We start from the raw sequence: 49169 nt of genomic DNA, 5'->3' as shown, positions 1-49169 counted from the left end.
CTCGAGCCCCGCGAGCAGGCCTCGCAGGTAGGTTCCGACCCGCCGGCGCGGCTCGACCCTGCGGAAACGGCCAGAGATCAGCTCCACCACCGCGTCCAACGAGGCCACCCACCCGGCAAGATCAACCACGCGGTGATCATCACCGCCGAACGGCCGTCAGCCTCTCACCACACGCCGAACTGCCGTTGCAGTACTAGGGGGTGATCGTCGGAACCCGGCCGCAACGGCTCGTCTGCGCTGGTCGGAGCAGTGGAGTGACGAACGTGTCACCCGTTCAGAGTATGGAGTGCAGGCGCGCACACACCGCCGGACGAGGGTGTCGCATGCCCCGTCCGAGCGTCACCGGTTCTGACGACAGGGACACGGGCAGGGACGGGTACGTGCCCGGGACCCGACCCGACACCGGTCGGCGGCCACGGACGGCGGCGCCGCGCGGGACGACCGAGCGTCCCGCGCGGCGCCGATGACGGTTCACCAGTCCCAGTTGCGCACGAGCACTCTCCCCTCGACCGGAGTACTTCTCACCGTCCCGGAACGGACGCCGTTGCGGTCCGCACGTCAGGACGCACGGCACGCTCCACGATCGAGTGATGACAGGTCCAGCGTAAGCGATGGACAACGCTCCGTCACGGTTTAACGCAATCCTGAGGCGTTCGTCGTCGGTTTCGGGCCGCTCGGCGCGGACTCGGGCCGCTGCGACACGAACGGCAACCGCTTGCCCTACTCCCGCGTAGCCTCGACCCGATACCCCTAACGCACCCGACGAACAGGCAGGCGACGTGACCTCTGGCCCGGTGGCACCGCGCCCGGCACGGCGTCGCCGTCGTGTGCTGGACGCCCGGTCGCTGCTCGGCCTGCCGGTGCGCCCGCTGCTGCTCGTCCTGGCCGTGGAGTCCGCGGCGGTGGCCGCCGTCGTCGCGGGCGCGCTGACCGGGGCCGCGCCGACGCGGACCGACGCGCTGCTCTGCGGGCTGCTGATGCTGGTGGCCGCGGTGCACACCGAGCTGTCGGTCAACGCCGAACGCCTGCGGCGCCGGATCGCCGAGACCCGCTACATCAACATGACCTCGGTCTGGACCTTCGCGGCGGCGCTGCTGCTGCCGCCGGTGCTCGCGACGGCCGTCGTCGCCGTCATCTACGTCCACCTCTACCTGCGGGTGGTGCGCCCGAGCGGCACGCCGCCGCACCGCCAGGTCTACAGCGCCGCCACGGTCCTGCTCGCCGTGCACACCGTCGCGGGACTGCTCGCGCTGGTCGGCGGCTGGGGCGGGGCGCCGGCGACCGCGCAGAACGCGGCGCTGGTGCTGGGCGCGCTGGTCGCCTACACGACGGTGAACACGCTGCTGGTCGTGTCGGTGCTGCGACTGACCGCACCGGGGTCGCGGTTCCTCGCGATCCTGTGGGGCGGTGACATCGGGCTGGAGCTGGCGACGCTGTCGATCGGCGGGCTGGTCGCCGTCGTGCTCGCCAACACCTCCCCCTGGTTCGCGCTGCTCGCGGTGCTGCCGCTGCTCGTCGTCGAACAGACGACCCTGGTGCGTCAGCTCGAGGCACAGGTCGACACCGACGCCAAGACCGGGCTCCTCAACCCGGCGGCGTGGCGCTGGCGCAGCCGCCAGATGCTGGAGCGGGACACACGCACCGACCGCGCCGGCGCGGTGCTGATCCTCGACCTCGACCACTTCAAGGCGGTCAACGACCGGCACGGCCATCTGGCGGGCGACGACGTGCTCCAGGCCGTCGCCGACGTCCTCACCACCGAGGTGCGCGACGAGGACCTGGCCGGCCGGTTCGGCGGCGAGGAGTTCGTGGTCACGCTCGGCGGGATGCGCGCCGACGACACCCTGGACGACCGGGCCCGCGAGGTCGCCGAGCGGATCCGCCGGGGCGTGCGCGCGCTGGAGGTCGACACGGCCACCGCGGGCCGGGTCACCGGGCTGTCGGTGTCGGTCGGCGTCGCGACGACACCGGACCACGGCACGGACCTCGACGGGCTGCTGGCCGCCGCGGACGCCGCGCTCTACGAGGCCAAGCACGCGGGCCGCGACCGGGTCGCGGTGCGGCCGCCGGCGCCGCCCGTCGTTCCCGAGGGTGCGACGCCGCCGTTCGGGCTGAGCTTCGGCACCTGAGAGCTACCGCACCTGAGGACTCCGACACCCGGGGCGCCGGTCACGGCCCGAGCAGCACCCGGGCCAGGTCCTTCCACTGGGGCAGCATCGGGTCGCTGCCCGGGTCGCGCGGGTCGAAGGTGTAGGTCAGCGAGGTGCCGCGCATCGAGGTGAGCAGCAGGTCGCGCAGCTGCTTGAACCGCGGGCGGCCGGCGAGCTCGTCGCCGAACATGCGGGCCATCGACGCCCGGATCGCCGCGCCGAGGCGCTTCTCCTCGGGTCGCAGCGCCTCGGCGATCTCGGCGTTGGACCGGGCCGCGGTCCAGAGCTCCACCGCCGCCCAGAAGTGGGGCTCGGAGAAGCTCTCCCACAACAGCTCGATGACCCGGTCGGCCCGCTCGAACGAGCCGACCGGGTCGGTCTCGACCACCCGTCGCACGCGTTCCTCGGTGTCGGCGACGCGCTTCACCGCCAGGTGCTGCGCAGCCGCGACCAGCAACCGGTCCCGGCTGGGGAAGTGGTGCAGCAGCCGGCCGCGCGACACGTCGGCGGCCGACTGGATGGTCAGGGTCGTGGAGCCCGAGTAGCCGCCGTCGATGAGGCAGGCCACGGCGGCGTCCAGGATCCGGGCGCGGCTGTCCTCCGACCGCTGCGCCCGGCTCCTGACCGCCGGAGGGTGTTCGGAGTTCATGATGTGCTCATGATCGCCTGTCGGTCATCGGCTCAGAGTCCCAGACCCCGGCCGATCACCTCCTTCATGATCTCGGTGGTGCCGCCGTAGATCCGGGTGATGCGGGCGTCGGCGTAGGCCTTGGAGACCGGGTACTCGCTCATGTAGCCGTAGCCGCCGTGCAGCTGCAGGCAGCGGTCGGCGACCCGGCCCTGCAGCTCGGTGCACCAGTACTTCGCCTTCGACGCGTCGACGGCGGTCAGCTCGCCCGCGTTCAGCGCCCGCACGCAGTCGTCGACGTAGTGCTCGGCGAGGTCGATCTCGGTGTCCATCTCGGCCAGCGCGAACTTCGAGTTCTGGAACGAGCCGACCGGGGACCCGAACGCCTTGCGCTCCTTGACGTACTCCAGGGTGTTCGTCAGCACCGTCCGGGCCGCGGCCACCCCGGCGACGGCGATCGACAGGCGCTCCTGGGGCAGCTTCTCGACCAGCTGGACGAAGCCCTTGCCCTCCTCGGGCCCGAGCAGGTTCTCCACCGGCACCTTCACGTCGGTGAAGGAGAGCTCGGCGGTGTCCTGGGCGTGCATGCCCAGCTTGTCGAGGTTGCGGCCGCGCTCGAATCCCTCCATCCCGCGCTCGAGCACCAGCAGGCTCATGCCCTTGTGCTTCTGCGACGGGTCGGTCTTCACCGCGACGACGACGAGGTCGGCGTTGATCCCGTTGGTGATGAAGGTCTTCGCGCCGTTGACGACGTAGTGGTCGCCGTCGCGGATGGCGGTCGTCGACATCGACGCCAGGTCCGAGCCGATGCCCGGCTCGGTCATCGCGATGGCGAGGATCTTCTCCCCCGCCACGACGCCCGGCAGCCATCGCTGCTTCTGCTCGTCGGTGGTGTAGGCGAGCAGGTAGGGCAGCACGATGTCGTTGTGCAGAGTCAGGCCCAGCCCCGAACCGGCCGCACCGACGCGCAGCACCTCCTCGGAGACGATCGCGTTGAACCGGAAGTCCCGCACCCCGCCGCCACCGAACTCCTCGGGCGCGTCCATGCCCAGGAACCCGTTGGCGCCGGCGGTGGTGAACAGCTCCCGGGAGACGACGCCGTCGCGCTCCCACTGCGCCTCGTGCGGGGCGATCTCCTTCTCGACGAAGGCCCGGAAGGCCTCGCGGAAGTCCTCGTGGTCGGACTCGTAGAGCGTGCGCTTCACGGCGCCGCCTCCTCTCTGGGGTACCGGCAGGGGGACTAGCGGGGCTGCATGCGGATCGCGCCGTCGAGACGGATCGTCTCGCCGTTGAGCATCGGGTTCTCCACGATGTGGGCGGCGAGCTTGCCGTACTCCGCGGGCTGCCCCAGCCGCGACGGGTGCGGCACCTGCTTGCCCAGCGAGGTCTTGACGTCCTCGGGCAGACCGGCCAGCAGCGGCGTCTCGAATAGACCGGGGGCGATGGTGTTGACCCGGATGCCGATGCTCGCCAGGTCACGGGCGATCGGCAGGGTCATGCCGACGATGCCGCCCTTGGACGCCGAGTAGGCGGCCTGGCCGATCTGGCCCTCGAAGGCCGCCACCGAGGCGGTGTTGATGATGACGCCGCGGTCGCCGTCGACGTGGTCGGACTTGGCGATGCGCTCGGCCGCCAGCCGGATCACGTTGAACGTGCCGATCAGGTTGACGTTGATGACCTTGGTGAAGTCGGCCAGCGGGAACGGGCCGGTCTTGCCGAAGGTCTTGATGCCGTTGCCGATACCGGCGCAGTTGACCGCGACGCGGACGGTGCCGAGCTCCTCGGCGGCGTCGAGGGCGGCCGAGACCTGCTCCTCGCTCGTGACGTCGGCGGCGACGAAGCGGACGTTGTCCCCCAGCTTGTCGGCGACGGCCTCGCCCTGCGACGACGGCAGGTCGATGATCAGGACCTTGGCGCCGAGCTCCACGAACTTCTCCGTGGTGGCCAGGCCCAGGCCGGACGCACCGCCGGTGACGACGGCGACGGAACCGTTGATGTCCATGTTCTGTCTGTTTCCTTCCGGGTGGGGAGCGGGTGTCAGAGGAGTTCGAGGATGGTGGCGTTGGCCTGGCCGCCGCCCTCGCACATGGTCTGCAGGCCGTAGCGGATGCCGTTGTCGCGCATGTGGTGGACCAGGGTGGTCATGATCCGCGCGCCGGAGCCGCCGAGGGGGTGGCCCAGCGCGATGGCGCCGCCGTTGGGGTTGAGCCGCTCGCCGACACCGGACGCGGTGTCGGTGGTGCCCGCGATGTCGGCCAGCCAGGCCAGCGGCACCGGCGCGAACGCCTCGTTGACCTCGAACGCGCCGATCTCGTCGAGCGACAGACCGGAACGCTTCAGCGCCTTCTCCGTCGCGGGGATCGGGGCGGTCAGCATGATGACCGGGTCGGCGCCGGCGAGGACCGCGGTGTGCACGCGGGCGATCGGGGTCAGGCCGAGCTCGCGGGCCTTCTCGCTGGTGGTCATGAGCAGCGCGGCGGAGCCGTCGGAGATCTGCGAGGAGTTGCCCGCGTGGATAACGCCGCCCTGGTCGGCGTCCTTGAACACCGTCTTGAGCTGGGCGAGGCCCTCGACGGTCCCGCCGCGGCGGACCCCCTCGTCGGCGGTCACGCCGGCCAGCGGGGCGAGCTGACCGTCGAACCGGCCGTCGTCCTGCGCGGCGGCGGCGCGCTCGTGCGACAGCAGCGCGAACTCGTCGAGCTGGGTGCGGGAGAAGCCCCACTTCTCGGCGATCATCTCCGCGCCGACGCCCTGGTTCGGGGCGACCCCGTAGCGGGTGGCGAAGTCGCTGCCGAACGGGTCCTGGCCCTGCAGCGAGGACCCCATCGGCACCCGCGTCATGGACTCGACACCGCCGGCGACGGCCACGTCGTACTGCCCGGCGATCAGGCCGGCGGCCGCGAAGTGCACCGACTGCTGGCTGGACCCGCACTGGCGGTCGACGGTCACACCGGTGACGGTCTCGGGGAACCCGGCGGCCAGCGCGGCGTTGCGGGCGATGTCGAAGGTCTGCTCCCCGGTCTGGGACACGCAGCCCCACAGGACGTCGTCGATCTGCGCCGGGTCCACGCCCGAGCGCTCGACCAGGCTGCGCAGAACGTGCGCGGACAGGTCCGTGGGGTGGACGTCCGCCAGGCCGCCCTTGCGCTTGCCGACCGGGCTGCGTACGGCCTCGACGATGACTGCGTCTCGCACGGTGTTCGCTCCTTCGCGACGGTGGACGGCACCCGGGTCGGGGCCGTCGACTCACCTGCGACGGTAGCAGGAAACAGTCAGAGTTGACTGTCACGAATCCGTGCGACGCCGCTCACGCCCGCCCGGGGACGACCTCGCCCACCGCCCGCCCGGGGACGCGGGACCCGGTCCGCCCGGCCAGCAGGACCAGGTAGCCCAGGACCAGGAATCCGGCCGCCAGCCGGAGGACGTTCCAGGCCAGCCCACCCGCCCCGACGGCGTCCGGGTCCAGGAAGTAGTACGGCGCGCGCCGGCCGGCCCCGTTGAGCACGGCCAGCGCCAGCCCGAGGTACGCGGCCGGGAACAGCAGCCACACCGGCGGGTGCCACCAGCGCAGCCCTCCGCGGGCGGGCCGGACGAGGACCCAGTCGGCCAGCGCCAACACCGGCACGACGATGTGCAGCAGCACGTTGGCCGGGGTGAAGCCCGTCGAGCGCCCGGACAGGAACAGCACCCAGACCAGGCCGGCGACCAGCAGGTAGACCACGACCGCACCACGGACCGCGGGCCGCGCGTCGTACCGGCGCCCCAGCAGGGTCCAGAGGTAGAAGGCCGCGGCGAGCAGGTTGACCTGGTAGGTGAAGGTGGTCAGACGCCAGGCCACGCCGCTGCGCGAGGTCAGTTCGACCACGACCAGCGCCGCCAGCACGCAGGCGACGACCGCCCCGCGCAGGACGACGGCGACGACGGCGACAGGGACCTTGCGGGGCGCCGGGAGATGCACGGGGGATCAACGCCGGGTGCCGCCCACCGGGTTCCCGTGATCCGGACGAGTGATCCCGGTCATGCCGCGGTGCGCCGTCGCACGGCATGCCGCACCATGATCGTGAGCATTGCTCACCTCCTGGGAGGACCGATGTCCGGAGTACCGCACGGCAACGTCCCGGCCGGTGGCAACAGTGTCCCCGGCGGGTGGGACGTCACCCGCAGCGTCGGCGCGACCGCACTGGCCGTCGCCGCGGCCCGCGCCGCCGAGGCCGAGCGCCCCGACCCGCTGGTGGTCGACCCGTACGCGCGCGCACTCGTCGACGCCGCCGCGCCGGGGCTCCCGCTCCCCCGCGGTGCCGACGACGACGGCGGCGTCGGCTGGCGGGCGCTGGTCGACATGATGGCGATCCGCACCCGGGTGCTCGACGCCGCGCTGCTGGCGGCGGCCGCGGACGGAGTGCGGCAGGTCGTCGTCCCGGCGGCCGGGCTCGACGCGCGCCCCTACCGGCTGGCCTGGCCGGACGGCACGTCGGTGTACGAGATCGACCAGCCCGAGGTGCTGGCCCACAAGCAGCGGGTCCTCGGCGCCACCGCTGCCCGGGCGCGGCGGGTCGCGGTGCCCTGCGACCTGCGCGACGACTGGCCGGGCGCACTGCGCGGGTCCGGTTTCGACCCCGGCCGCCCCACTGCGTGGCTGGTGGAGGGCCTGCTGGCCTACCTGCCGCCGGAGGCGGAGGCGGACCTGCTCGCCCGGGTCGACGAGCTGTCCGCGCCGGGCAGCAGGGTCGCGCTGGAGGCGGTGGACCTGGCCGTCGCCGACGAGTACCTGCACACCGACGAGGTCCGGGCGATGGCCCCGGCGATGGGCAGCGACCTCGCGCAGCTGTGGGACACCCGGCGCCGCCCCGCGCCGGCGTCGGTGCTGCGCGCGGCGGGGTGGGACGTGCGGGAGCGGCCCCTCGGCGAGCTGGGCGCGGATCTCGGCCGGCAGCTCACGGGCCCGGTCGGCACGCTGGTCGCGCACGTCCTCATCGTCGAAGCGTCCCGCTGACCCGGCTCGGGACGCGCCACGGCCCGCCGTCCGCGCGACGGGCGCGGTACGGCGGGCCGGGCGGTCCGACCGGCGGCGGTCAGACCGAGGAGGTGCGTCCGGCGACGGACGCGGCCTCCTGCGACGCGCCCGCCGTGTCCGGCTCGGCGGGCTAGGCGGTGACCGGGCCGGTCGCGTCCCCGCGGTCGAGGATGCCCTCCTGCGCGGCGACGAGCGTCGGCACGGTGATCTGCCCGGCGACGTTGGTCGCGGTGCGCATCATGTCCAGGATCGGGTCGATCCCGATGACCACGGCGATACCGGCGGCGATCACCGCGGGCGGCATCCCGACCGCGGCCAGGGTCAGCGTCAGCATGGTGAACCAGCCGGTGGTCCCGGCCGTCGCGAGCGCACCGAACACGGCGACCGCCGCGATCACCACGTACTGCCACGCGGCCAGCTGGATCCCCGAGATGTGCGCGATGAAGATCGTCGCCAGGGCCGGGTAGACGGCGGCACAGCCGTCCATCTTAGTGGTGGTGGCCAGCGGGACGGCGAACCCGGCGTAGTTGCGGTCCACACCCAGGTCGATCGCGGCCTGCCGGGACATCGGCAGCGTCGCCCCGGACGAGCGGGACACGAAGGCGAACTGCAGCACCGGCCAGGTGGTGCCGAAGAAGCGGCGCGGGCCGATCCCGGCCACGACCCCGAGAAGCAACGGGTAGACACCGAACAGCACGATCGCGCAGCCGAGGTAGACGGTGACGATGAGCCCGGCCAGTGAGGAGACGACGCCGCTGCCGTAGGTGGCGAACGCGTTGCCGATCAGGCCGAGCACGCCGATCGGGGCGAGCACGACGATCCAGCGGATGATCGTCAGGACGACCTCGAAGGCGGAGCGGGAGAACGCGACGAACGGCTCGGCCTTCTCCCCCAGCGCGTAGGCGGCGGCACCCACCAGCAGCGCGGCGAGCACGACCTGCAGCACGTTGTCGTCGGCGAAGGCCGCGACCGGGTTGTCCGGCACCAGGTTCGACAGCAACGCCTGCCAGGACCCGGCGGTGCGCTTGCCCACCGCCTCGACGGCGGCCGGGTCGGCGGCGATCGTGACGCCCTGCCCGGGCCGTCCGACGAGCCCGATCGCGATGCCGATCAGCACCGCGACCAGCGACGTCCCGGCGAACCACGCGACGGTGCGGCCGCCGAGCCTGGCCGCGGCGCGCCCGCCGCCGAGGTCGCGCAGGCTGACGATGCCGACCACGATCGCGAGGAACACCAGTGGTGCGACGGTGAACTGGAGCAGCCCGGTGAACAGGCTGCCGACGGTGTCCAGCGTGGACGCCAGCCCCTCCGAGCCGGTGACCCGGGCGGTCAGCCCGAGCAGGGCACCGAGCACGAGCCCGGCGACGGTGAGCAGAGCGAACACACGCGGGCGCTGCCAGGCGCGCGCGGCACGGACGACGAACGACACGGGGATCCCCCAGGAGATGCGGAACGGGCGTGGGCGGGGTGGCAGCGCCGACAGCCCGTGCTGGGACGACGACACAGGTCGATCACCCGCCGGCTCACCAGCCGCACACCCGTCCCCCGCACGGGTGATCACAACGCCTCCGTCCGCCGTGTTCTTCCCGCCGGACGGACCAGCTGCTCGGGCACGCGGGGCACCTGGACCATCGGGGGTGGGCCGAAGGGCGGATCGACGGTCCCTGGTTGAGCTCTCCGCAGCTCGCCAGTATCGACGCCGTCGACGTCCTGCTCGGACGGCCGGTCGTTCCGAGCCCTTCCACCGTTCTTCCAGCCCCGCGCGTCGGGGCGCGTTCGTGAGGAGTAGCGATGTCTCCCACCGACCCACAACAAGATCGTCCACACGGGACACGACGGTTGTCCCGCAGGTGGTTCCTCGGGGGCACCGGCGCCGTCGCGGCCGGGGCGGCGCTCGTCGTCGCGCCGAGGGTGGCCGAGACCGTGACCACGCCGACGGTGACGGCACCCGGGCAGAACCTGGTCGAGCTCACCCTGCGGGTGAACGGCGACCGGATCCACCTGCAGACCGACCCTCGGGCCACGTTGCTGGACACGCTGCGGGAGCGGCTCGCGCTGACCGGCACGAAGAAGGGCTGCGACCGCGGCCAGTGCGGAGCGTGCACGGTCCAGGTCGACGGCCGCCGGGTGCTGTCGTGCCTGACGCTCGCGGCGACCCTGGACGACACCGAGGTGACCTCGATCGAGGGCCTGGCCGACGGCGACGAGCTGCACCCCATGCAGCAGGCGTTCATCGACCACGACGGGTTCCAGTGCGGCTTCTGCACCCCCGGCCAGATCATGTCGGCGGTGTCGCTGGTGCAGGAGGGGCGAGCCGGATCGGACGAGGAGATCCGCGAGAGCATGTCCGGCAACATCTGCCGGTGCAGCGCCTACCCGGGCATCGTCGAGGCGGTCAAGTCCGGTCGGGAGGCGATGCGCTGATGCGCCTCTACGACTTCACCCGGCCCGGATCGGTGCGCGCGGCCCTGACCGCGGCGCACGAGAACAGCGCCTACCTCGCCGGCGGCACCACCCTCGTCGATCTCATGAAGCTGGAGGTGCTGGCCCCCTCCCGCGTGGTGGACATCAACCGGCTGCCGATGCGCGGGATCGGCGTCGACGCCGGCGGCCTGCACATCGGCGCGCTGGAGCGGATGAGCGACGTCGCCCTCGACGAGCGCGTCCGCACCCGCTACCCGATGATCAGCCAGGCGCTCGAGCTCAGCGCGTCGCCGCAGCTGCGGAACATGGCCAGCATGGGCGGCAACCTGCTGCAACGCACCCGGTGCGGCTACTTCCGCGACCTCACCACGCCCTGCAACAAGCGCGAACCCGGTAGCGGCTGCGCGGCGCTCACCGGGCACAACCGGATGCATGCGGTGCTGGGCACCAGCGAGAGCTGCGTGGCCACCCACCCGAGCGACGTCGCCGTCGCGCTCGTCGCGCTCGACACCCAGGTGCACCTGGAGGGCCGGCAGGGTGCGCGCACCGTCGCGCTCGCGGAGTTCTACCGCCTGCCCGGCGACAGCCCGCAGGTCGAGAACGACCTGCGGGACAGCGAGCTGATCACCGGGCTGACCGTGCCACCGCTGCCGTGGGCCACCCGGTCGACCTACGTCAAGATCCGGGACCGACAGTCCTACGAGTTCGCCCTGACCTCCGTCGCGGTCGCGCTCGACATCAGCGGCAGCCGGATCCGCAGCGCCCGGGTCGCCGCAGGCGGGATCGGGACCCGCCCCTGGCGCCTGGGTGCGGTGGAACGCGCCCTGGTCGGGCAGCCCGCCACCCTCGCCACCTACGAGGCGGCCGCGGCACCGGCCGCCGACGGCGCCCGGACGCTCCCGCACAACGTGTTCAAACCAGCCCTGCTCCGCCGCACCCTGGTGCGCGCCCTTCTCGCCCTGGGAGGGCAGTCGTGAGCACTCCGATCGGCAGCGACGTCGCCCGCGTCGACGGTCGCCTCAAGGTCACCGGCGCCGCCCGCTACACCGCCGACCACCCCGTCGACCGCCCCCTCCACGGGCACGTCGTGGTCAGCGCGATCGCCCGCGGCCGGCTCCGCTCCATGGACGTCGACGCCGCCCGCGGGGCACCGGGTGTGGTCGCGGTCCACACCCCGTTCGCGCCACTGCGGCTCTACCCCGCGCCGCCAGGGTTCGGCGAGAACTACGTCCCGCTGCAGGACCGGGAGGTCCGCTTCCGCGGCCAGATCATCGGCCTCGTCGTGGCCGTGACGTCGGAGCAGGCCCGCGACGCCGCCGCGCTGGTCACCGCCACGTACGACCAGGCATCCGCGCGGACCTCCCTGTCCGCCGGCCTGCCGGGGGTGCCCTCACCGGGCATGTCCCCCGAAGGCCCCTCGCCCAACCCGACGGTGCTCGCGCCCGGGGTGCGCTCGATCGACGCCGCGCTGCGCGCGAGCGCGGTCGTGGTGGACACGACGCTGCGCCAGGAGCCGCAGAGCCACGTTCCGATGGAGCCGCACGGGACCACCGCGGTGTGGCAGCACGACCACCTCACCGTCTATTCCGGCAGCCAGATCCCCCCGCTCTACGCGGCCACCGTCGCGGCCCGCGTCGGGGCCACCCCGGACCGGGTGCGGGTGATCAGCACCTTCGTCGGCGGCGGCTTCGGCGCCCGGGTGCCCGCCTGGAGCGAGGCCGCGCTCGCCGCGGTGGCCGCCCGGGAGCTCGGCCGCCCCGTCCGGCTCACCCTCACCCGGGAACAGAGCATGATCCTGACCGGGCACCGACCGGCGCTGACCCAACGGGTCCGGCTCGGCGCCGACCGCGACGGCACGCTCACCGCGGTCTCGCACCAGAGCGCCGCCGAGATGCCCGCGGTCGGTGGCTGGCCCCTGACCCCGGCGACCGAGACGACCGGCGTCCTGTACCGCACCCGCAACCTCGCGATCGACCAGCGGCTGGTCCCGATGGACACCCCGGCCACCTGGGCGATGCGCGGCCCGAACGAGGCGCCGGGCGCGTTCGCGCTCGAGACCGCGATGGACGAGCTCGCCGTCACCCTGGGCATGGACCCGATCGAGCTGCGACTGCGCAACGAGGCCACGACCGTCCCCGCCACCGGACAGACCTGGACGAGCAGGCGCCTCGCCGACTGCTACCGCGCCGGGGCCGAGCGGTTCGGGTGGGCCGGCCGCAACCGGGTCCCCGGCACCCGGGTCGAGGGCGACTGGCTGATCGGCACCGGGATGGCCAGCGCGGTCTACCCCGCCCACGCGGACCCGGGGGCGGTACGGATGCAGCTGCGCGACACCGGGCAGGTGGTGGTGTCGGCCTCGACCCCCGACCTCGGCACCGGGACCTACACCATGGTCCCGATCGTCGCCTCCGACGCGCTCGGCGTACCGATCGACCGCGTCGTCGCCGAGCTGGGCGACTCGAGCCTGCCCCTCGGTGCGCCCGCCGTCGGCTCCCGCGCCGCCGGCATCCTCGCCCCGGCGATCCGGTCGGCCGCACGGGCACTGATCACGACGCTCACCGACCTCGCCGTGCGGACCGCGGGGTCACCGTTCGAAGGACGCGACCCGGCCGGCCTGGCGTACCGGCAGGGACGCATCGAGGGTGGCGCCGACTCCGCCTCGTTCGCCGAACTGCTCGAGGTCGCCCACCGGCCCGCGGTCGAGGCCATGACACCGCCGCCACCGGCCCCGCCCGACTCGAACCTGGCCGCGCACGGCTTCGGCGCGCACTTCTGCGAGGTCCGGGTCCATCGCCACACCGGCGAGCCCCGCATCAACCGGTTCACCAGCGTCTTCGACGTCGGCCGCGTGCTCAGCGCCCGCACGGCGCGCAGCCAGCTCGTCGGCGGCATCGTCTTCGGCATCGGCGGCGCGCTCCTGGAGACCAACCCCATCGAGGAGAACGGACGCTTCGCCGCCGGCAACCTCGGCGACTACCTGGTCGCCGTCAACGCCGACATCCCGCCGATCGACGTGACCTGGCTCGACTACACCGACACCGCCTTCAGCCCGGCGGGCGCCCGCGGGCTCGGCGAGCTCGGCACCGTGGGCAGCGCCGCCGCCGTCGCGAACGCGGTCTTCGACGCCACCGGCATCCGGGTACGCGACCTGCCGGTCACCCTCGACGCACTGATCAGGTGACGTCGTGCGGGGCCCGTCGGCGCGGGCGCATCGCGGGCCCGGACGTGCATCGGGCCGGTTCTGTCCGAGTCCCCGTGCCCGGACACGCGCTGTGATTCACTCGTCCGGCGAGACCGGCCCCGGCGCGTGCACCCCGCCGTCCGGTCCGCCGGGGCGGAGCATGGACGGCTCCGCCGGACCCGCGCTCAGGAGGACATGTGACCGCACTGCCACGCCGCAGCGTGCTGCTCGGCACCCTCGGGGCCGCGGCCGCCGGTCTGGTGCCGGCCACACCCGGTGGCGAGCCCGCCGCCGTGCCCCGCTGGTTCGCCGGCGCGCTGCGACAGGCGACGACGCCGGACCCGTTCACCCTCGGCGTCGCCTCGGGCGACCCGTCGCCCGACGGCATGGTGCTGTGGACCCGCCTCGCCCCCGAGCCCGACGCCGAGGACGGCCGCGGCGGCATGCCCGACCGGGCGGTCGAGGTCGAGTGGGAGGTCGCCGAGGACGAGCGCTTCGCCCGGGTCGTGGCACGCGGCACCGAGACCGCCACCCCCGAGCTCGCGCACAGCGTGCACGCCGAGCCCGCGGGGCTCGCCCCGGGACGCGAGTACTTCTACCGGTTCCGCACCGGCGGACACCTCTCCCCCGCCGCGCGCACCCGGACCGCGCCCGCCGCAGGTGCCGCGGCGGCGTCGCTGACGATCGCGACGGCGTCGTGCGCGAAGTTCGGGGCGGGCCACTTCACCGCCTACCGCGGGCTGGCCGCCGACGCCCCCGACCTCGTCCTGCACCTGGGTGACTACTTCTACGAGACCGACCGGGGCGAGGTCCGCGACCCGGGGCCGCCGGAGCCGACGACCCTCGCCGGGTACCGCCGTACCCACGCCCACCAGCGCTCCGACGAGGACCTGCGCGCCGCGCACGCCGTCGCCCCGTGGGTGGTCGTGTGGGACGACCACGAGGTCGTCAACGACTGGGAGGGCGCGACGACCGACCGGCGCCGGGCCGCGGCCCAGGCCTACTACGAGCACATGCCGCTGCGTCGGGCCTCGGTGCCCGACGGCCCGGACATCCAGCTCTACCGGCGGCTGTCCTGGGGCTCGCTCGCCACCTTCCACGTCCTGGACACCCGCCAGTACCGGATGCGCGGCTCGATGCTCGGCGCCGACCAGGAACGCTGGCTGCTGCGGGGCCTGCGGGACTCCGCGGCCGGCTGGGACGTGCTGGCCCAGCAGGTGTTCTTCGCCCCGCGCCGGGGCGGCAAGTCCGGCACCTGGGGGGAGTTCACCGGCTCCCGGGAACGGGTGGTCCGCGGCTGGACCGAGGCGGGCGTGCGCAACGCCGTCGTCCTCACCGGGGACGAGCACGTGCACCACGCCAACGACATCCCCGGCGACGACGACAGCGTCGCCGGCACCGAGCTGGTCACCACCTCGGTGACCTCCGGCGGCGACGGCGACGGCGACGCGAAGTCCGGTGGCAGCGGCAGCTCGGTGTGGTCGCTCGACCGGCGCGGCTACGTGCTGGCGACCTTCACCCCCGCGCAGATGCGTGCGGACTTCCGCACCGTGTCCCGGGTCAGCGAGCCCACCGCCACGGTGCGCACGGCGGCGTCGTTCGTGGTGCCGGACCGGGAGCCGGGTCTGAACAAGGTCTGACCCGGCCCCGGCGTTCAGCCGGTCGCCACCCGGGGCTCGCGGACGTCGTCGCCGAGGGTGTCGAGCACCAGCGCGGCGATGCGCTCGCGGTGGGCCTCGGCGGACCCGAGCAGGGCCGCGTCGGCGACGGCGCGCTTGTAGTACAGGTGCGCGACGTGCTCCCAGGTGAACCCGATCCCGCCGTGCAGCTGCACCGCGTCCGCGGCCACCCGGTACGCCGTCTCCGAACAGGTGGCCTGCGCGATCGACACCGCGAGGTCGGCCTCGTCGATGCGCGGGTCGTCGACCGCCCAGGCCGCGTGCAGCGCCGCGGTCCGGGCCTGCTCGACGGCGACGAGCATGTCCGCGCACCGGTGCTTGACCGCCTGGAACGACCCGATGGGCCTGCCGAACTGCAGCCGTTCCTTCGCGTAGGCGACGGTCAGGTCGAGCAGCCGGCGGGCGATGCCCGCCTGTTCGGCGGCGAGCAGCGCCCCGGCGGTGCGGAAGGCGTGGCGCAGTGCGCCGTCGGCGTCCGCGCCGGTGGCGAGCACGGTGCCGGTCGCGCCGTCGAGGACGACCCCGGCGACCGGGCGGGTCACGTCGAACGAGCCGCGCCGCTCCACCCGCACCCCGTCGGCGCTCGCGTCGACGACGGCCAGCACCGGGCCGTCGACCCCCGCTGCCGCGACGACCAGCACGTCCGCGGCGCCCGCGTCCGGGACGTGGGAGACCGTGCCGGTGAGCCGGTCGCCGTCGGCGGTGACTCCGGCCGCGGACGCGCCGTCGTAGGGCGCGGTGAGCACGGCGACCAGGGCCGCGGTGCGCGAGCCGTCGGCCAGTGCTGCGAGCAGCGCGTCGCGCTCGGCGCCGGTCGGGGCCGCGACCAGCGCCGGGACCGCGAGCGCGACGGTGCCCAGCAGCGGTCCGGTCACCAGTGCCGCACCGAGCTCCTCGGCCGCGACGGCCTGGTCCACACAGGTCCCGCCGGCGCCGCCGAGGGCCTCGGGGACGGCCAGCGACAGCGCGCCGAGCTCGGTGCCCAGGCGGCTCCAGAGTGCCCGGTCGAACCCGTCGGCGGTGTCGACGAGCCGGCGCAGGGTGGCTTCGTCGTGCTGGCGCTCGGCGAAGCGGTGCAGTGCCGCGCGCAGCTCGCGCTGCTCGTCGGTGACGTCGAACTCGCGGAGTTCCTGCTCAGCCACGGGGGACCTCCTTCCAGGGGCGGTCGGAGTCCGACCGGGGCTCGCCGGGCAGGCCGAGGACGCGCTCGCCGAGGATGTTGCGCATGACCTCCGAGGTGCCGCCCTCGATGGTGTTCGCGCGCGAGCGCAGGAAGCGCTGCTGCACCGTGGAGTTCGGGTCGGTGTGCACCCGGCTGCGGTCCATCGACCAGTCGTCGTAGAGCAGCGCGTCCGGACCGAGCAGGTCCATGCAGAACTCGTAGACGTCCTGGTTCAGCTCGGCGCCGACCAGCTTGGACACCGAGCCCTCCGGGCCGGGCTGCCCGGCGCTCGCGGTGCGTCGCGCGCGGGCGAGGGTGAGGCGGTGGGTCTCGGCGCGGGTCCACAGGGCCGCGAGCCGGTCGCGCAGCACCGGGGTGTGCCGGTCGGGGTGGGCCCGCCACAGGCCGAGCGCCTCGCCGATGACGCCGCTGCCGCGCCGCCCGGTGACCCCGCCGATGGCGGTGCGCTCGTTCATCAGGGTGGTGATCGCGACCTTCCAGCCGGCGCCGACCTCCCCGAGCCGGTGCGCGTCGAGGACGCGGGCGTCGGACAGGTGGACCTCGTTGAACTCGGCCTGCCCGGTCATCTGGCGCAGCGGGCGCACGTCGACGCCCGGCTGGGCCATGTCGATCACGAAGTAGGTCAGTCCGCGGTGCTTGGGCTGCTCGGGATCGGTGCGGGCGACGAGCATCCCCCACCGCGCGACGTGGGCCAGGGTCGTCCAGACCTTCTGCCCGTTGACGACCCACTCGTCGCCGTCGCGGACCGCGGAGGTGGCCAGACCCGCGACGTCGGAGCCGGCGCCGGGCTCGCTGAACAGCTGGCACCAGATCTCCTCGCCGGTGGCCATCGGCCGGAGCCATGCCGCGACCTGCTCGCGGTCCGCGCCGTACTCGACGACGGTCGGCGCGCCCATGCCGTAGCCGATCGGGTTGACCGCGAACATCCGCTCGCCGCCGGCGTCGGTGACGATCTGGTCGACCACCGGCTGCAGCCCGCGGGACAGACCGAGCCCGCCGAGCCCCTCGGGGTGGTGCACCCAGGCGAGGCCGGCGTCGTAGAGGGCGCCGAACAGCTCCTCGCGTGGCACCGACCGCGGGTCGTGGGCCTCGACCACCTCCCGGGCGGCCTGTGCCACGCGGGCCGCGTCGGATGCCGGTCGGGTCGTGGTGGGCGAGCTCATCGCACCTCCGGGGAGCTGGGCCTGACATCGTCGTCGATGTCGATCCCGACGGTAGCCGTCATCAGTTTCGGGGACCACGGTTAACGATTCGTGGTCCGGGTGCGACATCAGGTTCGTCCGTATGACGCAGCCCGAGCCCCAGGAGCAACGATGCCCGCCACCGCCGCCACCCACCGTCCCGCGGCCCCGGTGCTCGACCGGACCGTGCTGCCTGGCTGGGCGCTGCTGCTGATCACCACCGGGCTCGCCGCCGCGGTCGTCGTGATCATGGTGCTGTCCTACAGCGGGCTGGCCTGACCCATACTCGGGGGTGATGTCCCCACTCCCCGACCTGCCGGTCCGCGTCGTCCTCGACGACCTGCGCGCGGCGCTGGACGACCGCGGCGGCGCCGTGCTCGTCGCCCCGCCCGGCACCGGCAAGACCACCCTCGTGCCGCTCGCGCTGGCCGGGCTCGACGGGTTCGCCCCGGCGCCGGAGGGCACGGTGCTGGTCGCCGAGCCGCGCCGGGTCGCCGCCCGCGCCGCCGCGGCCCGGATGTCGTCGCTGCTGGGGACCGAGGTCGGCGGGCCGGTCGGCTACCGCGTCCGCGGCGACGCCCGCACCGGGCCCGGCACCCGGATCGAGGTCGTCACCTCCGGGCTGCTGCTGCGCCGCCTCGCCGGGGACCCGGAGCTGGCCGGGGTGTCCACCGTCGTCCTCGACGAGGTGCACGAACGCCACCTCGACGCGGACCTGCTGCTCACCCTGCTGCTCGACGCCCGCGACGGGCTCCGTCCCGACCTGCGGCTGCTGGCCACCTCCGCGACCCTCGACGCGGCCCGCCCGGCCGTACTGCTGGGCGACGACGACCGGCCCGCGCCGGTGCTGGAGGTCGCCGCACGCAGCCACGACGTCGCGGTCACCCACGTCCCGCCCGCCCGGGCCGGCCGCGGCGGGACCGAGCGGATCGAGAGCACCGTGGCCCGGACGTGCGTGCGGGCACTCGAGCACGGCAGCGTGCTGGCGTTCCTGCCGGGCGTCGCGGAGATCGGGCGGACCGCGTCGGCGCTGCGCGAGCTCGGACCCGACGCCGACGTCCTCGCGCTGCACGGCAGGCTGCCCGCCGCCGAGCAGGACGCGGCGCTGCGCGACGGGCCACGGCGGCGGATCGTGCTCGCCACCGCCGTCGCCGAGTCCAGCCTGACCGTGCCCGGGGTGCGGGCCGTCGTCGACTCCGGGCTGGTCCGGGTCCCGCACACCGACCACCGGCGCGGGTTGTCCGGCCTCGTGACCCGCCGGGTCTCGCGCGCGGTCGCGACCCAGCGCGCGGGCCGCGCCGGGCGGGAGGCACCCGGCGTCGCCTACCGCTGCTGGCCCGAGGGCGAAGTGCTCGCCGACGCCCCGGACCCCGAGATCCGCACCGCCGACCTCACCGCGCTCGCGCTGGACCTCGCCGTGTGGGGCACCCCCGACGGCAGCGGTCTGCGCTGGTGGGACGCCCCGCCGGCTGGTCCGCTGGCCGCCGGACGCGGGGTGCTGACCGCGCTCGGCGCGATCGGCCCCGACGGCGCGGTCACCGACCGGGGACGACGGATCTCCGCGCTGGGCCTGCACCCGCGCCTCGCCAGGGCGCTGCTCGACGGCGTCGCCGCCGGAGGGGACCCGCGGGAGGTCGCCGGGATCGTCGCGGTCCTCGACGACGACACCCTCGCCGGCCCCGCCGACGACCTGACCGCCGCGCTGGCCCGGCTGCGCTCCGGCGACGCCCCCGGCGCCGGGCGGTGGCGCGGGGACCGGGACCGCCTGACCGGCGCACTGCACCGCGCCCGCGCTGCCACACCCGCGGCCTCCTCGTCCCCCGCGGCTGCCGCGTCGCCGGCCACGGGGTCTCCGGGCACCGGGTCGCCGGGCACGGGGTCGCCGGGCACGGGGTCGCCGAGTACCGGGGCCCGCTCCGGCGCTGCCGCCGGGACACCGGCGCGGGCCCGGGGACGGACCGTTCGCGCCGAGGGGGCTGCGGGCGCCGAGCTCGTCGCGCTGGTCACCGGGCTCGCCCACCCGGAACGGCTCGCCCGGCGCCGCGACACCGCGGCCGGGGTGTTCCTGATGGCCGGTGGCACCGCCGTCGAGGTCCCGCCCGGTCCCCTGCGCGACGCCGAGTGGCTCGCCGTGGCCGTCGCCGACCGGAGACCCGGGCAGACCCACGGCCGGGTCCGCCTCGCCGCGGCCACCGATGCCCCGACCGCGCTGCGGGCCGCCGCACCACTGCGGGTCACCGGCTCGGAGGTCGTCTGGAGCGACGGCGACGTCCGCGCCCGCACCGTCGACCGGCTCGGCGCGATCGTGCTGTCGGAGAAGCCCGACCGCTCCCCCGACCCGGGTGCCGTCCGCGACGCGCTCGTCGCCGGGCTGCGCGCCGAGGGCACCGGTCTGCTGCGCTGGACGGCGGGCGCGGTGTCGCTGCGCGAGCGGCTGGGCTTCCTGCACCGGGTGCTGGGCGCACCGTGGCCGGACGTGTCCGAGGAGGCGCTCCTCGACTCCGCCGCCGATCCCGCCGGGTGGCTGGCGGGTCCGCTCGCCACCGCCCGGCGACGCTCGGACCTGGCACGGGTCGACGCCGGGCCCGCGCTGCGCCGGTACGTCGCCGCGGCCGTGGGCGGGCTCGCCGGGCGGATCGACGAGCTGGCCCCGGAGCGGCTCACCGTCCCCACCGGGTCCCGGATCGCGCTGGACTACTCCGGGGCGGCCCCGGCGCTGCCGGTGAAGGTGCAGGAGGTGTTCGGGTGGACCGGCTCCCCCGCCGTCGCCGACGGGCGGGTGCCGGTGGTGCTGCACCTGCTCTCCCCCGCCGGGCGCCCGACCGCGGTCACCGCGGACCTGGACTCGTTCTGGGACAACGCCTACCCGCAGGTCCGGGCCGAGCTCCGCGGGCGCTACCCGAAGCACGCCTGGCCGGAGGACCCGCGCACCGCGACACCGGGACGGGGCACCGGGCGCCGCAGGTGAGCGCGGCGCCCCGGTTCCGGCCGTCCCTGCCCCGGCCGTCCCTGCCCCGGGGCGGCCCTGCCGTCGAGATGCAGCTCAGCGGGAGTTGTCGATCTCCGCAGCCCGCTGAGCTGCATCTCGACGAGCGAGGGGCGACGGACCGCGACGGCGCGGCGGGCCCGGGTCCCACTCGGCGGGGCGCGGAGCGCGGACGGGGGGCGCGGACGGCCGGGCCGCTCAGCGGACCTGGTCGGCGAACACCACGACGTTGTCGAGGTAGCTGCGGGCCGACCGGTCGAACACCCCACCGCAGGTGATCAGGCGCAGGCCCGCGTGGTCCAGGTCGCCGTAGACCTCGGCGGTCGGGAACTCCGCCTTGGGGAAGCGCCCGACCCGGCGCACCGCGAACACCACCGACGTCCCGTCGGCGCGGTCGACGCGGATCTCGTCGCCGGGCTCCAGGGTGTCCAGGTCGGCGAAGGCTCCGGGGAGCCCCTTCCAGTCGACGTGCGCGGTGAGCACGGCGGGCCCGACCTCACCGGGGGTCGGCGCGCCGGTGTACCAGCCGACGGTGCCCGCGTCCGCGGGGACCTCCATCGACCGGTCCGCGGTCAGCCCCATCGGCCGGGGCACGGTGTCGAGCCCGAGCCGGTCGACCCGGAGCCGGACCGGCTCCGAGCGCACCAGCGGCGCGGGCCCCGGCGGCAGCAACGCGCCCGGTGCGGGCCCCGGAGCGGTCACCGGGACCGACGCGACGGCCGTCGCCCCGGGCTCGGGTGCGCCCGCGGGGTCGGCGAGCAGCAGCGTGGCGGTGAGGACACCGAGCGGCGCCAGCACCCGTGTCACCCGGCGCAGCGCACCGGCCCGGCGCCGCGCCCATCGCCGCCGGTCCGGGCTCCCGCGCCGCACCGTCCCGGCCCGGTCACCGGCCACCGGCCCATGTCCAGACCAGTCCGCGGCCACCGGCCCATGTCCGGACCGGTCTGCGGCCGCCGTTCTGCCTCCGGACCGGTCCCCGGCCACCGATCCGCCTCCGGACCGGTCCCCGGCCACGGCGCCGTGCCCGGCCCGCGCACCGGACGGTGCGGCGGGGCCGGGCACCGGGAGGGCGGAGCCGGGCACGTGCCGGGATCAGCCGCGGCGACCGACGGCGACGCGGCGCACCGCGACCGCGCCGATACCACCGGCGGCGACGGCACCGAGCGCCAGCGGCAGCACGTCGGCCGGGCCGCCACCGGCCTCGACGCCACCGACCGGCGTCGCGGTGACCTGGGTGGAGTCGTCGGACGCGGCCGTGGCGGTGGACGCGACGCCGTAGTCGTAGTCCTCGCAGGCCACGCCGTTGTCGTTCGCGTCGAGGTTCTCGGGGTCGCCCGGGGTCAGGGCCGCCTGGGCGTCGGCCTGGCTCGCGAAGTCCTTGCAGTTTCGGTCCTGGGCGAAGGCGGTGCCGGCGAGCGGGAGGGCGGCCACGGTCGCGAGGAGCGCGGCGGCGGACAGGGAACGGAGGCGCATCGGGGGTGTCCTTCCGGGGGACGTGGGGGGAGCCACGCAGGTAGCAGCGATCCGGACGTGTCGGTCGTTACACCCGAACGGGAATGAACCCGAACGGGCTTGAACCTGCTCCGCCGGGCGGCGGAAGGTGGTCCGGTGATTGCTCTCCCCACCCCCGACGACGTCGGTGCCGCCGCGGCGATCCTGCGCGGGCACGCCCACCACACCCCCGTCCTGACCTCCCGGCTCACCGACGCCGAGCTCGGCGCGCAGCTGCTCGTGAAGGCGGAGAACCTGCAGCGCACCGGGAGCTTCAAGTTCCGCGGGGCGTTCCACACGCTGTCCCGGCTGACGGCGGCCGAGCGGCGAGCCGGGGTGGTCGCGTTCTCCTCGGGCAACCACGCCCAGGCCGTCGCGCTGGCCGCGCAGCTGCTGGAGGTGCCCGCGACCATCGTGATGCCGCACGACGCCCCCGCCACGAAGCTCGCCGCCACCCGCGGCTACGGCGCCGAGGTGATCGGCTACGACCGCTGGACCGAGGACCGCGACGCCATCGCGACCGCGCTGTCCGAGGAGCGCGGGCTCACCCTCGTCCCGCCCTACGACCACCCGAACGTCATCGCCGGTCAGGGCACCGCGGTGCTCGAGCTGCTGACCGACCACGGTCCGCTCGACGCGCTGTTCGTCTGCCTCGGCGGGGGCGGGCTGCTGTCCGGGTCCCTGCTCGCGGCCCAGGCCCTGTCCCCCGACGCCCGGGTGTACGGCGTCGAGCCCGAGGCCGGCGACGACGGCCTGCAGTCCCTGCGCGCCGGGCACGTCGTGCGCATCCCGCAGCCCCGCACCCTCGCCGACGGCGCCGCCACCACCCACCTCGGCGACCACACGTTCCCGGTGATCTCGCGGCTCGTCACCGACATCGTGACGGTGCCCGACGCCGCCCTGGTCGAGTCGATGGCGCTGTTCGCGTCGCGCTACAAGGTGCTCGTCGAGCCGACCGGGGCGCTGGCGTTCGCGGGAGTCCGGGCCGCCGTCGCCGCGGACCCGCAGCGGTGGGCGGGGGCGCGGATCGGCGTCACGATCTCCGGCGGCAACGTCGACCTGGACCGCTTCGCCGCCCTCGTCACCGGCTGAGCCACCGGCCGGGCGCACCCACCGCGGCGCACCCACCGCGGCGGCCCCCGTCCGGACGGTCCGGGCGGGGGCCGCTCGGGCGGATCCTGCTCAGCGCCGGTCGTGCTGCAGCGCGTCCTCGGCGATCACGGCCTCGGTCGGCAGCCCGGGCACCTCCCGGACCGCGGCCTCGGCGTCGGCCCGCTCGTGCGACGGGCCGGGCTGCTCGGCCTCGGCGTCGGCGGCGTCGAGATCGCGGCGGATCGTCGCCAGCAGCACCACGCCCACCAGCACGACGACCGCGGCGATCAGGAACGGCACCGAGGCACCGACGGCCGCGGCCATCAGACCCGCGGCGAACGGGGCGAGGCCGCCGCCGATGAACCGGACGAACCCGTAGGTGGCCGACGCGGTCGGGCGGGGCACCGGCGAGATCGACATGACCGCCGTCGTGACCAGGGTGTTGTTGACACCGACCACGATGCCGGACAGGACCACCGCGACGATCACCACGGCGGGCACGGTGTCGAACAGCCCGATCGCCGCGAGCAGGACCGCGATGCCGACGAGCGCGCCGTAGAGGGTGCGCGCGGTGCCGAAGCGGTCCTTGAGCCAGGGCGCGCCGAACACCGCGAAGACCGCGACGAGCAGGCCCCAGCCGAAGAACACCGCGCCGAGCGAGATCGGGTCGAGCCCGCCCATCAGGAACGGTGCGTAGCCGAGCAGGGTGAAGAAGCCCCAGTTGTAGAGCAGCCCGACCCCGCTGGTCGTGGCGAGCGCGCGGTGGCGCAGCGCGGTCAGCGGCTCGGAGAACGTCGCCTTGCGGGTCGGGACCGGCGTCGGCTCCAGCAGCACGACGGTCGCGACGAGCGCGATCAGCATCAGCACCGAGACACCGAAGAACGGGCCCCGCCAGGACACGGTGCCGAGCAGCCCGCCGAGCAACGGACCCGTGGCGATGCCGACGCCGAGCGCGGTCTCGTAGAGCACGATCGCGCCGGCGAACCCGCCCGAGGCCGAGCCGACGATCACCGCGAGCGAGGTCGCGATGAACAGCGCGTTGCCCAGGCCCCAGCCGGCGCGGAAGCCGACGATGCCCCAGATCCCCGACGACGCCCCGGCCAGCGCGGCGAACACCACGATCAGCGCCAGGCCGGTGATGAGGGTCTTCTTCGCACCGATCCGGGACGACACCCAGCCGGTCACCAGCATCGCGATCGCCGTGACGACGAGGTAGCTGGTGAACAGCAGCTCGACCTCGGCGTGCGAGGCGTTCAGCTGCCCGGACAGCGACGGCAGGATCGGGTCGACCAGCCCGATCCCCATGAACGAGATGACACAGGCGAAGGCCACCGCCCAGACGGCCTTGGGCTGACGGAACGGGCTGGGGGCGTGCTCCGCACCGGATGTTCGGGACATGTCATCGCCTTTCCCCGGGAACGGACCCCGGAGAGACCATGGACGTTTCGGACCTGTTGAACATTGCATCACGCAACCCATCTCATGAGCAATGCGAACGACCGTGACCGTGCCCATGTCCCGCTACGGTCGGGGTCCCGACGTCGAGGAGGCTCCGTGCCGCACATCGCCGCCGAGGCCGACCGCCTCGCCCGGCAGGCCGCGTTCCTGGGCGCGCTCGCCGCGATCGGCGCCCTGCTGCTGGCCGTGCTCGGCTGGGCCGGTGGGGCGGTCGCGATGTGGATGGGCGTCGCGGCCCGCCGGCGCGGGGCGGGGCGCACCGCCGTCGTCGCGATCACCCTCGGCGCACTCGGCCTGGTCGCCGGCCTCGGGAACGCCCTGCTGGGCGCCTACGTGTTCCGCTGACCGGTCCGCAGGACCGGCTTGCCGGGGGCACGGTCCGGTGACTCCAGGTGCTCGTGCGCGGCGGCAACGGCCGCGACGCCGTCGTCGAGGTCGAAGACCCGCTCGACCAGCGGGACGAGCGTGCCCGCGGCCAGCCCGGCGCGGGCGAACGCCTCGGCGCGGGCCAGCGTCTCCGCGTCACCGGTGACCTCGCGGACGTGGAAGCGGCGCAGCCAGACCGGCGCGTACCCGGCCGCGGGCAGCGGTGTCGGCTCCCCGGACAGCCCGCCGTGCACGATCACCGCACCGCCCGGCGCGCAGGCCCGCACCAGCCGCGCGACGCCCGGGCCGCCCTCGGCGTCGAGGACCAGGTCGGCGCCTCCGCCCAGCGCCGCCCGCAGGTCGTCGGGGCCGGGCGTACCGGCCAGCACCTCCGCGGCACCGGCGGCACGCAGGACATCGGCGTGCCGGTCGTCGGACACGACGGCGACGGCGTGCACCCCGAGGTGCCGCGCGACCTGCAGCGCCGCGGCCCCGACGCTGTTCGCCGCGGCCGTGACGACGAGCCGGTCGCCCTTCCGCAGCCGGGTGGCGTGGCGGGTCATGCCCCACACGGTCAGCAGCGGCATCCACAGGGCGGCGGCGCCGTCGTCGTCGAGACCGGGTGGGCGGGCCAGCAGCGACCGGACCGGCACGACGGCCTCGTCGGCGTAGACCGGGTGCTCGTTCTGCGACGACGCCGGGATCACGCACACCTCGTCGCCGGGTGCCCAACCCGTCACCCCCGGGCCGGTGTCGAGCACGGTGCCCGAGCACTCGCTCCCCAGTCCCGCGGGGAGCACCGGGGCGTCGAGGTAGGTGCCGCGGCGGAAGTTCACCTCGGAGCGGTTGAGCCCGACCACGTGCACCCGGATCCGCACCTCCCCCGGGCCCGGGTCGCGCAGCGGCAGGTGCTCGATCCGCAGCACCTCCGGGCCGCCCGTGGCGTGGAAGCGGACGGTGCGCACGAGCCGTGACGTCACAGCGGTCCAGATTAGGGCCGGCCGGAGGCGTGCGACGGCTCAGAGCTCGTTGCTGATCTCGACCAGGTTCCCGTCGGGGTCCCGCAGGTAGACGCTGAGCAGCGGGCCCCGTGCCCCGGTCCGCTCGACCGGCCCCTCCTCGACGGCGACGCCGGCCTCGGCCAGCTCACGCCGGACCTGCTCGATCGGGTCGAGGGTGATCAGGCACAGGTCGGCGCTGCCCGGGGTGGGCCGGTCGGCCTTCGGCTCGAACTCGTGCCCCGCCCGGTGCAGGTTGATCTTGCTGGGGCCGAAGGCGAGTGCGCGGCGCCCACCGCCGAACTCGACGGCCTCCATGCCGAGCACGCGGGTGTAGAAGGCGACGGTGGCGTCGACGTCGGCGACGGTCAGCACGAGGTGGTCGAGGTGGTCGATGCGCATGCTCACGATGTTGGCAGCCGGGCCGCACGCACGCGGGACCTCCTGTGGGTGACCTCCGCCGCACCGGACCGTCACCGAAGGCCGGACGTCGACACCCACACGGACCAATCCGGCGGGTCGCTACCGGCGAACGGGCGTTCGTGAATCACCCTTGTAGCTGGCCGTGCAGCCGAGTGGAGAGGGACGAGGACGCACGTGGACGACGAGCTGACGACCGGCGGGGAGACCCCGTCCGCGGGCACCGCAGACACCGCGGACCCCACGGGGGCCGCGGGGGCCGCGGGGGCCGCGACGCCCGAGCCGCCGAAGCGGAGGCGGGGCCGGCCACCGGGCTCGACGGCCCGCACCACCCGGGTCGTGACCATGACCCTGACCGTCAGCGGTTCCGCCGACGGCGACTGGCAGGCGGAGCTGAAGCAGGGCAGCACCTGGGTGGCGCGGGGGCTGCCGGTGACCGCGTCGGCGGTGTCCGCGGCCGCCGCGGCGCTGCACGCCGACCTGTCCGGTCCGGTCGACGAGCTCATCGAGGGGGCCCGGTCGGCGAAGGCCGCGCGGGTCGCGGAGCTGGAGGCGGAGCTGGAGCGGGCCCGCAAGGACCTGGCCGCGCTGGAGCAGTGACCGCGACGGGTGAGGGCGGCCGGGCAGGCGGCCGCCGGGATCACCCGCGGGGCCGCAGCTCCGCCCGGCCGCTGATGCCCAGCCGGCGGTAGGCGCTGGTCAGCCGCTTCTCCACGGCGCGGCGGCTGAGGCCGAGGCGCGCGGCGATCTGCTGGTTCCCGTCGCCTGCTGCGGCGAGCTCGACGACGCGCAGCTCGGCGGCGGTGAGCCGGTCGGCCCCTGCGACGCCGGACCCGGCCGTGCCCGCCGGATCCGCGGTCCGTGCGCGGGTGGACGCGGCCGGATCCGGGCGGGTCTGCTCGGCGGGGAGCACCGGCGGGGGCGGCACCGGAGCGACGGGCGAGAGCCCCGTACCCGGTCGGTCGTGCCCGGCGGAATCGTCGGTGCCGGTCCCGAGGACCCGGTCGCGGAGCCGTCGTGCCCGCTGCACGGGCCCGGGAGCGCCCCAGGCCAGCGCCCGCTCCAGCTCCTCGTCCAGCAGGCGGAGAGCCGCGGCCCGGTCGCCGCGACCGGCGAGCAGCTCCGCGGCCCAGCCGCGCCACGGGAACAGAGCGGGGTTGCACCATCCGAGATGGTCCAGGTGCCGTCCGGCGTCCCACACGCATTCCAGGGCGAGCGCGGGGGCGTCCTCGGCGAGCGCGGCCGTGGCCCGGACGAGTCGGCGTCGGATGTGGGCGGCGAGTCCGGCCCGGTCCGGGTCCCGGTCGTCGAGCCGGGCCCCGGCGGACGCGGCGGTGCAGGCCAGGGCGATGGTGAACGCGACCGGCCGGCCGTCCGGGTACGGACGTGCCGCGGCCGGCTGCTCGGACGGCACACCGCAGGCGAGTCGTACCAGCTCGGCCTCGGCCCGGTCGCGGGGATCGGCACCGGGGCGCTCGGCGAGCCAGACGGTCAGTGCTGCTGCCCGACCGGCCGCGACCAGTGCGGTGATCAGCAGCCCGCGGTGTCCGTCCCCCGCGGCCACTCCGGCCGGGGACCGCAGCTCCTGTGGTGAGGCGACCTTCAGGACCCGGGAGGCGACGTGGGCGACCGCCGCGGCGGACCCGGTACCGGCCTCCGCCGCACCGTGCAGCACCACCGCGAGCAGCTCCCGGCCGGCGGCGGTGCTCAGGAGCGGATCGGCGGAGGCGAGAGCCTCGTCCAGCATGCCCGCGACGGCGTCGGTCCCACCGGGTTCGTCCTCGTCGAGGCGCAGCGAGCGGGTCAGGATGCGCAGCCGCAGCTCGCGGGCGTCGTCGTCGTCGAGTGCCTGCGCGTCGTGCGCCGTGGGCAACCCGGGCGGGGACGCGGCAGCGAGGTCCCGCACGGCGGCACGCAGCGGCTCGGGGGCGTCACGCAGCAGCGCCGGGTCGAGCACAGCGAGGGCGCGTGCCCGGTCGCGCGGGGAGTCGAGCAACCGTACCGCCTGGCCCACGTGACGGACCGCGGTCGACGACTCCTCGGTGTACTCGGCGGCGGCGAGCTCGACGAGCAGCGCACCCCGGTCCCGGCCGGTCGAGTCGTCGTCGAGCAGGGCACGGCGGAGGTAGCGGACCGCGCGCGACGAGCCGGGGTCGAGGGTGGCCGCCCTGTGGGCGGCGGCCCGCAGGATCTCGATCCCCCACCGCTGCAGGGGCGCGGCGACGGCGAGCAGGTGGGCGGCGATCTCCTCCGAGCCGTGGCCCAGCTCCAGACGGAGCCGGGCGGCGCGCAGGTGCAGGTCCTCCCACCCGTCCGGGTCGGCGGCAACCTCCCCGAGCAGCGGGTGCAGGACCCGCGGCGGATCCCCCACCAGCAGCCCGTCCCCCACGAGCCGGGCGACGGCGGCAGCCCGGTCCACCGGGTCGAGCCCGGACAGCCGGTCGGCCGGCGAGCCCGGTCCGGCACCGTCGAGGACCGCGACGGCCTGCAGGTACGTCCGGGCCGGGTCGGGGAGCAGACGAGCCGCCCGACGCAGCCGCTCGCGCAGTGCGGAGGGCCGGGCGGCACGGACCGCCGCGACGGCGTCGTCGTCCGGGCGGAGGCCGCGGACCTCGTCGAGCACGGCGTGCAGGACCGACGGGACCCCGTGGCAGACGTCGCCGACCGCGTCGAGGAAGGCCGAGGTGGCGCCGGGGCCACACCGCTCGCGCACCAGGGCGGTCGTCGCCGGCACGTCCAGGGGGTGCAGGTGGACCGATCCGCAGACGGCGAGGAGAGCACGCAGCAGGGCCCCGTCGTCGGCAGGACCACCGGTCGTGGCCTGCCCGGCCAGTACCGTCCCGACGAGGGCGATCGGCTGCCCGGCGGACCGGTCCGCGAGCCGGGTCAACCAGCGCAGCGACGCCGGATCCGACCACTGCAGGTCGTCGACCAGCACGGCCAGCGGCACCCGGCCGGCCAGCGCCTCGACGAACCGCCACAGCGTCCGGTCGCGGGCCCCGGCTCCGTACTCCACGGCCGGGTCGCGGCCCGGGAGCAGCCCGGTCGGTGGCGCGGCGAGGTGCCAGCCCCGGGCGCCGAGCAACAGCGGGTCGACGAGCTGGTGGGTCACCCCGTGGTCGAAACCGGTCTCGGCCGGTGCCGCCGTGGCACGCAGCACCTGCATCCCCCGGGCGGCCGCCGCTGCGGCGGCGTCGTCGAGCACGGTGGTGCGGCCGGAGCCGACACCGCCCCGGACCACGACGGCGCCGCCTCGGCCCTGCACCGCGCCGGCCAGGAGTCGCTCGACCGCGGCGTCCACGGCGTCACGCATCGGAACGGGGAGTGCCGGCGGGGTGGGGCACGGGAGCTCGGTCGGTGTGTCGGCAGGCGGCGGCGACCGGGGCGGGCGTCCCCCAGCGGCGTGCCAGCCGCAGCTCATCGGCCAGGAGCCGGTCGGCGCCGTCGTGGTCACCGCGCGCCGCCAGGACCCGGGCCGCGCCGGAGCGCCACGGTGCCAGGACCGGGTTGACCCGGCCCCGGTCGAGCAGCAGCCGGCCACAGGCGAGGTACTCGGCCAGTGCACCGGGCGGGTCACCGCAGCGGTGCCGGGCGAGCCCGGCGGCGTACCGCAGCAACGCGGACCCGGGCCGGTCGATGTCGGGCTCGGCCGGTCGGGCCAGCACGGCCAGGGCGGCGTCCGGGCTGTCGTCGGCGAGGTTCAGCAGGACGGCGGCCGCCGCGACGAGGGGGGCCCCGTCCGCTTCGGGTGACGACCAGGCGCTGTCGAGGTCGCGCCGAGCGGCGTCGCGCCGGCCCGCGGACAGCTGCATCAGGCTCGACACGGCCCAGACCGCGGCGGGGACCCGGCCGCGGCGGGTCAGGCCGAGCAGCAGGTGCCCGGTCGCGTCGAGGGCCTCCGACCGGTGCCCGGCCGCGGCGAGGGTGGCCGCCGCCAGGACACGCGGGGTCACCGCGACGGCGTCCCCGCCGGTCGCGGCGAGCGCCGCACGGGCGAGCGCGACGGCACGGTCCCGCGCCTGGGCGCGCAGCGTGAGGCTCCACGCGGCCACCCCGTCCGGGACCGCCGTCGCCCCGGACGCCGGGGCCTCCTCGCCGAGCGCGGGCGTGAGGTCGTAGCCGAGCTCGTCGGCCATCCGGGCCGGCACGAGGACGGCGGGCCGGTTGCCCCCGGGGGCCGCCGACCGGCGGACGGCGGCGACCACGTTGCGCACCGCCCGCACCTCACCGCGGCACAGCAGCGTGTCGACCACGACCGGGTCGAGGTCCACGGGCCCACCGGGAAGGACCGGCACGACCGCGCAACGGGCCAGCAGCCGCGCGGCCGTCGCGGGATCGGTGCGCTCGCGGGCGCGGACGAGCTCCTGGGTCAGGTCCGCGCGGGTCTGGGGTGGGACCGGTTCGCCCAGGGCTCGTTCGACGAGCCCGGCCGCCTCCGCCGCACGCCCGGCGGCCCGCCGCCGCCGCGCGACCGCCAGCAGCAGCTCGCCCAGCGGGGGGTGCTGCAGTGTCGGCGCGGAGCGGGCGATGCGGGCGACGGCGTCGTCGGGCAGGCCGCAGCGTATGGCGAGCTCGATCGCCTCGAGGAACAGCGCGCGCCGCTCCGGTGCGCCGATCCGTGCGAGGACCTCCTCGACGACGACCCGGCCGTCCGGCACCAGCCGGGCACCGGTGACCAGGCCGGTGGCGCGCAGCCGGTCCCGGACCCGGCCGGCGGTGCCCGGTCCCGGCCCGCCGAGGCGGGCCGAGACCGGTTCGAGCTCACCCCCGCAGACGGCGAGCGCCAGCAGCGGGGCCGACAAGTCGGCGGGCAGCCTGTCGAGCACCGAGCCGACCTGCTCCCGGCGGGCATCGACGGCCGCGCGGCACAGCGCCTCGGCGGTCGCGGCTCTGCTGCCGAGCCTGGCCAGCGCGGCGTCCAGCACCGCGGGGTTGCCGCCGGTGGCGCGCCGGGCCAGCACGGTGGTGCGCCGGTCGGGGGCGACGCCGGCCGCGACCAGGACCGCGCGGACGCCGCCCAGGGTGAGCGGCGCGGTGCGCACCAGCAGGTCGCCGGGGCCGGCGGGAGGCACGTCCCATCCGGACGGGTCCTGTGCCCCGTCGAGCACGACGAGTCCGGCGATCGGGGCGGAGTGCCTGCGCCGCAGCAGCATCTGCAGCCACACCCGGCTCCGGGGGTCCGCCCGCAGGAGGTCGTCCACCACGACGAGCACCGGGCGCGACGCCGCGGCGGCGAGCACGACCCGGCACCGGTCGTGCAGGACCGCGTCGCTCAGGTGGGCAGCTGCGGACCCGGCCGGCCCGGCGCCCGGCAGGTCGTCGACGAGGTCGGCCACGAGATCGGCGACGAGGTCGGCCGCAGCCCCCGGCTCCCGGCCCGCCGCGGGCGGCAGCGCACGGGCGCGCAGCACCCGCACCCCGCGGTCCACGGCCCGTTCTGCGGTGCGCCGCGCCAGCAGCGAACGGCCGGTGCCGGGGAGGCCGGTCACGACGCAGAGGGGAGCCTCGCCCCGGGCGGCACGTTCGACGAAGCCGTCCAGCGCGGCCAGCGCCGCGGAGCGCTCGACCGGTTCCGTCATCCGGTGGCGCTTCCCGACACCGGTGCGATGCCCTCGCCCGCGGTGGCCGCACAGACCAGGGCGGTGAGCGCGGAGCGGTCCGCGACGCCGAGCTTGCGGTAGGCGCCCGTGAGGTGCACCTCGACCGTGCGCAGGGTCACGAACAGGGCCTCGGCGATCTCCCGGTTGCGCAGGCCCTGGGCGGCGAGGCGGACCACACGGTGCTCGGCGGCCGTCAGCGAGTCGAGCGGGGATCCGCGGGGGCGGCGCATCCGCCCGCCGGCGGCGACGAGCAGGTCGCGGGCGGTCCCGGCCTCGTGGACCGCGCCGCAGCGCGCAGCGAGCTGGGCGGCGGTGCGCAGCTGGCTCCGGGCGGCCCGTACCCGGCCCTGGCGCAGCAGCTCCGTCCCGAGGCGGCGACGGGCACGAGCCTGGTCGAGCCGGGCGGGGCTGCGTTCCAGGGCGTCCACGGCCTCGGCCAGCAGCGGGTGGGCGCGAGCAGGGTCCGCCGCGGCGGCCGCGAGCAGGGCGAGGCCCGCCCCACGCGGGGTGCCCCAGCGGTCCGCGAGCTCGGCGGCAGCGGCGGCCTCCCGGTGCCGGCCCAGGTCACCCAGCAGCATCGCGGCCTCCGCCCACCACGGCGCGAACACCGGGTTGGCGATGCCCGCCTCGGCCAGGCTGCGGCCGCAGCGCTCGTAGGTCCGCAGCGCCCCCTCGGTGTCGCCGGCGACGGCGCGCGCCCCGGCCCGGACCATCAGCAGGTCGTGGTACTCCCACGCGAAGTCCTCGGTGCGCGGGCGGGAGATGCCGTCGAGCAGCTCCTCCGCACCGGCCGGGTCGCCCCGGTGGACCCGGACGCTCGCCAGCGCGATCGTGGGGACGACGGCGTTGTCCGACCAGGTCTCCCGGCTGGTGATCTCCAGCGCGGCCAGCGCGTCGAGCTCGGCCTCCAGCAGGTCGCCGGTCGCGAGCCGGTTCGTCGACCGGGTCCCGGTCACCAAGGCGTAGGTCCACGCCGACGCGCGGTCGCGGGCAGCCACCACGAGCCGGTCGAGCACGGCGTCGGACTCCGCCGTCTCGTCGCCGAGGCGCAGGACCAGCGACGACGCCAGCGCCGCCCAGCCACCCAGCCCGCCGTCGTCGCCGAGCAGGACCCGGCGGGCCCCGTCGACGGCGGCGACGGCCGGGCCACCCTGCATCGCCGTGGCGACGGTCATCATGGCCAGCTTCTGGCGTTCGGCGGGCGTGCGTCCCTCCGGGACCGACATGGCGCGCATCCGCGCCATGGTCGGGGCGACCGTCCGCTTCTCGTCGAGCCCCACCACGAGCAGCGCGGCCTCGAGGTGCGTGCGGAGCTCGGCCGCGGCCGGCGTGGTGTCACCGTCGAGCTCGGTGAGGACCCGTTCCAGGAGCTCCACGCCCTCGGGGGCACGCTGCACGGCCAGGGCGGTCATCGCGAAGGCGGCCGCCGCCCGTGCCCGCCCGGCCATGTCGTGCGCGACGTCCAGTGCGTGCTGCAGGTGGTCCAGCGCGCGGTCCGGGTCCCGCTGGCCGATCGTGGCGGCCAGCCGCAGCCGGACCTCGACGTCGTCGGGCCGGGCCCGGACCACCAGGTCGAGGAGGCGGGCCTCGGTGCCGGGCGCGCCGCGCCGGGCGGCGGAGTCGGCGGCCTCGGCGAACACGTCGACCATCCACGGCTCGGGCGGCGCCGGGAGCGGTTCGAGGATGCCGGCGACGAGCTCGGCGGGGCTCCCGGCGTCCGAGAGCACCCGTCCGGCGCGCCGACGCAGCGTGTCGAGCTCCCCCGGGCCCGCGCAGCGACGCAGGACCGCGCCCCGGAGCCGGTCGTGCCGGAACGCCGCCCGCCCCGGCAGGGTCAGCCCGCACGCGGCCAGCGCCGCGAGCGACTCCCGGACCGTGGCGGTCGGGACCCGGGCGACGGCGGCGAGGAGATCCTCCCCGGCCTCGCCGACGACGGCGAGCGCGACCGCCGTGGGCGCCGCGCCACCGAGCCGGACCTGGTGCTCCACCAGGTCGTCCACGACCTCCTCTGAGGCCTCGGCGGGGAGCACGATCTCGCCGCCGCCGTCCGGGACGAGCTGCTCGACGAGCAGCGGGTTGCCGCCGGAGACCCGGACCAGGGTGTCCAGGCGGGACTCCTCGGGCGGCGCACCGGCGCGCAGGGCGGCCAGCCGTCGGACGTCGTCGCGGTCCAGCGGGGCCAGCGTGCGCACCGCGTCGCCGGCCGCCGCGGCGATCCCGGCCAGCCGCTCGCCCGGACCACCGCCGGGGCCGGGCCGCGCGGCCAGGACCACTCCCAGCGGCAGCCCGGACAGACGCCGGAGCAGGAAGCCCAGGAACGCGAGCGACTCGTCGTCGGACCACTGCAGGTCGTCGACGACCAGGAGCAGCGGACCGTCGCCGGTCAGGTCGACGGTCAGCCAGTACAGGGCGTGCAGGGCCCCGTGCAGCTCGGGAACCGCCCCGACCGCACTGCCGCCGTCCGTGCGGTCGGTCCCGGGGTCGGCGAGAGCGGCCCGCGCCCAACGTGCCCCGCCGGGAAGGGTGGCCGCCCTGGCGGCGGCGTCGGGGCCGAGCAGTTCCCGGACCACGCCGAACCCGGACTCGGCGCGGCCACGCGTCGCCGCGGCGCGCAGTACCCGCACCGGGCCGGAGGTCGCCTCGCACAGCTCGGTGAGCAGTGCGGTCTTGCCCAGACCCGGGGCGCCGAGCAGCAGCCGGGCCGCCCCGGAACCGTCGGCCGCGGCGGCGGAGGCACCGCGGAGCCAGGACGCCTCACGGTCACGGCCGACCAGCGGCGTGGGACCGGGGCGTTCCCTCATCCAGGTGCTCCTGTCTCGCTCAGCGTGACCTCGGGAATGGTAATCGATCTCCGTCACGGCGGCCGTCGAGCGCGGTCGTCGGCTGCGGGGTCGGCCGTCACGGTGCCCGGGGCGGTCGCGCGGGGGTCACCGCGCCGCCGAGGGCCTCCCCCAGCTCGTGTCGCCCGCAGATGCCGAGCTTGCGGTAGGCCCGGGTGAGGTGGAGCTCCACGGTCCGTCGGGTCAGGTGCAGCGCGCCCGCGATCTCGGGGTTCGTCATCCCCGAGGCGGCCAGCCGGGCGATCTCGCGCTCGGCGGCGGTGAGACCTCCGTTCCGGCGACCCGTGCCCACGCGATGCTCCTCGCCGGCCGGGAGCAGCGCGTGGGCACGGTCGGCCTGCAGCCGCGCGCCACGTGCCTCGGCGAGCGCCAGTGCCTCGGTGGCGAGACGGGTCGCGTCGGGGTCGCCCGGCCCGAGGCGCTCGGCGAGATCGAGACCGCACCGGATCCACTCCAGGGTTCGTGGCGAGCCGGCCAGCTCGTCGTGGGCCCGCCGGAGCAGTGTCGTGCCGGCCCGGCCGGGGGTCACCAGCCCGGACGTACGCAGTGCGGACCCCAGCGCACCGGAGGCCCGCCAGCGGCGGGCCAGACCCAGCTGCTCGCGGGCCAGCTCTGCGGCGCGCGTGGTGTCGCCCGCGCCGAGGGCGAGCAGCGACAGCCGCTCCCACCAGTCCAGCGGTGCCGGGTTCAGCGCCCCGGCCGCACGCATCCGCCGCTCGACGTCGTCGAGCAGCCGCAGCGCCTCCTCCGGCCGGCCCGACGCCTGGGCCGCGGCAGCCCGCGCGGTGAGGACCCAGCTGTGCCGCCACGACCAGCGGTCCGGCTCGTCGGGGCCGGGACGCAGCCGTCGGACGGCCTCCTGCGGGCGGCCGGCCTCGATCAGCGCGATGCCCACGACGTACCGGACGGGGCCGACGACGTGGTCCATGTCGTCACCGCGGTCCTCCAGCGCCTGCAACCCGTCGGCCAGGGCGTCGAGCACGTGGCCGGAGCGCAGGCGTTCCAGAGCGCGCTCCGCGCGGAGCAGCGCCCGCACGACGGGCCGGTCCCGGCGCCGGGCGCTCCTCAGGACACGCTCGTCCTCGGCGTGCCGGGACGCATCGCCACCGGTCCGCTCCACCACGCCCAGCGCGGCGACCCGTAGGGGCCGCAGGAAGGACTCGTCGGTCTCGCCGAGCGCGGCGGCGAGCCGCCGCTCCGTGGTGGCGGCGGTCGCGCGTAGAGCCCACGCGGAGCAGAGCGCGTGGGCTCCCCGGACCGCCCGGGCGCCCGGGCCGGATGCGGTGCGGGCGCGCTCCGTGCCCGCCGACCAGGAGTGGATGCGGCCGATGTGGCGCAGGTCCCCCGCCGCGACGTGCGCTTCCAGGGCCGCCAGCCGCATCCGCAGGTCGGACGGCGGGTCGGCGGCGGGCAACCCGTCCCGGGCCGCGTCGATCCGGCGGAGCAGCGCACCGGTCCCGGCGCCGGCCAGCAGGGGGACGAGCCGCAGCGTGGTCCGTGCTCGCTCGACCGGGTCCGCCAGCACCGCCAGCGCGGCGTCCAGGTGGGACAGCGCACGGCGGGGGTCGGCGCTGCGCTCGGCGACGGCGAGATCGGTGAGCAGGGCGGCTCGGTCGCTCACGGGGACCGGCCCGGTCAGCGCGTGCCCGAGATGCAGCGCCGCCCGGCCCGGCTGCCCGCCGGCGAGCAGCGCCGTCCCGGACGTCCGGAGGACCGCGACCGCCGCGGCGTCGGACGGCGGTCCCGCACCGAGCAGCTGGTCGGCGACGGTCTCCGGGGCGGCACCGCCGGCGTCGAGGATCCGCGCGGCCCGCGCGCGGGTGGACCGCAGGGTCGCTGGGTCGGTGGTGGCGAGGACGACGGCGGCGGCCTGCGGGAGCAGGAACCGGACGCCGTCGGCCTCCAGGACCCCAAACGCGGCCGACCGGGCCGATGCCGCCTCCCGGGCGATGTCGTCCAGCTCGGACAGCGCCGCGACGGTGTCCCGGCCGGCCCCGGTCCCGAGCACGGCGACGGCGCGCACCAGCGCGGTCGCCTCGGGGCCGAGGCGCCGCAGCACGGCCGGCAGCCGGTCGGCGGTGGCCCGCTCGGCCGCCGCGCGCACGAGAGCGGGCTTCACGGCGCGGCCGGTCCGGTCCGCGCCGTCGGCGGCGAGCTCGGTGCCCAGCGCGGCCAGCCATCCGGGCAGTCCCGCGGTCGCCGCGCGCGCGGCCTCGACCGCGTCGACCGGCCAGTCCGCGGCGTCCAGCACCGTCCGCGTCGACGCCGACCGCAGCGGCAGCAGCGGCAGCAGCCGGGCACCGGCAGCGGTCAGGAGCGCGTCGATCGCCGGCCGCGCCGCCGGGGGCGCCGGGCCGAGGCAGGCCGCCACGTCGTCGGCGGTCACCGCCCCGGGCGTGCTGCGGCCCGAGCCCGTGCCGCGCAGCGCGGCGACGATCAGGACCGGCGCCGGGCCCGCCGACCTCCGTGCCAGCCCGGCCGCACGCAGGCCGACCTCCGCACCGGCGTCGTCGAGGTCGTCGACGAGGACGACGAGCGGTCCGCCGGGGAGGGGGCCGGGCCCCCCGAGACGCCGTACGGGCAGCCCGCGGGCCGCGGCGAGCCCGGCGGTCACCTCGAGCAGCGTCGTGCGACCGGATCCGGCCGGCCCGACGACGACCACCGTCCGTGGATGCCCGGCGGCGACGGCGTCGACCGCGGCCCGGACCGCGGCGAGCTCGGCGTCACGATCCAGCAGTCGTCCGGGGTCCGGACCGTCAGCGGTGGAGATCGGACCCCTCCTCCCACATCCGGCCCAGTGCCGGCCGACCGGCCACACCGAGCTTGCGGTAGATCCGCGTGAGGTGCTTCTCGACGCCCCGGACGCTGGTCCCGAGCACCGTGGCGATCTCGGGGTTCGTACGCCCGCCCGCGGCCAGCTCCGCCGTCCGGTACTCCCTCGGGGTGAGACCGTGCCGGCGGTCCGCCGGTCGTCCGGCCAGCCGTGACGGACCACAGGCGTCCTCGGGGGGCACCGGCACCGGCCCGGCCGTCCGGCGGCGCAACGCCAGGGCGGCCCGTCGGCCCTCCGCCCGGTCCGAGCTCTGCCGAAGCACCTCGACGGCCTCCCGCAGCAACGCGACGGCGGCGGTGCCGGACTCCAGCTCCCCGGCCGTCCTCAGGGCACGGCCCAGCCGGGCAGGTGCCCCCCACGCCCTGGCGAGCCCGAGCTCACGCGCGCTGAGCTCACGCGCGCCCCCGACGTCACCGACCCTGCGCCGGAGCTCGATCGCCCAGCTCCGCCGCGGCTGGGGCGCGTCGACCCAGCCGATCCGGTCGAACTCGCGTCCGGCCTCCAGACTCAGGCGCAGTGCGTCCGCCGGGAGACCGTCGGCCACCGCGACCTGGGCCCGCAGCATGGCTGTCCCGGCGACGACGTCGTCGGGCACCTCGGGCAGCGCATCGGTGTCCGCGACGACCCGACGGGCCAGGTCCGGGTCGTGCACCGCGGTGAACAGCGGGACGAGCAAGGTCGCGGCGAGTGCGGTCCCGGGGGCACTGGCGACGAGCTCCCGGTAGGCCGTCCGGCTCAGTTCCCCGCCCTCGTCCGGCCGGTTGCCGCACACCAGCACCGCGGCGTACTCGGCCTGCAGCACGGCGGCGGTGACCGGGGCGATGCCCGGGGTCGCCGACGCGGTCGTGAGTACGGCCGGGAGCCCGGAGGTGGCCTCGGACATGCACAGGCAGGGGATCACGGCGGCGGTCGGGGTGTGCACGTGCGCGCTCGCGGTGGGGTCGGCGTCGAGGATCCGCCGGGCGAGCTCGGCGACCTGCGCCGCCGGGAGTGCCCCGGCCACCGCGGCGGAGTGGACCAGGACCGCCATCCGCTCCCGTTCACCGGCCGTGCCGAGGGGCGGCTCCCCGCCGCGGGTGAGCTCACGCAGACGCGCGACGTTGCGGGCCACCCCGGCCGCCTCGAGACCGTCGAGCTGGTGGACCCGGGCCTGTAGTCGCAGTCCGAGGTCGCGCAGGTCGTCGTCGGGGTCCTCGACCCCTGCGACCTCGGCCGCGGTGCGGCGCAGCAGGGCGACCGACGGAGCGGGGTCGAGATGCAGTCCCAGCGCACCGGCGTCGCACAGCGCCGCGGCGCGCTCGCGCAGTCCCTGCAGCAACGGGACCGCCTGAACCGCACGGAGCCGGGCCCGTCCGGGATGCAGGCCGCGCTCCACGACGGCGAGCCGCGCGAGCACCTCCGCCCGGCGCGCGGCGGTCGGATGGGCGAGGAGCGCGCGCTGCAGGTGCCGGGCCGCGATGTCCGGTGCGTCCTGCCGGAGCGACCAGTCGGCCGCGTCGCACAGGACCGCGACCATGTCGTCGGGCAGCGTTCCCGCGACGTCGTGCAGCACGTCGGCGGCCGCCGACGGCTCGCCCGACTCGGCGAGCAGCGCGGCCGCGTCGAGACGCAGGCGGCGGCGCTCCTGCGGATCCATGACCGCCAGGGCCGCGGAGCCGACCAGCGGGTGCCGCAGCCGCGGGGCTGCCTCGTCCAGCAGCAGCCCGGCGGCAACCGCGTCACGACGGGCTGCGGCGAGGTCCGCCCCGGCCGCGGGGACCAGCGCGGCGCACCGTTGCGGGGTGGCGTGCTCCCCCAGGACCGCCACCGTCGCGAGCAGCTCCCCGACGTCCCGGGACGACCGGCGCAGCGCATCGTCGAACCGCAGCCGCAGACGGGGCGAACCGGCTCGTCGCACCCGCGCGGGGTCGGGCGGGTCCGGGAGGTCCAACAGCCCGGCCAACAGCAGCGGGTTCCCCCCGGTGACCTCCCGGACCGCGGCGAGCACACCGTCGCCGACCTCCCGGCCCCAGCGGGCGCGCACGGCCGCGTCCACCCGGACGGGTTCCAGGGGCTCGAGGACGTGCACCACCTCCGCCCGTGCCGCCAGCGGGTCGGGGAGGCCCGACGCACCGTTCCCGAGGGCCCCGAGGAGAACGACGACCGGAAGCCGCGCGCCGGGATCGACGAGATCGGCCAACCACCCCGCCGACAGGTCGTCGCAGTGCTCGGCGTCGTCGACGACGAGCACTCCCGGCCGGCCGGTCAGCAGGTCCGCGAGGTCCGCCTCCGGTCGCCCGGTCGGGCCCGCGACACCGGTTCCCGCGCCCCGGGGACCGAGCAGGCTCCGCACGACCGCGCCGGGGACCTGCCGGTCGACGGGGTGGCAGCGCGCGGTCAGGGTGACCGCCCCACGCCCACCGGCACGCACGGTGCAGTCCCCCAACGCGGCGGTCCGCCCGCTCCCGACCGGGCCGGCGACCACCAGCAGGCTGCCGCGGCCGTCGTCGGTGCGGGGGCCGAGGGGCCGGTCGACCGCGGTGTCGAACAGGGCGAGCAACGCGCGGTCGGCGGGTGTGAAGACCGCGCCGGGCCCGGACCCGAGGTCGGTCATCGCGTCTCCCCCGCTCGTCGGCCGTGCCGACGCCCAGCCTCCTCCATCCCGTCGTCCTCGGCACGCGGCCGACGGGCACCCGCGGCGCCCTCGTCCTCGGAACCGGCGTGACATCCATGGCGGCCGTCGGCCAGGGTGGGCGGCGTGACCGTCCGACCCGTGACCGGTGTCGACGCCCGCGTGTTGGACAACGGCTGGATGGAGCTGCACCACCCCGGTGGTGGTGCGCTGCTGTGCAACCTCGAGGAGACCGCGATGTGGCTCTGCCTGGCCGAGAACGGATGGCACGTCGGCGACGCCGCGATCCGCCTCGCCGACGCGTGGGGCTGCCAGCCGTGGAACGTGCGCGACCGGATGAACGACTGGCTGGACGGCCTCCTGGCCGCCGGCCTCGTGACGCACACACCGAAGTGACCTAGACCACACACCGAACCACACCTCCCTCACGAGCCGCCGGGCGGTCCACAATGTTAAGCGCTTACGGGGCCAGGTCGTTGACGCCCTCGTTTCGATCTTCGTACCGTCATACGTGAGCTCGCGGCCGAGTTTCCCCACGTCGAGGGGGGTGCCCGGCGAGGCGTCCCCCCACCGACCGCACCCGGGACGCCCCGGCGCAGGCCGCCGACGGCACGGAGTCGACCGGGCGGTACCGGGAGAGGAGGGCGGTGACGGTGCGGGAAGGACCGCCGGCCCACCTGTCCTGGTGGGCCACGGAATGGGCCTGGCTCACCGCAGCACCCGCGACCGTCGCCGCCGGCAGGCCGATCGCCCGGTTGCTGACCGGCGCACCCGGGACCGGCAAGACGGCCCTGCTCGACACCCTGCGCCGGCACCACGACCACGACGTCCGGCTGCTGCACGCCACCGGCCGACAGGACCCCGAACCCACCCCGTTCGGAACGGTGGGCCACCTGCTGGGTCCGACCGCGCGTCACGCCGACGACGTCGCGACGGTCCTCGACGAGCTCGGCCCCACCGCGACACCGGACGAGCTCCACCGCCGGCTGCGCGCTCTCCACCGGTTCACCACGAGCCTCGTCGCGCGCGGTCCCCTCCTGCTGGTCGTCGACGACGTCCACTGCTGCGATGCCGGGTCGCTGGCCTTCCTGGGGTTCCTCCTGCGCCGGATGCACGGCCTCCCGATCGGACTCGTCCTCGCGGCGCGCACCGACGTCGACGGGGTCCTCCCCGAACGGCTCTGGCCCCTGCGTGCCCCGTCGACCGAGACGCTGGCCCTGCGCCCCGCGGAGCGGGCCAGGACCGCGACACCGCTCCCCCCACCTCCGGTGGCGGAGCGGACGGGGAGCTCCCGCCGCCGGACCGACGAGACGGTCGACTGGCACCTGCGCTCCGGAGGTCCGTGCGTCGGACGCCTCACGGCGGCGCTCGCGGTCGCGGGGCCGTCCACCATCGGGACGCTCGCCGCCGTCGCGGGGGTCGGCCCCGTCCCGACCGCCGGCGCCGTGCGTGCCCTCGCCCGGACCGGGGTGCTCACCCCCGACGGCACGGACCTCGGTGACGACCGCCTGCGTACAGCGGTCCTGGACCGGATCCCCGACCACGAGCTGGGACGGCTCCGGCGGCGCGCCGCACGCGTGCTGAACGACGCGGGCGCGCCGGCCGAGCGCATCGCGGAGCTGCTGCTGCAGCTGCCCGACCCCGCCGAGCCGTGGATGCTGACCGTGCTCCAGGAGGCCGCCGACCGTGCGGCCGACCGGTCCGCGTTCGCCGACCTCGCGCGGTATCTCGCCCCGGTGGTGGACGCGCGGCCGGCCGACGTCGCCCTGCGGTCGCGCCTGGCCTCCGCGCTCGCCGTGTCCGACCCGACCGGCGCGGTCGAGCACCTGCGCGTCGCGCACGCGTCGGCGGTGGACCCGGCCCGTCGGATGCAGGTCGCCGTGCAGCTCGCGATGGCCTCGCTGCCGGCCCGGGGCCCCGCGGACGCGGCCGCGGTCCTCCGGTCGGCGCTGGAGGAGCTCGACCACCGCGACGCCGTGGACGACGAGCCGCAGGTCCTGCCACGACCAGCGGACCTGCGCACCTCGGCCGAGGCGGTGCTGCTCGTCGTCGGCCTGGACCGGCGGCGGACGGTCGCCCGCACGATCGAGCGGGCGTACCGGACCGACGTCCCCGAGGGCGACACCGAAGCCGGCCGGCACAAGCTCGCGATGCTCGCGACCGCCCTGCTCCTCGCGGGACGCGATCCCGCGAGGACCGTCGAGCTGGCTCGTCGGGCGGCACCCCGCGAGCACACCGAGCTCGCCGGCTGGACGGCGCTGGCCTGTGCGCGGGTCCTGCGCCTGGCCGACCGCTGCGAGGAGTCCGTCGCCCTGCTGGAGGGCGTGCTGCGGCGCCCCGGGCACGAGGTCTCGTCCTGGACGCGGACCCTGGCCACGAGCGGGCTGGCCGAGGCCCGTCTCGCCACGGGGGAGCTGGCCGCGGCGGAGGCCGCTGCGTACGAGGCGATGGAGACCGCCCGCCGGGCGGGTCGGGACTGCGGCACCGGAACCCCGTCGATCGTCCTGGCGGGGGTGCACCTGCGTCGGGGCGCGGTCGACCGGGCGACGGAGGTCCTGGCCGCACGGCAGCACCGGTGGGACGAGGACCTCACCTGGGAGCACCACGACCTGCTGCTCGCCCGGGGCGACGTCGCGGCGGCCCGCGGCCGGCACACCAGGGCACTGGCGCTGTACCGGCGGTGCGGCGCCGCCCTCGACGAGGACGGCATCGCCAACGCCGTGTTCGCGCCCTGGTGGGCGCGTGCCGCCCTGCTCCTCGCCGATCTCGGGAGACCCGACGACGCGGCCCCGGTCGTCGAGCACGGCGCGGCGCTGGCCGCGCGGTGGGGCACCCCCAGGGCCCGCGGGCTCGCGCTCACCGCCCGCGGTGCGACGACCCCCGGTCCGGACGGGCTGGATCTGCTGGCCGAGGCGGTGGCGGTGCTCGACGACTCACCCGCCCGGTCGGAGCTGGTGGAGGCCCGTCTCCGATGGGGTACCGGCCTGCTCGCCTCGGGGCACGTGATCGAGGCACGCCGTCAGCTGCGCGAGGCCGCGACCCTCGCCGCCCGCTGCGGGGCGACGCGGGAGGCCTCCCGGGCGCGGGCGGCCCTGCACCGCGCGGGCGGCCGGATGCGGCGGCCGACGGGTTCTCCGCTGGACCCCCTCACCTCCGCCGAGCGGCGGGTGGTGCGCCTGGCCGCCGGGGGTGCCCGCAACCGGGAGATCGCCCGGGCGCTGTTCATCACGGTCCGCACCGTCGAGGTGCACCTGACGAGCGCGTTCCGGAAGCTCGACGTCACCGACCGGACCGGGCTCGCCCCGTTGGTCGCCGCCGACCGTGGCGGCGCGGCGTGACCGCGGGCCCGGACCGGCGCAGGCCGCACGCCGCGCTCCTGGAGACGGTGCGCCGGGTCGCGGGCGGCACTCCGACCTTCACCGTCGTCCTGGGCGAGCCAGGTACGGGGCGGTCCACGTTGCTGCGGTGGGCAGCGGACAGGGCCGGGGAACGCGGTGTCCGCGTACTGGCCGCGCGCGCCGTCGAGGGCCGCCACGACCGTCCGCTGTCGACGACGTCCCGCCTGATCGCGGCGTGCGGGCCCCGCCCCGGCGAGCCGCTCCCGCCCACCGCGCCGGGCCGGGTCGACCATGCGGCGCTGCACCGGTACTGCCGCACGGTCCTGGAGTCCGCGCGTCGACGGCCGCTGCTCCTCGTGGTCGACGACCTGCAGTGGGCCGACCCCCTGAGCCAGGAGTGGCTGCAGATGCTGCTCCGACGACGGCACCACGCCTCGTTCGGGGTCCTCGTGTCCGACACCGGCACCCACGGGGGCTCGTCGTGGGCGCTGGCGCCGGGTCCGCCGGAGGACACGGTCGTCCGGACCGCCCGGCTCACCCTCGCCGAGGTCCGCGACACGGTCACCGACCGGCTGGGCCACGTCCCGGACCGCGCCACCGCCGTCCGGCTGCGGCGCGCGACCGGCGGCGTGCCGGCGGTCCTGTCGACGGTTCTCGACCGCTGGGACGGCGACGGGGACCCGGCCCGGCTGGCCCGCGTCGTCGACAGGGCCCGGCAGGACCACGCGAACGCGGTCGTCGACGGCCTCCCCGACGACCTGCGCCACGCGCTGACCGGCATCGCGGTGTGCGGTCGTCCGCTCGCGGCGCTGGCCGGGCGCATCGGACCGGCCACCGGACACGGCGGAGACCTCGGTCCCCGGCTCGCCGCGACCGGGCTCCTGGCCGGGACCCACCCGGCGGTGCTGGACCCGGTCGCCGCGGACGTCGTACTGAGCCGCGTGCCCCTCGCCGAGCGACGCGCCCTCTTCACGCGGGCGGCACGTGCGGCCCGCCGGGCCGCGCTGCCCGAGTCCGACATCGCCCGGGTGCTGCTGGCGGCGCCGGTCCAGGGCGAGCCCTGGGTCGCCGGTCTGCTGCACCGGGGCGCCCGCGAGCTGCTCGCCACCGGCAGACACGCCGAGGCGGCGGCCGTTGCCGAACGCGCGTTCGACGAGAACGTGCCCGCGGCTCTGCGCGGCCCGCTGACGACGACGCTCGCCGCGGCGCGCGCACACCACGACCCGGCTGCCGCGCGCCGGCTGCTCTCCCGGCTCGCCGCCTCGGGCCCGGACCCGGAGCCGCACGACGACCCGGCGCCGGACCGCGGGGACGCACCCCGTCCCCGCACGACACGTTCCGCGATCGACCTGCTGCTGGCCGAGGGCGACACCGGGGCCGCGCGCCGAGCACTCGCCGGCGCGGCTGCGCCCTGCCGACCGTCCGCAACCCAGGTCCGGCAGCTCGGCTTCGACGGTGCGGGAGTCGACCACGGCCCGCCACCCGAGGGCGCCGGCGGCGCCGAGGCGTACTCGCTGCTGCTGCTGGGACGGGACCGCCGACGGGCGCTCGCGCTCGCCCGGGAGGCCGCGGCCGTCGTCGGGGACCCGGACGCGGACCGCCCGATCGTCCCCCGGGTGACGGCCGCGATGACCCTGCAGGCCTCCGGCCACCACGACGAGGCGCGCGCCGGCATGCGCCGCCTCGTCCTGGATCTGGCCGGGGCCGGGCGCGTGCCCACGCTGGTGCTGGGCGTCTCGGCCCTGCTCGAGCTGCGCGCCGGGGCCTGGGAGGGTGCGCGCCGCGACCTGCGTGCCGCCCGGCGCGGCCCTGCCGCCGTCCGGAAGCCGGGCTGCGATCCGCTGCTCGACGCGGTCGAGGCGCTGCTGCACGTCGTCGACGGTGACCTGGCCACGGCGACCTCGGTCGCCCTCGCCGGGAGCACCTCGGACACCGACCGTGCGGGGGTCGCGTTGCTCACCTACGTCCGGGGGATCGTGCACATGCTCTCCGGCTCCCCCCAGGACGCGGTCGACGAGCTGATGGCGTGCGGTCGCCTGCTCCTCGACCGGGGCCGGGTCAACCCGGCGATCGCACCGTGGCGCTCGACGGCCGCCCGCCTGCTGGCCGGGCTCGGCTCCCACGCCACCGCCCGCAGGCTGGCACTCGACGAGCACCGGCTGGCACTCCGGTGGGGGGCTCCCGCGCCGATCGCACTGGTCACCGCGACACTGCGCGAGCTGCCCCCCGTGGGATCGACACCGGAGGTGTCGCGTGCACGGTCGTGAGCGCGAACTCGAACGGCTCGGGTCGCTCCTGGCCGGAGCACGGGACGGGCTCGGCGGGACCGCCGTGGTGAGCGGGGGGATCGGCTCCGGTCGGACGACCGTGCTCGGGGCCGTCGCGGCGAGGGCCGGGAGCACCGGGATGCAGGTGCTGCGGGCGTGTGCCGCCCCGGCTGAGCGCGAGTTCGCCCGCGGGGTGGTGCACCAGCTGGTCGATCCGTTGCTGCCGGGGGACCGTGTCGAGGACGACCTCCCGGTCGGTGTCGAGGACGACCTCCCGGTCGGTGCCGAGGACGCCGCCCTGGCCGACCCCGTCGGGTTCCTGGACCGCACGACGGCACCCGGCAGTCCCCTGGTGGTGCTGGTCGACGATCTCCAGTGGGCCGACGACCCGTCCCTGGACTGGCTCGTCGAGCTCGCCCTGTCCGCCCACGAGCGACCCGTCGCCCTCGTGTGCTCGGTGCTCGCCGGGGACCGGGGAGCCGACCGCCGATCGGTCCGCAGACTGCTGGCGACCGCTCGTGACGTCCGGCTCCACCCCTTGTCGGAGCGGGCCACCACCGCCGTGGTCGAGGAGTGGATCGGGGCCGGGTCGGCGCCGGGGACAGCGGGCGTGTTCCACGCGGCCAGCCTCGGCAACCCGATGGTGCTCACCCAGCTGCTGTCCGAGGCCGCTGCGTCCGGGGACGACACCGCAGCGCGGACGCCGGTCGGCGCACTCCGCCCCCCGGCCCTGCTGGAGCGGTTCGCCCGGGCCGTGCGCGACCTGGACGACGAGGCCCTCCGCTACCTGCGCTCCGTGGTCGTGCTCGACCACGACGGCGACACGGGGACGATCCGCCGGCTGTCCGGTCTCGATGCGGCGGCGGCCAGGACGGCGCGGGCCCGCCTGGTCGACGCCGGGCTGCTGCTCGACCGTGACCCGCCCGGCCCGAGCCATCCGGCGGTCGCCGACGTCGCCCTCGGCCCCACCGACCGGTGCACCGTGCACGCCGAGGCAGCCCGCCTCCTGCACGAGATCGGACGGCCCCCGGCGGAGGTGGCCGGACATCTGCTGGCCTGCACGACGCCGTTGGAGCGGTGGGCGGTGCACACCCTGCGGACGGCCGCGTCACTGTGCCTCGCCGAGGACCCGGTCGGCGGGGGCCGGACCGCCGCCGACCACCTGCGGCGGGTACTGCTCGACGGGGACCTGTCCCCCGCCGAGCGGGGATCGGTCCTGGCCGACCTGGCCGCTGCCGAGTCCGGGTACGCCCCGACGATCGCCACCCGGCACGTCGCCCAGGCCCTTCCCCTCCTCGACGGGCCGCGCGCCAGGGCCCGGGCCATCGCCGCCCTCCCGGTGGGAGCCGTCGTCACCGCGCCCGCCGAGGTCCGCGACGCGGTCCGGCAGGCCGACGCCGACCCGGCCACCGCCGGCGACCGGCCGCTCGCCCTGCGCATCCGGACCCGTCGGCACCGGCTCGACGAGCAGACGCCCGAGGGACTGGAGGCCGGCTGTGACAGGCTGCAGGAGGTGCTCGCCGATCCGGACGCGGAGCTGTCCACCTCGGCGGGGCAGGAGCTGATCACCGTCCTGTTGCACGGCGCCGCGCTCTCCGGTCGGGTGCCGGCCGCCTCCGTGGCGGGGCTCGGGGCGCGGCTGCTGCGGATCGTCCCGGCCCGCGAGCTGGATCCGACCGGCGCGCTGCCCGAGCTCCTGGGACTCGCACTGGTGGCGGCGGACCGGGCAGGGTCGCTGGCGCACCGGCTCGCCGTGCAGCAGGGCGCGGCGGCGGGCGCCGGCCGTTCCGCGGATCTGCACGCCCTGCTCGCACTCGCGCGTGGACGCGAGGTCCGTCTCGCCCCCCGCGATCCGGACGCGCCGGTCACCCCGCTCGCGGTGGCCCTGACGGCCACCGCCGTGGTGAAGGAGGTCCGGATCCGGGGCACCGACACCGACACCGATCTCGCACGTCCGCGACTGCCCGAGCGCGCGATGCACCGGCTGCGCCGCAGCGGTGCGGCGTCGGCCGCCGGGGACCTCCCACTGGCGCTGGAGTGCCTGCTCGACGCCGGTCGTCACCTGGACCACCTGGGCTGGCGCAATCCGGCGGTGTTCCCGTGGCGTGGGCGGGCCGCCCTGCTGGCCGCCCGGCTGGGCGAGGTCGGCACCGCCCGCGACCTCGCCGAGACCGAGCTCTCGCTCGCCACGAGCTGGGGGGCACCGGCCGCACTCGGCCGTGCGCTGCGGGTCCGTGCCGAGCTCGCCGAAGGGCCGGAGCGCCTGCGCCTCCTGCGCTCGGCGTCGGCGGTACTCGCGGACTCCGAGGACGGCGCCGAGGCCGACCGGGTCGCGGTGGCGCTCGAGCACTGCCCCGACACCGTCCCCCGGCCCGGGGCTGCCGGCGGGGGGGGCGGTCCCGCCCCGCCCCGTCCCCCGCCCGGTGCTCGCCCCGCGTCCCGCGGCAGGCGCACCGGCAGAGTCGGCCGAGGCGCCGCTCGGCGCCGCCGTCGCGGCGCATGCCGGCTCGTCACGGTCCACGGGGACCGGGGCCGGCCGGCTCACCGCGGGCGAGCAGGAGGCCGTGGCCCTGGTCCGGGCCGGGGCCTCCAACCAGCAGATCGCGCAGCAGCTGAGGGTCAGCCGGCGCGCCGTCGAGAAGCGCCTCACCAGCGCCTACCGCAAGCTCGGAATCGGTGGCCGCGGCGACCTCGGCCCGGGCTGAACGCCGGCGAGCCGCTGTCACCCGACAGGAGTCGGATACTGGTGATATCCGCACATGACGTCCTCGACACTGGTCGTCATGAACAGCGGTCGCGCCGTAGATGACATTCTGATGTACGTCGCGTCCGAACTCGATGACGAATTGCCGCGCCATGTCGCGTGAGACACGGAATCGACGGATCGGCCCCGCCCCCGGAATGACGGTCAGCGTGCTGAGCAACGGGTGGATGGAAATCCGGCTCGCCGGAAGTCCCGACACGCTCCTCTGCACCGCCGCGCAGACGGCGATGTGGGTCAGCCTCAGCCGGGCCCAGTGAGGTGTTCTCAGTAGCGGGGTGGCAGGTCGTGGCGACACGCCGAGGGTGGTGAGATGAGCGGGAACGGGGCAGGACCCCGGTAGATCGGTTCGGTCCAGCACAGATCGACACCGTCACCGAGGTCCTGCATGTCTGATCCTGTCACCTACACCGCTGTCCTCCCGATCGGGGAGCGCACCGTGGCCTATCTGGCGCGGCTCCTGGTCCTTCAACGCCGTCGACGTGGCACCCGGCGGCGGGCGTTGACCCCGTTCGCCCAGGCAGTGCTGGTGATCCGCTGGTTCTGTGATGCTACCCGGGTCCGATGTTTGGCCGGTGACAACGCGATCAGCACTGCAACGGCCTACCGTTACCTGCACGAAGGCATCGACGTCCTCGCCGCGGCCGCACCCGGCCTGCACGGAGCCC

The 49169-nt window shown here is 76.2% G+C and carries 33 protein-coding genes and 2 pseudogenes; 17 read left to right on the top strand and 18 right to left on the bottom strand.

Annotation, left to right across the window (positions count from 1 at the left end; all coding sequences use genetic code 11):
- Window positions 1–779 precede the first annotated feature (779 nt).
- Entirely contained in the window at window positions 780–2129 is a 1350-nt protein-coding gene (locus Ae331Ps2_RS21505) for a GGDEF domain-containing protein (protein ID WP_075306815.1), read from the top strand.
- Between the two features lie 40 nt (window positions 2130–2169).
- Here the strand turns inward: Ae331Ps2_RS21505 and Ae331Ps2_RS21500 are convergent, their stop codons facing one another.
- The 5 genes from Ae331Ps2_RS21500 to Ae331Ps2_RS21480 form a co-directional block, all read right to left on the bottom strand.
- Window positions 2170–2799: a TetR/AcrR family transcriptional regulator gene (locus tag Ae331Ps2_RS21500; protein WP_020625567.1), complete on the bottom strand. Its 630-nt coding sequence runs from the start codon at window positions 2797–2799 to the stop codon at window positions 2170–2172.
- 32 nt (window positions 2800–2831) lie between these two features.
- A complete protein-coding gene (locus tag Ae331Ps2_RS21495) occupies window positions 2832–3983 on the bottom strand; it encodes an acyl-CoA dehydrogenase family protein (protein ID WP_020625370.1) in 1152 nt (383 codons plus the stop codon).
- Between the two features lie 35 nt (window positions 3984–4018).
- Window positions 4019–4780 (bottom strand): 3-hydroxyacyl-CoA dehydrogenase, encoded by a 762-nt coding sequence (locus Ae331Ps2_RS21490; protein WP_075306817.1) that lies wholly within the window; start codon window positions 4778–4780, stop codon window positions 4019–4021.
- A 35-nt stretch (window positions 4781–4815) separates the two neighbouring features.
- Complete coding sequence (locus Ae331Ps2_RS21485; protein WP_020625372.1) at window positions 4816–5973, bottom strand: acetyl-CoA C-acyltransferase; 1158 nt, start codon at window positions 5971–5973, stop codon at window positions 4816–4818.
- A gap of 112 nt (window positions 5974–6085) precedes the next feature.
- Complete coding sequence (locus Ae331Ps2_RS21480; protein WP_020625373.1) at window positions 6086–6736, bottom strand: Pr6Pr family membrane protein; 651 nt, start codon at window positions 6734–6736, stop codon at window positions 6086–6088.
- Window positions 6737–6868: 132 nt separating this feature from the next.
- On the opposite strand from Ae331Ps2_RS21480, the gene Ae331Ps2_RS21475 reads away from it, so the two are divergent.
- The gene (locus tag Ae331Ps2_RS21475; RefSeq protein WP_075306819.1) at window positions 6869–7771 is read left to right on the top strand and encodes an SAM-dependent methyltransferase; all 903 of its coding nucleotides are present in this window, start codon (window positions 6869–6871) and stop codon (window positions 7769–7771) included.
- A 151-nt stretch (window positions 7772–7922) separates the two neighbouring features.
- Here Ae331Ps2_RS21475 and Ae331Ps2_RS21470 read toward each other — a convergent pair whose 3' ends face one another.
- Window positions 7923–9221, bottom strand: coding sequence for a dicarboxylate/amino acid:cation symporter (locus tag Ae331Ps2_RS21470; RefSeq protein WP_075311902.1), 1299 nt, complete (start codon window positions 9219–9221; stop codon window positions 7923–7925).
- A 530-nt stretch (window positions 9222–9751) separates the two neighbouring features.
- Between Ae331Ps2_RS21470 and Ae331Ps2_RS21465 the strand changes: the two genes are divergently transcribed.
- The 4 genes from Ae331Ps2_RS21465 to Ae331Ps2_RS21450 all read left to right on the top strand — a co-directional run bounded on the left by Ae331Ps2_RS21465 (window position 9752) and on the right by Ae331Ps2_RS21450 (window position 15037).
- On the top strand, window positions 9752–10216 hold the full coding sequence (locus Ae331Ps2_RS21465; protein ID WP_233147774.1) for a (2Fe-2S)-binding protein: 465 nt from the start codon (window positions 9752–9754) through the stop codon (window positions 10214–10216).
- Window positions 10216–11193, top strand: coding sequence for a xanthine dehydrogenase family protein subunit M (locus Ae331Ps2_RS21460; RefSeq protein ID WP_075306821.1), 978 nt, complete (start codon window positions 10216–10218; stop codon window positions 11191–11193). Before Ae331Ps2_RS21465 ends, Ae331Ps2_RS21460 begins: the two co-directional genes overlap by 1 nt.
- Window positions 11190–13397 carry a xanthine dehydrogenase family protein molybdopterin-binding subunit gene (locus tag Ae331Ps2_RS21455; RefSeq protein ID WP_083695845.1) on the top strand — a complete coding sequence of 736 codons (2208 nt, stop codon included), beginning with the start codon at window positions 11190–11192 and terminating at the stop codon, window positions 13395–13397. The genes Ae331Ps2_RS21460 and Ae331Ps2_RS21455 overlap by 4 nt, the downstream gene beginning before the upstream one ends.
- A gap of 197 nt (window positions 13398–13594) precedes the next feature.
- Entirely contained in the window at window positions 13595–15037 is a 1443-nt protein-coding gene (locus tag Ae331Ps2_RS21450; protein ID WP_075306823.1) for an alkaline phosphatase, read from the top strand.
- Window positions 15038–15051: 14 nt separating this feature from the next.
- On the opposite strand, the gene Ae331Ps2_RS21445 is transcribed toward Ae331Ps2_RS21450, so the two are convergent.
- Both Ae331Ps2_RS21445 and Ae331Ps2_RS21440 read right to left on the bottom strand, forming a co-directional pair.
- Window positions 15052–16218, bottom strand: coding sequence for an acyl-CoA dehydrogenase family protein (locus Ae331Ps2_RS21445; RefSeq protein ID WP_075306825.1), 1167 nt, complete (start codon window positions 16216–16218; stop codon window positions 15052–15054).
- Window positions 16211–17422, bottom strand: coding sequence for an acyl-CoA dehydrogenase family protein (locus tag Ae331Ps2_RS21440; protein ID WP_075306827.1), 1212 nt, complete (start codon window positions 17420–17422; stop codon window positions 16211–16213). The genes Ae331Ps2_RS21445 and Ae331Ps2_RS21440 overlap by 8 nt, the downstream gene beginning before the upstream one ends.
- A gap of 150 nt (window positions 17423–17572) precedes the next feature.
- Between Ae331Ps2_RS21440 and Ae331Ps2_RS32170 the strand changes: the two genes are divergently transcribed.
- Together Ae331Ps2_RS32170 and Ae331Ps2_RS21435 are read left to right on the top strand one after the other, a co-directional pair.
- Entirely contained in the window at window positions 17573–17719 is a 147-nt protein-coding gene (locus tag Ae331Ps2_RS32170) for a hypothetical protein (RefSeq protein ID WP_020622758.1), read from the top strand.
- A 16-nt stretch (window positions 17720–17735) separates the two neighbouring features.
- Window positions 17736–20408: an ATP-dependent RNA helicase gene (locus Ae331Ps2_RS21435; RefSeq protein ID WP_075311908.1), complete on the top strand. Its 2673-nt coding sequence runs from the start codon at window positions 17736–17738 to the stop codon at window positions 20406–20408.
- A gap of 216 nt (window positions 20409–20624) precedes the next feature.
- Here Ae331Ps2_RS21435 and Ae331Ps2_RS21430 read toward each other — a convergent pair whose 3' ends face one another.
- Together Ae331Ps2_RS21430 and Ae331Ps2_RS21425 are read right to left on the bottom strand one after the other, a co-directional pair.
- Window positions 20625–21233, bottom strand: coding sequence for a class F sortase (locus Ae331Ps2_RS21430; protein ID WP_139319017.1), 609 nt, complete (start codon window positions 21231–21233; stop codon window positions 20625–20627).
- Window positions 21234–21518: 285 nt separating this feature from the next.
- Window positions 21519–21899 carry an excalibur calcium-binding domain-containing protein gene (locus Ae331Ps2_RS21425; protein ID WP_075306829.1) on the bottom strand — a complete coding sequence of 127 codons (381 nt, stop codon included), beginning with the start codon at window positions 21897–21899 and terminating at the stop codon, window positions 21519–21521.
- A gap of 135 nt (window positions 21900–22034) precedes the next feature.
- Between Ae331Ps2_RS21425 and Ae331Ps2_RS21420 the strand changes: the two genes are divergently transcribed.
- The gene (locus tag Ae331Ps2_RS21420) at window positions 22035–23009 is read left to right on the top strand and encodes a threo-3-hydroxy-L-aspartate ammonia-lyase (protein ID WP_170917081.1); all 975 of its coding nucleotides are present in this window, start codon (window positions 22035–22037) and stop codon (window positions 23007–23009) included.
- Between the two features lie 90 nt (window positions 23010–23099).
- Here Ae331Ps2_RS21420 and Ae331Ps2_RS21415 read toward each other — a convergent pair whose 3' ends face one another.
- Window positions 23100–24407, bottom strand: coding sequence for an MFS transporter (locus Ae331Ps2_RS21415; protein WP_043280253.1), 1308 nt, complete (start codon window positions 24405–24407; stop codon window positions 23100–23102).
- A 156-nt stretch (window positions 24408–24563) separates the two neighbouring features.
- On the opposite strand from Ae331Ps2_RS21415, the gene Ae331Ps2_RS21410 reads away from it, so the two are divergent.
- Entirely contained in the window at window positions 24564–24812 is a 249-nt protein-coding gene (locus Ae331Ps2_RS21410; RefSeq protein ID WP_020625782.1) for a hypothetical protein, read from the top strand.
- On the opposite strand, the gene Ae331Ps2_RS21405 is transcribed toward Ae331Ps2_RS21410, so the two are convergent.
- Complete coding sequence (locus Ae331Ps2_RS21405) at window positions 24797–25813, bottom strand: alcohol dehydrogenase catalytic domain-containing protein (RefSeq protein ID WP_075306831.1); 1017 nt, start codon at window positions 25811–25813, stop codon at window positions 24797–24799. The two genes, Ae331Ps2_RS21410 and Ae331Ps2_RS21405, sit on opposite strands and share 16 nt — an antisense overlap.
- Before the next feature lie 39 nt (window positions 25814–25852).
- Entirely contained in the window at window positions 25853–26233 is a 381-nt protein-coding gene (locus Ae331Ps2_RS21400; RefSeq protein ID WP_043280256.1) for a VOC family protein, read from the bottom strand.
- Window positions 26234–26428: 195 nt separating this feature from the next.
- Here Ae331Ps2_RS21400 and Ae331Ps2_RS21395 point away from each other — a divergent pair, with 195 nt between their 5' ends.
- A complete protein-coding gene (locus Ae331Ps2_RS21395; RefSeq protein ID WP_020625785.1) occupies window positions 26429–26851 on the top strand; it encodes a DUF6319 family protein in 423 nt (140 codons plus the stop codon).
- Window positions 26852–26891: 40 nt separating this feature from the next.
- Here the strand turns inward: Ae331Ps2_RS21395 and Ae331Ps2_RS21390 are convergent, their stop codons facing one another.
- The 5 genes from Ae331Ps2_RS21390 to Ae331Ps2_RS21370 form a co-directional block, all read right to left on the bottom strand.
- Window positions 26892–29564, bottom strand: a complete 2673-nt coding sequence (locus Ae331Ps2_RS21390; RefSeq protein ID WP_170917082.1) for an AAA family ATPase — start codon at window positions 29562–29564, stop codon at window positions 26892–26894.
- Window positions 29557–31830 (bottom strand): ATP-binding protein, encoded by a 2274-nt coding sequence (locus tag Ae331Ps2_RS21385; RefSeq protein WP_075306835.1) that lies wholly within the window; start codon window positions 31828–31830, stop codon window positions 29557–29559. Before Ae331Ps2_RS21385 ends, Ae331Ps2_RS21390 begins: the two co-directional genes overlap by 8 nt.
- Window positions 31827–34652, bottom strand: coding sequence for an AAA family ATPase (locus Ae331Ps2_RS21380; protein WP_075306837.1), 2826 nt, complete (start codon window positions 34650–34652; stop codon window positions 31827–31829). Before Ae331Ps2_RS21380 ends, Ae331Ps2_RS21385 begins: the two co-directional genes overlap by 4 nt.
- 97 nt (window positions 34653–34749) lie before the next feature.
- Window positions 34750–37509, bottom strand: coding sequence for a LuxR family transcriptional regulator (locus Ae331Ps2_RS21375; RefSeq protein ID WP_075306839.1), 2760 nt, complete (start codon window positions 37507–37509; stop codon window positions 34750–34752).
- Window positions 37448–40117: a LuxR C-terminal-related transcriptional regulator gene (locus tag Ae331Ps2_RS21370; protein WP_075306841.1), complete on the bottom strand. Its 2670-nt coding sequence runs from the start codon at window positions 40115–40117 to the stop codon at window positions 37448–37450. The genes Ae331Ps2_RS21375 and Ae331Ps2_RS21370 overlap by 62 nt, the downstream gene beginning before the upstream one ends.
- Window positions 40118–40261: 144 nt before the next feature.
- Between Ae331Ps2_RS21370 and Ae331Ps2_RS21365 the strand changes: the two genes are divergently transcribed.
- From Ae331Ps2_RS21365 to Ae331Ps2_RS33465, 6 genes and pseudogenes are all read left to right on the top strand, one after another.
- On the top strand, window positions 40262–40531 hold the full coding sequence (locus Ae331Ps2_RS21365) for a hypothetical protein (protein ID WP_139318749.1): 270 nt from the start codon (window positions 40262–40264) through the stop codon (window positions 40529–40531).
- 251 nt (window positions 40532–40782) lie between these two features.
- Window positions 40783–43473 (top strand): LuxR family transcriptional regulator, encoded by a 2691-nt coding sequence (locus tag Ae331Ps2_RS21360; RefSeq protein ID WP_075306845.1) that lies wholly within the window; start codon window positions 40783–40785, stop codon window positions 43471–43473.
- Window positions 43470–45740, top strand: a complete 2271-nt coding sequence (locus tag Ae331Ps2_RS21355) for an ATP-binding protein (protein WP_075306847.1) — start codon at window positions 43470–43472, stop codon at window positions 45738–45740. The genes Ae331Ps2_RS21360 and Ae331Ps2_RS21355 overlap by 4 nt, the downstream gene beginning before the upstream one ends.
- A pseudogene (locus Ae331Ps2_RS33475) lies at window positions 45727–46128 on the top strand (ATP-binding protein); the annotation flags it as partial. The gene Ae331Ps2_RS21355 and the pseudogene Ae331Ps2_RS33475, both read left to right, overlap by 14 nt.
- 1609 nt (window positions 46129–47737) lie before the next feature.
- A complete protein-coding gene (locus tag Ae331Ps2_RS34345; protein ID WP_371336425.1) occupies window positions 47738–48445 on the top strand; it encodes a response regulator transcription factor in 708 nt (235 codons plus the stop codon).
- 444 nt (window positions 48446–48889) lie between these two features.
- Window positions 48890–49169 (top strand): annotated as a pseudogene (locus Ae331Ps2_RS33465) (IS5/IS1182 family transposase); the annotation flags it as partial.

Source organism: Pseudonocardia sp. Ae331_Ps2 (genome assembly GCF_001932405.1).
GTDB lineage: Bacteria > Actinomycetota > Actinomycetes > Mycobacteriales > Pseudonocardiaceae > Pseudonocardia.
The sequence above is the reverse complement of the archived record's forward strand: the minus strand, read 5'-3'. Positions and strand labels throughout refer to the sequence as shown.

Bases quoted from the DNA above. Each gene is read 5' to 3' on its own strand.
- Ae331Ps2_RS21500 (WP_020625567.1), bottom strand. From the start codon at position 2,799: ATGAACTCCGAACACCCTCCGGCGGTCAGGAGCCGGGCGCAGCGGTCG.
- Ae331Ps2_RS21490 (WP_075306817.1), bottom strand. From the start codon at position 4,780: ATGGACATCAACGGTTCCGTCGCCGTCGTCACCGGCGGTGCGTCCGGC.
- Ae331Ps2_RS21475 (WP_075306819.1), top strand. From the start codon at position 6,869: ATGTCCGGAGTACCGCACGGCAACGTCCCGGCCGGTGGCAACAGTGTC.
- Ae331Ps2_RS21460 (WP_075306821.1), top strand. From the start codon at position 10,216: ATGCGCCTCTACGACTTCACCCGGCCCGGATCGGTGCGCGCGGCCCTG.
- Ae331Ps2_RS21440 (WP_075306827.1), bottom strand. From the start codon at position 17,422: ATGAGCTCGCCCACCACGACCCGACCGGCATCCGACGCGGCCCGCGTG.
- Ae331Ps2_RS32170 (WP_020622758.1), top strand. From the start codon at position 17,573: ATGCCCGCCACCGCCGCCACCCACCGTCCCGCGGCCCCGGTGCTCGAC.
- Ae331Ps2_RS21435 (WP_075311908.1), top strand. From the start codon at position 17,736: ATGTCCCCACTCCCCGACCTGCCGGTCCGCGTCGTCCTCGACGACCTG.
- Ae331Ps2_RS21425 (WP_075306829.1), bottom strand. From the start codon at position 21,899: ATGCGCCTCCGTTCCCTGTCCGCCGCCGCGCTCCTCGCGACCGTGGCC.
- Ae331Ps2_RS21415 (WP_043280253.1), bottom strand. From the start codon at position 24,407: ATGTCCCGAACATCCGGTGCGGAGCACGCCCCCAGCCCGTTCCGTCAG.
- Ae331Ps2_RS21400 (WP_043280256.1), bottom strand. From the start codon at position 26,233: ATGCGCATCGACCACCTCGACCACCTCGTGCTGACCGTCGCCGACGTC.
- Ae331Ps2_RS21390 (WP_170917082.1), bottom strand. From the start codon at position 29,564: ATGCGTGACGCCGTGGACGCCGCGGTCGAGCGACTCCTGGCCGGCGCG.
- Ae331Ps2_RS21385 (WP_075306835.1), bottom strand. From the start codon at position 31,830: ATGACGGAACCGGTCGAGCGCTCCGCGGCGCTGGCCGCGCTGGACGGC.
- Ae331Ps2_RS21380 (WP_075306837.1), bottom strand. From the start codon at position 34,652: ATGAGGGAACGCCCCGGTCCCACGCCGCTGGTCGGCCGTGACCGTGAG.
- Ae331Ps2_RS21370 (WP_075306841.1), bottom strand. From the start codon at position 40,117: ATGACCGACCTCGGGTCCGGGCCCGGCGCGGTCTTCACACCCGCCGAC.